This is a genomic window from Streptomyces laurentii (assembly GCF_040635425.1).
Classification (GTDB): Bacteria; Actinomycetota; Actinomycetes; order Streptomycetales; family Streptomycetaceae; genus Streptomyces; species Streptomyces laurentii.
The window spans coordinates 1-56,061 of the sequence record NZ_JBEYHT010000041.1; the positions used below are offsets into that span (position 1 = coordinate 1).

Sequence of the window (56,061 nt, forward strand, 5' to 3'; positions counted from 1 at the left end):
CGGTCCTCGCCGCCGGGCGGCCCGGCGGCGACGAGTTCCCACTGCTGCGCGACCGCCCGCTGGTCGACGGCCGGGCCGCCGCCTACGTCTGCCGCCACTTCGTGTGCGAGGCGCCGGTGACGGACGCGCGGGAGCTGGACCGCGGGCTCCGCTAGGGACCACGGCGGTTTTACGGCGCTACGCGCACAGCAGCGCACCGCCCTCGACCGGCCGGTACTCGCCGAGGCCCTGCGGAATGTCACTCGGGGCGGCGGGCGCGAGGCGCGGGAGGGGGCGGTCGGCGCGCAGGGCCGCGAAGACCTCGCCGGCCTGCCGCTCGTCCCAGGCGAGGGTGGAGCCGACCCCCTCGATGTCGGGGTTGAAGCCGCGTACCGGCACGACCGCGAACTCGGTGCGGGACGGCGGCAGGTCCTTCAACCGGCCTGCCAGCTCGACCAGTTCGGTCACCGAGACGCCGCGCTCGCCCTGTCCCGTGCCGCGCAGGGTGGTGGCGAGGGCGCGCAGCGCGTCGGGGCTGTTGAGCAGCCCGCCGCGCAGGGTGTGGTGCAGGTTGGCGAGGAACTTCTGCTGCTTCTGGATGCGGCCGAAGTCCATCTTGCCGTCCGCGCGCCGCGACCGGACGTACTGGAGGGCCTCGCCGCCCCGCAGGGCCGTGGTGCCGGGGGCCAGGTCGAGGCCGGTGACCGGGTCCTTGAGCCGGGTCGGGGTGCAGACCGGGACGCCCCCGTCGACGGCGTCGACCGTGTCCATGAAGCGGCGGAAGTCGACTTCGAGGTAGCGGTGCACGGGGAGGTCGGTCATCGCCTCGACGGTCCGGATCGTGAAGGCCGGACCGCCTTCCTTCCAGGCGTTGTTGATCTTCGCCGGGTGGGCGGAGTGCGTCTCGCCGGTGCTCCGGTCGGTGTGCCCGGACGGGAATCGCGCGAGGGAGTCGCGCGGCAGGCTCACCACGCTCACCCGGTCACCGGCCGCCGAGACGTGCATCAGCATCATCACGTCAGTGCAGGCGCACTCGCTGTGGCCGAGGCGGTAGCGCTCCTTCTCGTCGTCGGTCAGCCCGGCGCGGGAGTCGACGCCGACCACGAGCAGGTTCAGCCCCTCCTCCGGGGCCGGCAGACCGGGCGGTGCGGCGGCGATGGCGCCGCCCGTGCCGAGCGTGACGAGGGCCGTGGTGAGGAGCAGCAGCCGTCTTCTCCGGGTGGGCGGACGTGGCGGCGGACAGGTGTGCGTATGGGTGTCGGGGTGGATACGGGGGCGCGCGCCGGGAAATCTCATGGGAGAAACGTTAAATCGGTCGTTCTTGCACATAGATACGCCACGCGACATGCAATGTTCGAATCACCCTCCCGTGGCGGCTGTGCCATGATGCCCGAACCTCAGCGGAAGGAGCCGAAAATGGCGCCCGATCCCGGGAAATGGGAGCGGATGGCCTTCATTCCGAAGAGCCGGCACAGGGCGGATCCGCCGGTCGTCCCCCCAGAGCAGCTGCCCCTCTACACCTCCCTGGCCCGGCAATGGGCCGAGTCCGGACGGGCGGTGCCCGGCGTTCCGGACCGGGAGTGGGAGCGGCTCGCGAGAGCACCTATCTGGCCGCATCGACGGGGGAATTCGACCGGTCAATAGAGTGAATGTGCCGGTCGGTGCGTGGCGGACCTTCCCCGCGGTGGAAAGGTCGTGAGGAATCGTGTGGCGGAAGGCGGGGGCACGTCGTGCGCCCGTGCGGCACGAAATCCGTGCATTCTCTTCCGCCGCGGAAAGGATCAGAAGAAATGAAGTGCAAGAAGGCCGCCGTGGCCGTCGCGGGTCTGCTGCTGGCCCTGGGCGCCGCCGCTCCGGCGATGGCCGACGCGGAGGCGGAGGGCGTGGCCGTCGGCTCGCCGGGCGTCCTGTCGGGCAATGTCATCCAGGTCCCGATCCACCTCCAGGCCAACGTCTGTGGCAACACCGTCGACATCCTCGCCCTCCTGAACCCGGCCGGCGGCAACATCTGCATCAACAGCTGACGTCCGCGCCGGAAGGAGGCCGGCTCCGGGGAGTGTCCACCGTGCTCCCCGGGGTCGGCCTCTTCGATGTACGGGTCCGGATGCCCCAGGGCCCCTTCACTTCTCACTGACGTCTCGTCATATCGCGTACGGGGGAACGCGGGAAGGAACTCCATGCCCCATCGGAAGCGCAGGAATCCGGGCGGGTGGCGGTCGGGGGTGCTCACCGCCGTCCTGCTCGCCGCGTGCCCTCTCACGCTGTCGCCTCCGGCCGCCGGATACGCCACCCCCGCGCCCGGCCCGGCGCCTGCCCCCTCGACGCCCGTCCCGGCGTCCTCCGGGACCCCTGCTCCTGCTCCGGCATCCGTCCCGGCTGCGCCCGCGGCCCCGGCGCCCCGGGCGGACCCGGCCGGCTCCATGGGCGCGTTCCTGGAGTCCGGGCCGGCCGGAGTGGCCCGGCTCGACCGGCTCGGGGACTGGCTCGGCGGCCGCGCACTGCGGGTCGCCCACACGTACCTGCCCGGCGACCACTGGACCGGCATCGAGGGCCCGCCCGCGCTCCTCGCCCCCTGGGCGGGCTGGCGCGCCCGCGGCGCCGGCCGGCTGCTCGTCCTCAACGTGCCGATGCTGGACGCCAGCGAGACGGCCGTCAGCGACGATGACGTGCGCCGCCGGCTCCAGTGGGGCGCCGCCGGGTACTACGACGACCACTTCCGTACGCTGGCGGGGCGCCTGGTCGCGCTGGGCGCCCCGGACACCGAGATCGTCCTCGGCTGGGAGATGAACGGCACGACGTACGCCCACCGTTGCGCGCCCGACCCGACCGCGTGGAAGCGGTACTGGAAGCGGGTCGTGACGGCGATGCGCGCCGTGCCGGGGCAGAGGTTCCGCTTCGACTTCACGCCGAGCCGCGGCCTCGACGCCATCCCCTGGACCGCGTGCTACCCCGGGGACGACGTCGTCGACGTCATCGGCATGGACTCCTACGACCAGCCGGCCGGCTCGCGCTTCGACGAGCACGTGAACGAGCCGTACGGGCTGCGGGCGCAGGTCGACTTCGCGGCCCTGCACCGCAAGCCGGTCTCCTACCCGGAGTGGGGCCTGTTCCGGAACGGGGACAACCCCGCGTACATGCGGAGCATGCTGGAGTGGATGGCCCGGCACCGGCCGGTGTACCACACGATCACCGACTACTGCCCGCACGGCGTCTGGCAGTGCGGCGCCAACCCGCGGTCCTCGCGGGTCTTCCAGCAGATGCTGTACGAGGCCGAGCCGGCGAAGCCCGCCCCGGTCCGGACACCCGCTCCGGTCCGGACACCCGCTCCGTCCCCGGCACCCGCCGCAACCGCGGGGACCCCGCAGTCGTAGGGCCTTTCTTTTGGATCTTGCTGGGCTCGCGTGCCCCGGCACGCGCGCTCGCCGCGTTGTCGTCAGTCGCCAACTCCCCCGTAGCCCTTCGGGCACGGGAGGTACCCCCACCGCGTTGTCTCCCTCCTCCGCCTTGCGATCACCCGCACCGGACCCCGCTCCCTGATCCAGCCTGACCCAAAAGAAAGGCCCTAGCCGCGGCCGGGCGGGGCTCAGGCGCCGCCTAGCCCCGCCCGCCGGACCGCCCGGCCCAGCCACTCCCGTTCCCGCGCCTGCCGCGCCGCCCAGCGCCGCCCGAGCGCCGCGCCCACCCGGGCCCACAGCAGCGGGCGCGCCGCCGGGCCCGCCAGCATCAAGCGGCGGTTGGGCACGGTCTCGGGGCGCCAGTGGTGCTTGTACGGTTCGGTGCCGCGCAGCATGCTCAGCGTGGCCCGGCCGTGCCCGCTGGTCTCCCGCGCGCCGTGGCGCAGCAGCATCGCGGCCACGTCGACCTTGCGGGCCCGCAGCGCCGGGTCGGCGCCGTACAGATAGCCGCCCGCCAGACGCGGCGAGACGAGGGTGAGGTCCGCGCACACCACGGCCCCGTCCAGCCGGAACTCGGTCACCATCGCGTCCCCGCGCTCGACCATCGGCCGCACCGCCCGCGCCAGATGCCGGGCGAACCGTCCGCTCGTGTGCTCGGCGGTCACCCCCCGTCCCTGCCACTGGAGCCGGTGGAGGGCGAGCAGCCGGTCGAGGGCGGCCGGGACCTCGGGGGCGGGCACCACGCGCGCGTCGATGCCGAGGGCGTCCAGCTTCCGGAACTTCGCCCGCATCCGCTGCGCCTTGCCCGACGGGATCCGTTCCAGCAGATCCTCCATCGGTACGGCGGGCAGCTCCAGGCAGTCCGAGTCCGGCAGGCGCCGCCGGGGCCCGGTCCAGGCCGCGTAGAGCCGCTCGGCCGCCGCCCCGGGCCGTACCTCCCGCAGGTCGAGCACCGTGCCGCGCGCCACCCGGGCGATCGCGGCGGCCAGCACGGGCACCGCCTCCGGGCAGCTGTCGTCGACCAGGACGTCGGTGAAGTCCGTGATGGCACCGCCCAGTTGGGTCAGCTTCGAGAAGGGGCCCGCCGACCGCATCAGCGGCGCGGCGGCGACCAGGGTGCCATCGGCACGCCGGACGAGGATCACCCGCAGCGTGCGCGGCCGCCCGTACGACAGCCACCAGGAGTGCAGCCACGCGTGCGACTGGAAGGGGGTCGCCGTCGCGCAACGCCCGTACAGATCCGCCCACTCGGGGCCGAGTAGCCGGAACACGCCCGGGTTCCGGCAGACTTCGGCCCGCAGGCCCCGGCCGTCCGTTGTTCTCATACCTTCTCCGGTTCGGGCTGCTGGAGGGCCAAGGCCGGGGCCGGGGCCGGGGTGGTGGTCGGGGACGGGGAGGAGGCGGGTGCCGGAACGGACGCCGGGGCCGTCGCCGACGGCCCGCCCCGGACGGTGTCGCGCGCCTTCCGCCTCGGCCGGACGAGCAGTCCGAGGCCGCCGAGCAGTCCGCCCGCGCACGCCCCGACCAGCGCCGCGAGCCGCGCCGACGGCGACACCGGCGAGACCGGCTTCGTCGCCCGCGCGAACTCGACGACCTTCACTCCCGTGTCGGCGGCCGCGTGCGCGCTGTCGAGGACCAGCGACCGGGCCACCCCGTCCGCCATCGCCACCGCCTTCGCCGGCTTCGACGACCGCGCGGTGATCGAGATCATCGGCGCGTCCGGCGAGGTCGCCGCCTGGACACTGGAGCGCAGCGTCCCGGCCGAGACCCCCGCCCACAGCTGCGCGTCACCGCTCACCGCGAGGTCCGTGGCCACCCGCCCGTACGCCTGGGCGAAGCCGAGCGCCGCCGCCGGATCGGTCTTCTCGCCCGGCACGACGACGACGTAGCTGGTCGCCGCGTACTGCGGGGTCTTCACGACGCCGTAGCCGCCGCCGGCCGCCGCGCCCGCCAGGACGGCGGCGGGCAGCACCATCCAGCGGGCGAGGGAGAGCGTACGGGTCCTGGGCGTGCTGGGCGTGCTGGTCGTGGTGCTCGTGGTGCTCGTGGTGCTCGTGGTGCTCGTGCGGGGAGTACTCGGCGTACCGGGCGTACTGCTCATGGATCTGCTCTCGCTTCACGGAAGGGCCGGGCCGTGCGCGGCCCGCTGGTAGAGGGACAGCAACTGCTCCGCGCTGTGCGCGATGTCGTAGCGGTGGACCGCCTCGGGCGGCGCCGGCCGCTCGGACCGGCCGGCCGCCCGCTGTCGGGCGAAGTCCTTGACCGCGGCGGTGAGTTCGGCCACGGACGAGCCGACACGCCGGGCCGCCGGTACCGCGTCCGGCGGCAGGTCGTCGAGCGCCGGGCAGGCCGCGTACCGGACCGGCAGCCCCGCCGCCAGCGCCTCGACGACCGCGAGCCCGAACGCCTCGTCGGGGGAGGCCGACACGAACAGGTCCATCGCTGCCAGCAGCGACGGCAGATCGGGCCTCCGGTCCGCGCCGCGCTCGGGCGGATCCGGCACCGCGCCGGTCAGGAGCACCCGCCCGGCCGCCCCGCACTCCGCGGCGATCCGCAGCAGCTCGGTCCGCCGCTCGCCCTCGCCGACGAGCAGCAGCCGGGCCTCCGGGACCGCCGCCACCGCCCGTACGAGCCGGTCGAACCGCTTCCCGGCCACCAGCCGTCCCACCCCGCCGACCACGAACGCGTCCACGGGCAGCCCGAGCAGCGACCGTGCCCGGGCCCGCGCGAGCGGGTCGAAGGCGAAGCGGGCCGCCTCGATGCCGTTCGGGACGACCCGGATCCGGGAGGGCGCCACGCCCCAGTCCGCGAGCCGCCGGGCCACGCTCGGCGAGACGGCGACGGTGGAGGTGCCGAGCCGCTCCGTCGCCAGGTACAGCGCCCGGGTCCCGGCGGACAGCGGCCGGCCCTCGATCTGGGCGTCGCCCAGCGAGTGCTCGGTCGCGACGACGGACCGCACCCCGGCGAGCCGGGCGGCCGGCCTGCCGTACACGCACGCCCGGTACAGATGGGTGTGCACGATGTCGTAACGGCCCTGCCGGATCAGCCGGGTGAGGCGGGGCAGCGCGCCGACATCGCGGTTGCCGGTCATGCCGAGATGGGTGACGGGGGTGCCGTCCGCCTCGATGCCGTCGGCGACCGGACCCGGGTTGGTGAGCGTCACCACCCGGCCCCGCACCGGCAAGTACCGGAGCAACAGCCGGAGTTGCTGCTCGGCGCCGCCGACGCCGAGCCCGGTGATGACATGCAGGACCTTCAAGTCCCGGTGGGGGCGGGCTGTTTCACTCATGAGACGGTCACCCGCTCCGGCCCGCTCTGGACGGGCAGCGGGCCTGCGGGCCGACGCCGCCGCAGCGGGTGCAGCACCCGCTTCGCGGTGAGCCGCCAGGCCGTGTCCGCCTCGCCGACGTGCACCCGGGGCAGGGTGTAGGGGCCGCTCAGCGGGCCCGGGTCGATCGCGCAGGCGTAGCGGTATCCGGCTCGGCCGACGGCCCGGACGACGCGCGGGTCGACCGCCCCGTACGGGTAGCAGAACCCTTCCGCCGCCGTGCCGGTGATCTCCTCGATCAGCTCCCGGCTGTGCCGGATCTCGGCGTCGAGCGTGGCGTCGTCGGCGCGGGTGAGGTCCACATGGCGCAGGCCGTGCGAGCCGATCTCCATGCCGGCCGCCGCCGCCCGCCGGATGCCGTCCGCGTCGAGCAGCGGCTTGCGCGGGCCGAGAGGGTCCCAGGCGTTGTCGCCGCCGAGCCGCCCGGGCAGCACGTACACGGTCGCCGTGAAGCCGTACCGGTGCAGCAGCGGCACCGCCGCGTCCAGGAAGTCCGTGTACCCGTCGTCGAAGGTCAGTCCGACCATGCCGGCCGCCCGCGCCTCCGCGGTGGCCGCGAGCAGTTCCCGTACGGACACCCCGGTCAGGCCCCGGTCGGCCAGCCAGCGCAGCTGGCGGCCGAGGCGGGCGGGGGAGACGGTCACGCGGTACGGGTCATCGGACGGGTCCGCGACCGAGTGGTACATCGCGATCCACAGGGGCGGGGTCGGCAGCAGGCGGCGCAGCGCGGCGGGCGCGGGCATGGGGGGTCCTTCGCGGAGAGGTACGGGCGGTACGGGATCCACGTGCGGCACGGGAGCGGGAACGGGGCGGGGACAGGGAACGGGGCTTGCGCGGGGACTCGGCACGGGAACGGGAACGGGGTCGGGGGAGCAGGGGGATGCCGGGGGCCGTGGCGGCGCACGCCACGAACAGCAGGAACACGCCCGTGACCACCAGCGCCGCGACGGCGGTGGCGAGCAGGGGCGGGGTGACCGGCCGCGCGCACAGCCAGCCCGCGCCGGTCGCCCACGCCCCGGCGGTCGCGAGCCGCAACAGGCCCTCGCCGAGCCGCCGGACGTCGATCGGCACGGCTTGGCGGCGCGCCCCGCACAGCAGCATCACGGCGGTCACGGTGATCCCGAGCGCGTTGGCGCCCGCGATCCCGGCGGCACCCCACAGCTGCGCGCCCGCAGCCCCCGCGACGGCGGTGGCGGACAGCCCGCAGCCCATGGCGGCGGCCGGGTACCAGAGCGGGCGGGCGGCGGAGAAGTAGCAGCGGACCAGGGCGCCGACCATCGTCTGGCCGAGCAGCCCGAGCGTGTACACCCGCATGACCCCGGCCGTGGCGGCGGTGTCGGCGGCGTCGAACGCGCCGCGCTGGAAGAGGAGTTCCACGATCTGCGGTGCGGCGGCGATCACCGTCGACGCGCCGACGAGAACGACGACCGCGGCGAGCAGCAGATCGCGCTCGACCCGGCGGCGGGCCGCCTCCGTGTCTCCGGCGGCGAGGGTGCGGGCCACCACCGGGAAACTGACCGTGCACAGTATCAGCGAGACGGTCATCGGCATCTGCGCGACCTTTTGCGCGTAGTTGAGATGCGAGATGGCGCCGGCGGGCAGTGGCGAGGCGAGGAAACGCTCGATCAGCGTCTGCGACTGACGCGTCAGCGCGAACACGACGACCGGCGCGATCATCCCCAGGGCCAGCAGTGTCCCGCCGTCGCCCGCCACCGGTCCGTCCGCCACGGGCCCGTCCGTCACCGGTCCGTCCGCCGCCGGGCGCGACGCCGAAGGAGTCGACCGCCCGCGCAACTCCCGTACGAGAGAAGGGGCTTGGATCAGCACCATCAGCACCGCGCCGGCCGCGACCCCGGCCGCCGCCGCGCGCACCCCGAACGGCTCGCGCAGCACGAGGGTCGTGCCGATGATGCCCACGTTGTACGCCACGTAGATCGCGGCCGGCGCCAGGAACGAACCGTGCGCCCGCAGCGCCGCCGAGCAGTATCCGGCGAGCGCGAACGACAGCACGCACGTCGCCGTCAGGCGCGTGCAGTCCACCGCGAGCGCCGGGTCGGGCAGACCGGGCGCCAGCAGGTCCACCAGCTCCGGCGCGCCCGCCACGAGCAGCGCGGCGACGGCGGCGACCGTCACGACCAGCCGGGGCATCGTGTGCCGGACGAGGGCACGTACGGGGTCCGCGAGCGGCGTCTCGCCGGGCTCCGCCCCCGCGCCCCGGCGGGCCAGCGCCCGCGCGAACGCGGGCACCAGGATCAGCGCCATCGCGTCCTCGATCAGGAGCGTCGAGGCGAACTCCGGCACCGTCCACGCCACCAGGAACGCGTCCGTCTCCGCCCCGGCGCCGAAGTACCGGGCCAGGATCTGGTCCCGCAGGAGCCCCAGCACCGCGCCGACGGCGGTGAGCGCCGCCGTCACGAACGCGGCCCGCATCAGGAACCCCCCGGACGGCGCCCAGGCCGCCCCGCGCCGGGACGCCCCGCCCGCCTCGGGCTTCACACCGGCCTCAGGTGTCTTCCCCGCCCCGGAATCCTTCGTGACCGTGGACATTCCGGGCCGTGCGTCGGTCGGTCCGCCCGGCCGCCACGGATCGGCGCCGGGCCCGCCCGGATCACCCGGCGTGAACGGCACCCACGCGTCCCCGGCCGGCGGCAGTCCGCACACCGCGTCCGTCTCGAAGACGGTCCAGGCCGCGGAGCCCGCCGCGGGAGCGTCCGCGTCGGCCGCGGACCGCCGTCCGGGCGTCGGCGCGGACGCGTCCGTCGGGGCCTGCGCGGCATCCGACCAGGGATCAAGCACGGCGCACCTCCGTCAGCGACCACCAGGCCGCGAGCCCGAGGACGACCGACACGAGGACCGTCGAGGGCCCGCCGATGTCCGCGTAACAGAAGTCGACGAGCTGCCAGACGAGCAGCCCCGTCGCCACCAGCGCGCAGCCGGGGACAGGCCGTGCCCGGCTCCGCCCCCACCCCCGCCGGAGGGCGGCGGCCAGCAGCGCCGCCCAGCCGCCCGCGAGGGCGAGCAGCCCGATCAGTCCCTGCTCGCCGAGGACCAGCAGATACATGTTGTGCGGGGACAGCAGAGGCTGCCGTGTGAAGGCCGCGCCCGCGCCCGCCGTGTCGCTGCCGGAGGACAGGGCCAGTGAGGCGTGCGCGTCCCGGTAGGCGGGGAACTCCTTCAGGCCGACGCCGGTCAGCGGCTCCTCGCGCCACATGCGCCCGGCCGCCGCCCACAGCGTGTACCGGTCGGTCACCGACTGGTCGGGCGCCGCCGCGACCCGCGTGATGCTCGCGACCCGCTCCTCGACCATGGCCGAGCCGACCCCGAACCCGCCGACCAGGACGACCCCGAGCGCGGCCACGACCGCCGCCACCCGCGCCGCCCGCCGTACGCCCGCGAGCAGCAGCTGGATCCCGCAGGTCGCCACCGTCGCGATCCACGCGCCCCGGCTGAAGGACAGCACCAGCGGGACGCACAGCAGCACCGCGCACGCCACCGCCGCCGTCCGGGCCCGCCCGGGCCGGCCGCCGAGCGCGAGCCCGGTGGCGGCGACCAGGCCGTACGCCACCACGGTCGCCATGCCCATCACATCGGTCGCGCCGAAGGTGCCGACGGCCCGCACGTCCTCGCCCTGGTACGAGGCGCCGGTGCCGGTCGCGTACTGCGCGACCCCCACCGCGCCCTCGGCGAGCCCGAGCCCCACCAGCGCCCACGCCAGCACGGCGAAGTCCCGCCGGTCGCGGACCGACAGCAGGACCGCGGCCGGGACCAGCACGAAGATCTGGAGGTAGCGGGCGACGCCGGGCAGGCTCGCGCCCGGGTCGTTCGAGGTGACGGCCGCCAGACACACGCCGAGCACCGGCAGGCCGAGCACCACGGCGGCCGTACGGGTCAGGGGCCGCGCCCCGCTCCGTACCGCCCGCACCAGGCAGACGAGGACCAGCAGCCCCGACGCGGCGTCGGCGACCGTGCCGGTGCCGCCCGTCCCGCCCTGCGACCCGGCCCCGCCGCCGCCCGGCACGAGGAGCAGGGCGATCACGGCGAGGACCGGCGCGAGCCGTACGGCCCGGCGCGCCCCCTCCCGTACCCCGAAGCCCGCGTCCGCACCCGCTGTACCCGCCGCACCCGCGTCCGTGCCGGCACCCGTGCCGAGGCCCGCACCCGAGGCCACCACACCCGGGTCCACCGCCGCTGTCGTCATCGGTCAGCTTCCCGTCGGTCGCACGAGTTCGGCCGCCGTGCGCAGCAGGATGCACACGTCCTGCCAGAGCGACCAGTGGTCGATGTAGTGGTTGTCGAAGCGGCAGCGGTCCTCGATCGAGGTGTCGCCGCGCAGCCCGTGCACCTGGGCCAGCCCGGTCAGCCCCACGGGCATCCGGTGCCGGGCCGCGTACCCCGCGTGCACCCGGCTGAACTGCGCGACGAAATGCGGGCGTTCGGGCCGCGGGCCGACCAGGCTCATGTCCCCGCGCAGCACGTTCCACAGCTGCGGCAGCTCGTCCAGCGAGGTCTTGCGCAGGAACTGCCCGGCCGCGCTCATCCGGCGGTCGTGGGCCACGCTCCAGCGGGTCGCCGCCTCCGTCTCGTCGGACGGCCGCAGCGTACGGAACTTCAGCAGCGTGAACAGCCGGCCGTGCTGCCCCACCCGCTCCTGCCGGAACAGCACCCCGGGGCCGTCCGAGAGCCGCACCGCCAGCGCGCACAGCAGCAGCACCGGCAGCGCGAACGCCAGCGCGGGCCCGGCGAGCGCCACGTCGAGGGCCCGCTTGGCGGTGAGCCCGCGCCGTTCGGCCGCCGGCAGCAGCCGCCGGCAGCCGTACCCCCAGAGGTGGCCGTTCATCGCCCCGGCAGCCGTCGCGCCCGACGGAGTGCGGCCGACCCGCCAGGTGACGCAGCCGAAGTGCTGGAACAGCGTCAGCAGCCCCGCGTCGTCGGACAGGAACACGGCGTCGCGCACGGTGTTCTGGATGACCGCCCGGTGGATCTCCTCCGCCGAGGTCAGCACCGGCAGACCGCGCTCCCCGTCGGGTCCGGCGCCGTCGTGCCGGGTGCCGACGATCCCGACCGGCCGGATGCCGTACTCCGGGTGCTGCGCGAGCGCCGCCGCGAACCGGCGGGCCGCGCCCGGCGCGCCGACGACCAGCGCGGAGCGCGGCCGCTCCCGCGCCATCCGCCGCCGCCGCGCGTGCACGAGCCCGCGTGCCACGGTCACCACGAGGACGTGCGTGCCGTACGCGGCGCCGAGCCGGAGCGGGGCGATCGCCATCCCGGGGGCGTACGCGGCGACCGCCGCCGCCGTCCCGCACCAGGCGACCCCGGCGCGGGCCGCGAGCGCGGGCAGCTCGTCGAGGACCCCGCCGCGTGCACCCGCCGACGGCCGGTAGAGCCCGGCCCGGCCGTCGAGCAGCATGACGAAGGCGGCCACGAACAGCGGTACCTCCCAGCGCCGGTGCGCCGCCGACAGCACGGCCACCGCGAGCAGGACGGCGGCCGCGTCGGCCGCGACCAGGGGTGCGGCGGCGCGCCGCGGGCGCGCCGGGCGGCGCGGCGGCAGCACCGGCCGCCGGCCGGCGGCACCGCGCGGCGCGGCGAGGGCGGACCCGTACGGGAACCGGCCCGCAGCCGGCCGGGAGCCCGGAGAAGAAGGGATGCTGGTGCTTTCCGTCGTCACTGCGCCATCGGCTCTCTGTGCTCCGTGCCCCGCACTCCGGCCAGTTCGCGGTAGAGCTCCGCGACGGCCGCGCCGGTGCGCCGCACATCGAATCTGCTGAGTACGTGCTCGCGGGCCTCCCGGCCCAGCGTCTGCCGCAGTGCGGGCCGGGCGAGCAGCCGGCCGAGCGCGGCGGCGAGCGCGGCCGGGTCGCCGGGCGGGACCAGACACGGCGCCGCGTGGCCGGGCGGCAGGCTCTCGCGCGCCCCGGCGACGTCGCCGAGCACCACGGGCCGGCCGCAGGCCATCGCCTCCAGCGGCGCGAGCGCCATGCCCTCCCAACGGGACGGCAGGACGACCAGGTCGGCGGCCCGGTACCAGGGCGCGGGGTCGGCCACCGCGCCGGTGAACCGTACGGACGGCCCGGCGGCGGCCCGCAGCCGCGCCGCGTCCGGCCCGTCCCCGACCAGGACGAGCCGCGCGCCGGGCACCGCCGCGGTCACTGCGGGCCAGGCGGCGAGCAGCACGTCCTGCCCCTTCTGCCGGCACAGCCGCCCGACGCAGACGACGAGGGGTCCGCCGACGGTGTCCAGGGCGGCCGGGCCCTCGGGCGCGCCGGGAGTGAAGCGGCCGGTGTCCACCCCGTTGCGGATGACGGTCCAGGGCGCGCGGACGCCCGCCGCCTCGCCCGTACGGCGCTCGGCCTCGCTCACGCAGACCAGCCGCGCCGTCCACCGGGCGGCGGCCCAGCGTTCCCAGCCGCGGGCCAGCGCGGCGGTGACGCCGGTGACCGCCTCGAAGGACCAGGCGTGCGGCTGATGGACCGTCGGAATCCGTCCCCGCAGGGCGAGTCGGGCGCACAGGCCGGCCTTGGCGCTGTGCGCGTGGACCAGGGCGGGGGCGAGGGCACGGATCAGCCGGCCGAGCTCGCGGGTCTCGGCGACCAGCCGCGGGCCGGGGTCGCGGCCGGCCCGCCAGGCGTACGTACGGACGCCCTCCGCCCGTACGGCGGCGGCGAGTTCGGTGCCGGGCGGGCAGGCCACGGCGACCCGCAGGCCCGCCGCGCGCTGGGCGCGGACCAGGTCGGTGACGACCCGGGCGACCCCGCCGTCGCCGGGCTGGACGGCGTGCAGCACGTCCGTGCGCACCTCAGTCCCCGGCGTCCGCCCGCCAGGGCCCCCGGGCGTGCCGGACAGGGCGCCGGCGGAATCCCGGCCGGTGGTGGCGGATGTGGAAACGATCGGCCCCATGACGCTGCGTCCCCCGCGGATCGAAGAATTCGGATGCGTACCCCCGGACCGGAAAGGAGACGGGAAAGCGTTCCTTCCGGTGTGCCGCCGCCGTAGGTGTGATGCCGGGGTTCATCGGGCCCGTCACGGAGCCCACGGAATACGCCGCATACGCGGAACACGCGGAATACGCGCCTTCGGCGATGCGGACGCGGACGGTCACGCGAGCGGAAACGAGCACGGTCGCGCGGCCGGGGACAGGGACGGGAACAGGGCCGGGAACAGGGACGGGAACGTGGACGGGGCAGCGGGCCGGGACGCGGACGTGGGCGCAGGCGTGGCGGGTGGCCGGGAGCGCCGTCCGCGGCACCGTGGACGCCGGGCCCGGAGGCGCGGCGGAATCCGCTGAATTCCACATACAGGTTCTCCGCTTTGCTGAGGGAAGGAAGGGAAGACCCGTAAAGACCGGGAGAGAGGAAGGCATCGGCCACGCGAAAGGAGGGAACGCGCGACGGGACGGGAAGCAACGTTCCTGTCCGTTATAACCCCCGGGCCCGGCGATACTGAGGATGCGCCGACCGCGTTCCCGAACTTCCGTATCCGGTCGGCGGGTTCCTCGTTGGGCGTGTCGCGGGTATCCCGGTCCTGAGGCTCGAATGAACCTCCTATGGCCCAAAGATCGGTTGAACGTCACCCATTTGGGAGAGCAACCGATGAAAGCCCCGCGCGTTGAGGTAGATGCCGGGCGAAACCGCCCGCGCCGTCCGAGTGACATTTCAATCGAGGAGACGTTCCCCATGTCCCGTATCGCGAAGGCCGTCGTGCTGTCCGTCGGCGCCGCCGCCACTCTTGCCGGTGCCACCGGTATCGCCTCCGCCGACGCCGGCGCCGGTGCCGCCGCCGTGGGTTCCCCGGGTGTCATCTCCGGCAACGTCATCCAGGTTCCGCTGCACGTGCCGATCAACCTGTGCGGCAACACGATCGACATCGTCGGCGTCCTGAACCCGGCTTTCGGCAACACCTGCGTCAACGCCTGATCCCGTACGCCGGATCGCTGTTCTTCCGAGGCCGGCGCGCCGCCCCCGACCGGGGCGACGCGCCGGCTCTTTTCGTGCGCCGGACCCGGTGCCGTCCATGAGGCTCCGGATGTCCCGTCGGCTCTGCGGCGGGTTCCTCGTGTCCTGTGTTTTCCGTTCACTTCTTCACTCGCTGTCGTGCCGATCCGCGCACCACGTGCGCCGTCCGATGAAACGGCGTACGCCCCCGGAGTGAGCGGAGCGCCGAGGCGATTCACTCGAACGGATTGATGGCGCTCGGTAGTTCTGTCGTCGCCGTGTGCGATCACGGCTGGCCCGGTGGCGGTGGGGCGCGAGGGGGTGACGGGGGTGCGAACGGGTGTGCGTGTGCGGGGTGCGGGCCGTCCGGATGTCCGATCCGGCCGGGTCGGGCGGGGTGGAGGGGCTGGGTGTGGTGTGACTGGTCGTTCGATCGCACCGGCGTCGTCGTCATTCGGGTGCCGTGCGGAGGAATTCCGCCGCCGTGGAGTTTCCGGCGGCCGTACGTCTCGTTACAAGAAGAGGAAACGACGTACGGGATCCCAAGATCCCTGTGCGGCAAGCGACTTGCAGTCACACGGAAGGACCCTCTTCATGAAGCCCACCAAGGTTGCCGCGGCCGTCGCCGGTTCTGTCATGGCCCTGGGCGTGGCCGCGCCCGCGATGGCCGCGGAGTCGGCGCTGCCCACCAGCCTGGACGGTGGCCTGGGCGCGCTCACCAGCAGCGGACTGGCGACGGAGGCGCTCAGCAGCACCACGGACGGTTCCCCGGTCAAGGCCGTCACCGACACCGCCTCCCAGGTGAACAAGGTCGGCAAGGGCGCGACCTCGCTGCTCGGCGGGCTGCCGATCGGCGGCGCGCTGGGAGGCTGAGGACCGGCCGGAATTCCGGCCGCCCCGTCGCATCGGACGCGGCCCCGCACGCCACTTGGCGTCGGGGCCGCGTTTTCTTGAGCTCATCGAGACGTCCGATTGAATGATTTTCGGATTCCCCGCCGTGCCGTTTCGGGCGTGTTGGCTTATCTCGTCCCTACAGTCCTCCTGACTTCACGCATTTCGGACGGCGTGTGTTCAGAGGAAGAGCGGTATGCGACCCAGAATCACCAGGAAAATGCTCACCGCCGCGGCGGTGACCGGACTGCTGTCGTTGTCCGGCGGTTTCGCTCTCGTGGCGAACTCCGCGGCGTCGGCCGCCGCCGAGGACACGACCGGGAACGGGGCCGTCGCCTCGGTGCGGCTCCCCGAGCCGGCCGAGGTCTGCGGCGACGGGGCCCAGCGCGGCGGCATCGCCGCGGCCGTCGCCGAGATCTGCCACAAGGCGGTCGAGTCGGCCCTCCCGCAGAGCGGCGCCGCCGAGGGCTCCCAGGAGCAGGGTCGGCCCGAGTCCCAGGGCGACGGCGAGTCCCAGGGCCGGCACGAGGCCCAAGGCCAGGGCGACGGCCAGGAGAAGCACGACGGCCGCGACGAAGGCCGCGACCAGGGGCACGACGAGGGTCGTGACCAGGGCCGTGACGAAGGCCGTGACGAAGGCCGTGACCAGGGCCGTGACCAGGCCCCGGACCGCGAGTCCGGCGGCTATGGCGACGAGGGGTACGGCGACGACCACGGCACCCCGCCGCCCAAGCCCGAACCCCCGAGCGACTACGGGGACAACGGCGGCGACGAGGGCTACGGCGGCAAGCCGGAGCACCCGAAGCCGAAGCCGCCCAAGCCCGAGCCGAGTGGGTACGGCGACGACGACGGCTACGGCGGCAAGCCCAAGCCCCCGAAGCCCGGCGGGTACGGGGACGACGACGGCTACGGCGGGAAGCCGAAGCCGCCCAAGCCCGGTGGTTATGGGGACGACGACGGCTACGGCGGCAAGCCCGAGCCGGGCGGTTACGGCGACGACGACGGCTACGGCGGCAAGCCGGAGCACCCCGGCGGCTACGGGGACGACGACGGCTACGGCGGGCACGGCGAGCCCCCGCACCTGCCGGAGACCGGCAGCGACCCCGCCGTCGTGGCGGGCGCCGGGGCCCTCGGCGCCACCCTGCTCGTCGGCGGCACCCTGATGGTCCTGCGCGGCAACCGCCTGTCGCGTACCCGTCGCTGACGGTCCGCCGGCATCCGATTCCCGTACGGCCCTCACCGCACCCGCGGTGGGGGCCGTACGCGTCGTCGCGGGCGGCCGGACCCGAGGAGCCCGCGTGAACCGTCGGAAACCGGCGTGTCGAGGCCGGTGAAGAGGGCGTGAAGAAGCCCGTGCAGAGACGATTCTTCCCGCTACCCGTACGGAAAGCGCTCGTTGCAACAGAAGGCTTGTCGCATGGCCGCGGCTCGCGGATCCCAGTGCGTCCCGCCGTAGCCGACGGCGGGCACACGGGCGATCCGCGGGCCATCCCGCCGTACGGACCCGGCCCGGAGCCCGCCCCCCGCTGCCGCACACCGCCCCCGAACCATCCTCGAACCCTCCCCGAACCGTCACCATTCGGGGCAATGGCCGTGACCCGTTCGCGCCCGCGCCGTTGAAGGACGCGTGACCGTGGTTCGCGCGGTCGTGTTTCCTCGTTCAAGGAGTGGTTGATGTCTCGCTTCGCGAAGGCTGCCGCCGTCATCGCCGGCACCGGTGCCGTTGCCCTCAGCGGGGCCGGTCTGGCCGTCGCCGACGCCGGTGCCGGTGCCGCCGCCGTGGGTTCCCCGGGTGTCATCTCCGGCAACGCCATCCAGGTCCCGGTTCACGTGCCGATCAACCTGTGCGGCAACAGCATCAATGTCATCGGTCTGCTGAACCCGGCCTTCGGCAACACCTGCATCAACGCCGACGCCAAGCCCGCCGCCCCCGGCGGCTACGGCCAGGGCGGCTACGGCGGCTGACCGTCCGCCCGCGCACGCGCGCGCGGCACCGTGACAACGCCGATGTCCCCCCGGTCCGGACGGACCGGGGGGACATCCGTGTGCGCGTCCGAGGCCGGCGCGCCGTTCACGCGTAGCGGTAGATCGAGCTGTGGTCGAGCATCTCCGCGGGCGTCACGTCCCACGGGGCCATCGGGTCGTTCAGGGCCGCGACCTTGTCGTGCTGCGGGTCGCCCTCCGCCGGCTGGCTCTTGGGCAGATAGCCGGCCTTCGGGTTCTGCGACTGCCAGCGCGACCACAGCATGTCGATGTACGAGTGGTGCAGCCAGAACACCGGGTCGTTGACCGAGCCGCCGCCCAGCATCTGCCCGCCGACCCAGCGGTGCACCCGGTTGTGCAGCCGGAACCGCTCGTTGCCCTCGCCGCCGCCCCAGCCTTCGAGGCGGTTGCGGAAGCCCGAGGGGCTGGTGGAGTTCCAGGGCGAGGAGTCGTACGCCTTCTGCTTCAGCGCCGCGTCGACGTCCGCCGCCGTCGGCAGCGTGAGCGGATTGCGCGGACGGCCGAAGTCCCGGCTGAGGAAGCTCTGTTCGGTCATCCCGTAGCGGATGTCCCACTGGCCGCGCTTGTACGCGAAGGGCCCGGTGGTGACCTGGTAGTCGCTCGAACGGCCGTTGCCGCCCAGGAAGTCGTCGGCCCACACCGAGGCGTCCGGGGTGTTGTCGCGGGTCCAGTCCCAGTACGGCACGGTCACCGACTCGTCGACCGTGCGCAGCGCCCGCTCGAACTCCAGCAGGAACTTGCGATGCCAGGGCAGGAAGCTCGGGCACATGTGCGCGACGCGCAGCTGCCCCTCGCCGTCGGCGACGTAGTAGTCGATGTGGGTGCGGACGAAGTCGTCGTACTGCCCGGACTTCTTGAGTCCGAGGACGGCGTCGACGAAGCGCTTGCGTTCCGTCTTCGTCAGATCGCGCTGGTCCTTACGCGTGTACGCCACGGGGGCTCCCTCCGGTCCGGGCGCCCGGACCGCGGTCGGAGGCGGACGGGGAGGGGGGCGCGGACCGGTCGTAGGCGTGCGCGCCGTGCGCGGCGGCCAGCCGGCTCGGCCGGGAGGGGCCCAGCGCGTCCACGGCGGCGCGGGTGGCCGCCAGCGGCGTCGGGCAGATCTCGTAGTGGTCGACCGGGGTGACCCAGCCGCCGTCGGCGCAGCGCATCAGATGCAGGGGCAGCCCGTCGACGAGCACGATCGGCCCGCCGGCCGCCCCCCGCAGCCCCTGGATGCGCCGGCCCGCGTACAGCTCGTCGAAGAGCACGGGGTCCACGAGCGGCGGTGGCGCTGTGGAGCCGGCGGAGGCGATACGGCCGAGCGCGCCGCCCGTGAACGCGGTGACGGACAGCGCGAAGAGGGAGCGCACGGCGGAGCGGCGTGAAACGAGCCGCGGGACGATCATGAGTGATCTCCTGAGGTCGGCGAAGTCCCCCTCGCCGAGAATAGGGGGAGGCCGTGTATGCATAACGAGGAAAACGCCGGTTCGTTGCGCCGTATTTGCCAACGGGGCGAATGTCGGCCGAATGAGTGAATTCGGCTGAGGGGCCCCGGTGTTCGTCCCCTAGCATCCCGATTCATGACCACCTCCGAAGCTCTCGACATGGCGCGCAGCGAAAGCCCGCTGGGAACGCTGACCGTCATCGCGTGGACGATCGGCCCCGCCGGCGACCGCCCCGTCACCCCTTTTCTGATGGTGTATTCGCTCGGTGACGGCCGGGACGGTCCGGAGGCCGGGGTGATGGCGCTGCGGGCGGCGCTCGACGGCATGGGCGTACCGGTCGGCGGCGCGGTCGTGGACACCGCGCAGGACCGGCGGGCCGGCGCCCATCTGCTGGTCGAGGCGCAGCGCGTGGTCCTGACGCTGCCGTTCATGACGGCGCAGTGCCCGGTCCCGGCCGAGTGGGAGACGGCGGCGCACGAGAGCGGCCAGGTCTATCTGATCGTCCCGGTCACCCCGTGGCCGGCCGGGCGCCCCGGGGAGCCGGTCACCGAGGCGCGCCTGAAGGTCTTCGTCGCCGACCAGGACACCGTACGGAACGCGGCCCATCTGATGGTGCCGGTGAGCCGGATCCAGGGCTGAGCCCGGCGAAGCGAGCCGGCGAAGCGAGCCGGCGAAGCGAGCCGACGAACCGAACGAACCGACCGAACGAACCGACCGAACGAACCGAGCGGACGAGGAGCGGGCGCCATGGCGACGGTGGACCTACAGGACGGGGGCGCGGTCCCCGGGCAGTGGCACCGGCGGGACGACGGGAGCGGCGGGGAGGCGGGCGGCGCCGGGACCGGGGTGAGCCGGGCCTTCGCCTGGATGCTGATGGTGACGGGCGCGGCGGGGGTGCTCGCCGCCTGGGTCATCACGATCGACAAGATCAAGCTGGCCGAGGACCCCGGCTTCCAGCCCGGCTGCAGCATCAACCCGATCGTCTCCTGCGGCAACGTCATGAAGAGCGCCCAGGCCTCGGTGTTCGGCTTCCCGAACCCGCTGCTCGGCCTCGTCACGTACGCCGCCGTGATCGCCGTCGGTGCCGGGATCCTGGCGGGCGCCCGCTACCGCCCCTGGTTCTGGCGGGGGCTGAACGCCGGGATGCTGTTCGGTGTCGGCTTCTGCACCTGGCTGATGCGGCAGTCGCTGTACGAGATCAACTCGCTCTGCCTGTGGTGCTGTCTGGCCTGGTGCGCGACGATCGTCATGTTCTGGTACGTCACCGCGCACAACGTCAGGCACGGGATGTTGCCCGCGCCGGCCGCGCTGCGGGGCTTCTTCGCGGACTTCGCGTTCATGCCGCCGCTGCTGCACATCGGGATCATCGGCATGCTGATCCTGACCCGCTGGTGGGACTTCTGGACCAGCTGACGTGCGCCCCCTCCGCCCCCGCCGCCCTCTTCCGCGGGTCGCGCCGGCCGTGCCGGTCGCGATCCTCGCCGTCGTGCTGCTGCTCGTGTCGCTGGTGTGGTGGGTGTGGCCGGGACGCGGCGGCGGAGCGGACACCGGTGAGGGCGCCGACCCGGCGTGGGGCGCGCCGGCCCGGCTGACCGGGGTGCCGTCGGGTTTCTTCACCGGCTCGGACGAGACCGGGGTACGGCGGATCGCGGCCGTGGAGGCCTGGCTGGGCGGGCCGTCGCTGCGGGTCGGGCACACCTATCTGCCCGGCGACCGCTGGCCCAACATCGAGGGCCACCCCGAGCTGTTCGAGCCGTGGGCGCTGTGGAAGCAGGCCGGGCCCGGTCGGCTGTTCGTCCTCAACGTCCCCCTCCTCGACCGCAGCGAGGAGGGCCTGGACGACGCGGAGGTGCAGGACGGGCTGCGGCGCGGCGCGGCCGGGGAGTTCGACGCGCACTTCCGTACCCTCGGCGAGCGGCTCGTGGCGCACCGGCTGGCGGACACGGTCCTGGTGCTCGGCTGGGAGATGAACGGCACCACGTACGCGCACCGCTGCGCGCCGGACCCGGAGAGCTGGGTGGCGTACTGGCGGCGGGTGGTGGCGGTGCTGCGGGAGGTGCCGGGGCAGCGGTTCCGCTTCGACTTCACGCCGAGCCGCGGCCGGGACGCGATCCCGTGGCCGCGCTGCTACCCGGGCGACGACGTGGTCGACATCATCGGCATGGACGCCTACGACCAGCCGGCCGGGCTCTCCTTCGAGGAGCAGGTGGCGGAGCCGTACGGACTGGACTTCCACGCCCGGTTCGCGGCGGAGCACCGCAAACCGGTGTCGTTCCCGGAGTGGGGGCTGTTCCGCAACGGGGACGATCCGGCGTACGTACGGGGGATGCTCGACTGGTTCGCCCGGCACCGGCCCGCGTACCAGACCCTCACCGACTACTGCCCGCACGGGGTGTGGGGCTGCGCGGACAATCCGGTGTCGGGGGCGCTGGTCAGGGCCGCGCTGGGGCGGCGGTAGCGGCGCTTCCGGTGCCGGCGGAGGTGCCGGGCGCGACGTCGGGGGAGCGGAGGGTCAGGCCGGCCTGGAGGAGGTCCACGGTCCGGTCGAGGAGCGGGACCAGGTCGCCGACGCGGCCGCCGTGTTCGGCCCAGTGCACCGTGGCCTCGCGCATCGCCCCGAGGACGGCCGCGGTGAAGACCCGTACCTCCAGATCGTCGGGGGTGCGGCCGGTGCGCTCGGCGACGGCCTCGGACAGCAGTCGGCCGGTCTCGGCGGTGGTCTCGGTGAAGCGGGCGCGGACGGCGGGGACCTCGACCACGAACCGGGCGCGCAGCGTGGTCTCGTACGGTTCCTCGGCCAGGGAGGCGGCGACGGCGTCGAGGACGACGGCGCGCAGCGAGTCGAGCGGCGATTCGCCGGCCGGGCGGGCCCGCAGCCGGGCGACCAGCAGCTCGTCCTGGTCGTCGCTGAGGAGGATGTCCTCCTTGACCGGGAAGTAGCGGGCGACGGTGGAGGGGGAGACCTCGGCCGCGGCGGCGATCTGCTCCAGGGTGGTCGCCTCGTACCCCTGCTCGGCCACGAGCTGGTAGGCGGCCTTCCGGATGGCGGCGCGGGTCTTGAGCTTCTTGCGTTCGCGCAGGGTGGGGCGCGGGGAGGGGGCGGCCGAGGGGGTCATGGCGGTCATTGTGCCCGGTCCGGGGACCGGGCACAGGGGCCGGACGGGGCATATGCCCGAGCGAGGCTCGTCGCCGTCAGGCGTGCTGGTAGGCCACCAGCGAGATGCCGACGTAGTGGACGATGAACGCCACGAGGGTGAAGGAGTGGAAGACCTCGTGGAAGCCGAACCAGCGGGGCGAGGGGTTGGGGCGCTTGAAGCCGTAGACGACGCCGCCCACGCTGTAGAGCAGACCGCCGACGATCACCAGGACGAGGACGGCGATGCCGCCGGCCCGCATGAAGTCCGGCAGGAAGAAGACGGCGGCCCAGCCCATCGCGAGGTAGCAGGGCGTGTACAGCCAGCGCGGGGCGCCGACCCAGAAGACCCGGAACACGATCCCGGCCGCGGCCGCCGCCCAGACCGCCCAGAGCAGGGGGCGGCCGGTGGACTCGGGGAGCAGCAGCAGGGTCAGCGGGGTGTAGGTGCCCGCGATGATCAGGAAGATGTTCGCGTGGTCGAGCCGCCGCAGCACCGCCTCGCCGCGCGCGGACCAGTTGCCGCGGTGGTAGAGGGCGCTGATGCCGAACAGCAGGCACGCGGTCAGCACGTAGACGCCGCAGGCGATCCGGGCGCGCGGCGAGTCGGCGAGGGCGACGAGGACGAGCCCCGCGACGATCACGGCGGGGAACATCCCGGCGTGCAGCCAGCCTCGGAGTCTCGGCTTGAGGGGGAGCGGCTGCGGCAGCGCCGGGCGCTGCTCCGCGGTGGTGAGGTCCGGCGAGGCTGTCATGCCTACGCATGCTACCTACGCATGCGTAAGTTCCCTGTACCGGTGGTCGCCTCGTACGCGCGCGAACGAGCCGGAATCCGGGGGAACACGCGCGGGAACGACGGGTGCGGCAGGTGGTTGCGGTGAGCAACGAGTGGCGATGCTCACGTGTGAGGCCCCCTGGACATATGGGCGGAAGCGTCGGATGATCAAATGAGTGCGGTCGGCACCGGATGAGCGCTACGAAGCATCCGGGTCGCAGCCCCCAAGGGGCATGACATCTGAAAACCCCTCTTCAAGGAGCAATCGTGGCGCGCGACAACGCGGCTCCCTCCACCGTCCCCACCCAGCACCAGGAGCTGATCTCCTGGGTCGACCAGATCGCCGAGATCACCCAGCCCGACCGCGTCGTCTGGTGCGACGGGTCCGAGGCGGAGTACGAGCGTCTCGCCGAGGAGCTCGTCGCCAAGGGGACCTTCAAGAAGCTCGACCCGGTCAAGCGCCCGAACTCGTACTACGCCGCCTCCGACCCGACCGACGTCGCGCGCGTCGAGGACCGGACCTACATCTGCTCCGAGAAGGAGGAGGACGCGGGTCCGACGAACAACTGGATGGCCCCGGCGGAGATGCGTGAGCTCTTCGCGGGCGACCAGGGCATCTTCCGCGGCTCCATGAAGGGCCGCACCATGTACGTCGTGCCCTTCTGCATGGGCCCGGTCGGCTCCCCGCTCTCCGCCATCGGCGTCGAGATCACCGACTCCGCGTACGTCGCGGTCTCCATGCGCACCATGACCCGCATGGGCCAGGCCGTCCTCGACGAGCTCGGCACCGACGGCTTCTTCGTGAAGGCCGTCCACACCCTCGGCGCCCCGCTCGCGGAGGGCCAGGAGGACGTGCCGTGGCCGTGCAACACCACCAAGTACATCTCGCACTTCCCCGAGAGCCGTGAGATCTGGTCGTACGGCTCGGGCTACGGCGGCAACGCCCTGCTCGGCAAGAAGTGCTACGCGCTGCGCATCGCGTCCGTCATGGCGCGCGACGAGGGCTGGCTGGCCGAGCACATGCTCATCCTCAAGCTGACCCCGCCGCAGGGCGAGGCCAAGTACGTCGCCGCCGCCTTCCCGTCGGCCTGCGGCAAGACCAACCTCGCCATGCTCGAGCCGACCATCCCCGGCTGGACCGTGGAGACCATCGGCGACGACATCGCCTGGATGCGCTTCGGTGAGGACGGCCGCCTCTACGCGATCAACCCCGAGGCCGGCTTCTTCGGCGTCGCGCCCGGCACCGGCGAGCACACCAACGCCAACGCCATGAAGACCATGTGGGGCAACTCCGTCTTCACGAACGTCGCGCTCACCGACGACGGCGACGTGTGGTGGGAGGGCATGACCGAAGAGCTGCCCAAGCACCTCATCGACTGGAAGGGCAACGACTGGACCCCGGAGTCCGGGACCCCGGCCGCCCACCCGAACTCGCGCTTCACCGTCCCGGCCTCGCAGTGCCCGATCATCGCCCCGGAGTGGGAGGACCCGAAGGGTGTGCCGATCTCGGCGATCCTCTTCGGTGGCCGCCGCGCCTCCGCCGTGCCGCTGGTGACCGAGTCCTTCGACTGGAATCACGGCGTCTACCTCGGTGCCAACGTGGCCTCCGAGAAGACCGCCGCCGCCGAGGGCAAGGTCGGCGAGCTGCGCCGCGACCCGTTCGCCATGCTGCCGTTCTGCGGCTACAACATGGGCGACTACATGGCGCACTGGATCAAGATCGGCGAGTCGGCGGACGCCGCCAAGCTGCCGAAGATCTACTACGTCAACTGGTTCCGCAAGAACGACGCCGGCAAGTTCGTCTGGCCCGGCTTCGGCGAGAACAGCCGTGTCCTGAAGTGGATCGTCGAGCGCCTCAACGGCAAGGCCGAGGGTGTCGAGACCCCCATCGGCGTCCTGCCGACGAAGGACGCCCTGGACACCGAGGGCCTGGACCTGTCCGACGAGGACCTGGACTTCCTGCTCACCGTCGACAAGGACGTGTGGCGCGAGGAGGCCGGTCTGGTTCCGGCGCACCTGGAGACCTTCGGCGAGCACACGCCGAAGGAGCTGTGGGACCAGTACAACGCGCTCGTCGAGCGCCTGGGCTGAGCCCCGTGACCGCTGCCGCCGGGCTCACGGCGGCAGCGGCACCCTGAGAACTCGTGGCGGGTTGCCCCGATTTCCGCCCTGACCAGTGGGGTCACGACGGCCCGTCACGACGCGAACGACCCCCGGAGCCCCCTCACGGCTCCGGGGGTCGGCGCATGTCCGCGTCCGGTTCGCGCGCGTTCCGTGTTCGTGGCCGTTCCGCGCGGTGCGCGCGGGCGGGGCGCCGCGATGTGCCGTCGTCGACGCCGCTTTCCAGTCGACGGTGCCGCGCGGGGAGCGGACCGCCCCGGTCACGCCCTGACCTCGCGTGGGGAACGCGATGGGTGGCGCCCGGTCCGCGCTGCGTCGGCGCAGCGCGGACCGGGGCCGATCAGGGGGCGCCGACCAGGGAGTCCCCGGCGAGCGCCGCGGTGTGCGCGTCCATGCGCTCGGCGGCGAGGATCGCGGCGGTCGTGTCGGCCCGGGAGGCCGCGACCACCAGCGCCCGGCCCGCGAGGGCGTGCGCCTTGCGGTGCAGTGCTCCGGCGGGCGCGCCGCTCAGTCCCGCGTGCCGCGCCGGAGGGGTGCCGCGCAGCCGCGCGACCTGCCGGGCGATCAGCTCGCCGGCCGCGTGGTCGCCCAGCTCGTCGGTGACGGCGAGCAGGGCGGCGAGGTGTCCGGCGAGCTGGATGTCCAGCTCTTCCTCACGCGAGCGGTGCGGGAAGTCGAGCCGGTCGTAGGACTCGTCGGCCGTCCGGTGGACCGACTTGGCGCGGATCGGTTCGTACATGCGGCGGCCTCCTGCCCGGTTGCTCTGAGAGCATCCTAGCTTGGATTCCGTCTAAAGTTGAGCCATGTCCGAAATGGGGTGCGGGGTGGTGTGACGCGAGCGGGATCAGCGCTGGCTGTAGCCGTCCAGGAAGGTTCCGATCCGGGTGACCGCGTCCGCCAGATCCACCGCGGCGGGCAGTGTCACGATCCGGAAGTGGTCCGGCTCGTGCCAGTTGAAGCCCGTCCCGTGCACCACCATGATCTTCTCGGCCCGCAGCAGGTCCAGGACCATCTGCCGGTCGTCCTTGATCTTGTAGACGTTCGGGTCGAGGCGCGGGAACAGATACAGCGCGCCCCTCGGCTTCACACACGTCACGCCCGGGATCCGGGTCAGCAGCTCGTACGCCGTGTCCCGCTGTTCGAGCAGCCGGCCGCCCGGCTGCACCAGCTCGTCGATCGACTGCCGCCCCTGGAGCGCGGCGGCCACCGCGTGCTGCGCCGGCATGTTGGCGCACAGCCGCATGTTGGCGAGGATCGTCAGGCCCTCGATGTACGAGGAGGCGTGCGCCTTCGGACCGCAGACCGCGAGCCAGCCGGAGCGGAAGCCCGCCACCCGGTAGTTCTTGCTCATCCCGTTGAAGGTCAGCACCATCAGGTCGGGGGCGATCGCGGCGGTCGGGGTGTGCGTCGCGCCGTCGTAGAGGATCTTGTCGTAGATCTCGTCCGAGCAGACCACCAGCTGGTGGCGGCGGGCGATGTCGGTGAGCGCCCGCAGCATCTCGTCGTCGTAGACGGCGCCGGTCGGGTTGTTCGGGTTGATGATCACGATCGCCTTGGTGCGGTCGGTGATCTTCCGCTCGATGTCCTCCAGGTCCGGCATCCAGTCCGCCTGCTCGTCGCAGCGGTAGTGCACGGCCGTACCGCCCGCGAGCGACACCGACGCCGTCCACAGTGGATAGTCCGGCGCCGGGACCAGCACCTCGTCGCCGTCGTCGAGCAGCGCCTGCATGGACATCTGGATCAGCTCGGAGACGCCGTTGCCGAGATAGATGTCCTCTATCGACAGCGGGACGCCCTTGGTCTCGTAGTGGCTCATCACCGCGCGCCGCGCGGACAGCAGCCCCTTCGCGTCGCCGTAGCCGTGCGCGCCGGAGAGGTTGCGCAGCATGTCCTCGAGGATGGCGGGCGGGCACTCGAAACCGAAGGCGGCCGGGTTACCGGTGTTGAGCTTGAGGATGCGGTGCCCCGCCGCCTCCAGCCGCATCGCCTCTTCGAGGACCGGGCCCCGGATTTCGTAACAGACGTTGGCGAGCTTCGTGGACTGGATCACCTGCATGACGCGAGCTTACGGCGGTGCGGGGCGCGGCGCGCCGTGTTCTGGGACACGTCGCCCGGAGGGAGGCGGGGGAGGAGGCGTGGGTGTGGCGATGTCGCGCATCCTGTCGTGCTCCCTACAATCACGGCTTGTGAGCCAGTACGACACGGGGGGCGGCGAGCCTCCGAGACGACGCCGCGGCGAGGGCCGGGAGCAAGCACGGGAAACGGGACGGGAGCGGGGCCGGCGCCGGCACGCGACGAAGCGCCGGGGGCCCGGACCGCTGTGGGTGATCGGCAGCGGCGCCGTCGTCGCGGTCGGTGTTCTCGCCGCCGTCACCTCGCTCGACTCCGGACCGGCACCGCGCCCGCCCGCGGTGGACGACGGCGGACGGCCAGGGATGCCCGCGCTGATCAAGCAGGACCGCGCGCCGTCGCCCGGGAAGGACCCCGGCACCGCCACGCCTTCCGCGCCGGCGCTCGGCGCGACCGGTACCGCCCGCCCCGCGACCGCGCGGCCGTCCGCCACCACCGACGTACCGTCGTCGCCCGCCGCCGTCCCGCCCGGTGCGACCGCGACCGCGCCGGCCACCCAGTACCCGGGGAAGTCCGGCTCCGCGCCCGGCATCCGGAAGAAGCGGGGATAGGCGAGTCCGCCCCGGGACCGCGGGGGCGGGCGGGCCGCAGGTAGGTTGTCCCGTCATGTGGGTTTTCTCCGCCGCCGGATGCCGGTGGCTCGGCGCGGCCGGTTCGCTCGCCGTCACCGCCGGCGGCTGGACCGCCGGAGCCCTGCCCGTACGCGGCGGGGCCGGCCTGTGGCAGCCGCACGGGCCCGCGGCCACGACGGCCGGCGCGATCCTCGCGTACCTCGGACTGACCCTGCTGCTCGCCGCCTGGTGGCAGTACGGGCGGCTGCTGCGCGCCGGGGACCCGGGTTCCCGGGGCGGGACCCTGACGACCCTCGGGCTGTGGGCCGGGCCGCTCGTGCTCGCCCCGCCGCTGCACAGCGCCGACGTCTACAGCTACATCGCCCAGGGCGCGATGGTCCTCGAAGGCCACGACGTGTACGGGGCCGGGCCCGCTGTGCTCACCCCCGGTGAGCTGGGGTTCGACGCCGCCGCGTCCGTCGGCGGCCACTGGACGGACACCCCCGCCCCGTACGGACCGGCCTTCCTCGTCCTCGCCGAGGCGGTGGTGAAACTGACCGGCGGCTCGGTCGTGCCCGCCGTCCTCGGCATGCGGCTGATCGCCCTTGGGGCCTTGGCCCTGATCGTCTGGGCGGTACGGGGGCTGGGCGGCGGGCCCGGTGCGCTGTGGCTCGCCGCGCTCAACCCGCTGCTCCTCGTCCACGTCGTCGCCGGGACGCACAACGACGGGCTCATGATCGGCCTGCTGCTGGCCGGTGTGCTGCTCGCGGTGCGCGGGCGGTGGGTGGCGGGCAGCGCCGTCGTCGGTCTCGCGGTGATGGTGAAGTCGCCGGCGGCGCTCGGACTGCTCTTCATCGGCGTCCTGGTCGCCCGGCGGCGCGGCGGGGCCGCGGGAGTGGCGCGCGGGCTCGTGCTGCCCGGGGCGGTGGCCGCCGCGGTCTCCGCCGGGGCGACGCTGCTCGCCGGGACCGGCTTCGGCTGGCTGCGTACCCAGAGCGTCGCCGCCACCATCCACACCGCCCTGTCCGCGACCAGCGACCTCGGTCTCGGCCTCGGACTGCTCGTCGCGGACGACCCCGATCCGGTGAAGGGCGTGGTGCGGCAACTGGGCCTGGCGGCGGCCGTCGCGGTCATCGCCGTCGTGGCGTGGCGCGCGTGGCGGGGCCGGATCGACGTGCTCCTCGGGCTCGGGATCTCGCTGCTGGTGCTGGTCGCGCTGTCGCCGATGGTGCAGCCCTGGTACCTGCTGTGGGGGACGTGCGTGGTCGCGGCGGTCGCGTGGGACGGGCGGCTGGGCTGGTTCCTGGCGGTGCTGTGCGGCGCGCTGACCTACGAGACGGCCCCCTCCGGGCACACCCCCTGGTACGGCTTCGTTCTCGCCGCCCTCGCCCTGACGGTGGGTCTCCTCCTGCCGCGCGTCGCCCCGCTCGACGCGTCCTCGCCCGCCGCGATCCCGGGCCCGTGCACGGTGCCGCGCCGGCCGGCGGACCGGCACTGACCGGGGGCGGGAACGGGGCCGCGTCAGACCAGGTCGGCGGTGTCGAGGTCCAGGCCGAAGGGCTCGGGCAACCGGACCCGGGCCCCGAAGGGGTGCGGGCCGTCCACGCGCGTGTAGCCGAGCCCGCCGGGCTCGGAGTACACGGTCACGCTCTTCTCCTGCCGGTCCACGACGAGGTAGAGCGGGGCGCGGTACTCGGCGTACCGCTCGCGCTTCACGATGCGGTCGGTGTCCGCGTGCGAGTCCGAGGCGACGGCCGACGCTACCGCCCACCCGCCGGCCGGAGGGCAAGCCTTCACCCGTACGGGCGGGCGCGGGCTTCGTGCGCGCCTCTACGCGACCGGCGTACGCCGGATCGCGCGCCCTGGAAGTGCCTGTGTGCGGCGGCCGTCCTCGATGACGAACTCGCCCGCCACCAGCACGTGCGGGATGCCCGTCGGCAGGGTGCGCGGGTGGGCGTAGGTGGCGCCGGAGGCGACCGTCGCCGGGTCGAAGAGGACGAGGTCGGCGACGTACCCCTCGCGCACCCGTCCCCGGTCCGGGAGCCGGAGACGGGCCGCCGGGCGTGAGGTCAGGTGGGCCACGCACTCCTCCAGGGACAGCACGCCCTCGTCGCGGACGTAGCGCCCCAGGTACTCCGGGAACGTGCCGTACGCGCGCGGGTGCGGCTTGGCGCCCTGGAGGATGCCGTCGGAGCCGCCCGTGTGCGCCGGGTGCCGCATGATCGCGCGGACGTTCTCCTCGTGGCCCACGTGCTGCAGGATCGTCGGCCCGAGCCGGTCCGCGAGCAGCAGCCGACGGGCCGCCGGCCAGCCGTCGAGGCGCCGGCCCACCGCGTCCGCGAGGGCCGGGTCCGTCACGCCGGAGATCTCGATCGTGTCCCAGTCCATCGGCACACCGTGGCAGCCGTCGGAGCCGGTGACCTCCAGGTGGTGCCGGATGCGTTCGGCCGTCGCGTCGTCCCGCAGCCGCGCGAGCAGCGCCTCCGGTCCGCCCTCGTGCGCCCAGCTCGGCAGCACGGCCGCCAGGGTCGTACAGCCGGGGGTGTACGGGTACGTGTCGAGGGTGATGTCCGCGCCCGCCGCCAGCGCCTCGTCGAGCAGCGCGAGCAGCTCGCCCGCCCGGCCCTTGTTCACGCCGAAGTTCATGGTGGCGTGGGCGAGATGGAGCGCGCAGCCCGCCTCGCGGGTCAGCCGCACCATCTCCTCGTACGCGGTCAGCGCGCCCGCGCCGTAGGAGCGGTGGTGCGGGCAGTAGTAGCCGCCGTAGCGGGCCACGACCCGGCAGAGCGCGGTGAGTTCGGCGTCCGGCGCGTACATGCCGGGGGCGTAGGTGAGGCCCGAGGACAGGCCGACGGCGCCCTGCTCCAGGCCCTCGGCGACGAGCGCGCGCATCCGGTCGAGCTCGGCGCCGGTCGCGGGCCGGTCCGCCCAGCCCATGGCGTACATCCGGACCGTGCCCTGGGGGATCAGATACGCGGCGTTGACGGCGATGCCCCGGCCGCCGTGGGCGGTGTCGAGGCGGTCCAGGTAGCCGCCGACCGTACGCCAGTCGAGGTCGACGTCGCCCGCGTCGCCGTTCCAGCCCGCGATCGCCGCCCGTATCTCGCCGAGCGTGCGGTCGTCGGCCGGGGCATATGACAGGCCGTCCTGGCCCAGGACTTCGAGGGTCACGCCCTGCGCGGCCTTCGCGCCGTGGTCCGGGTCGCGCAGCAGCGCGAGGTCGCTGTGGGCGTGCATGTCGATGAAGCCGGGGGCGAGGACGAGCCCCTCGGCGTCGATCACCCGGCGGGCGGTCGGACGCTGGCAGCCGGCCGCGGCGCCCTCCTTGACGATCGCGGCGATCCGGCCGCCGTCGAGCGCGACGTCGGCGCGGTAGGAGGGCGCGCCGGTGCCGTCGACGACCTCGGCGTCCTGGAAGACGAGATCCACCTGGGGCTCCTCCCGATCAGAAGAAGGTGCGGATGTAGTCGACGACCGTGCCGTCCGCCTCGACCAGCGGGATCAGCTGCCACTTGTCGAAGGACGTGCACGGGTGGGACAGGCCCATCCCGACCCAGTCGCCGACCTCCAGCTCGGCGCCCTCCTCCGTCCGCACCCACGCGTGCTGGTCGGAGAGGCCGGTGACGGTGATGCCGTCGGCCGGGCGGATCGCGCCGGTGCGGGCGTCGCGGACGACCTGGGCCTCGGGCAGGTGGAGGTCGTGGGCCGCGTCGCGCTTGCCCGCGTTGGTGAACGCCTGCGCGCCGGTGGGCCGGGAGACGACCTGCGACCAGAGCCGGAACGCCGGCTGGAGCGCGCCCTCCTCCGGGATCCGGTTGAAGGGGGTCTTCTCGCGGTACTGGCCGTCGTCGTGGGAGACGTACGCGCCGGAGCGCAGCAGCTTCAGGACCGGGCGGGAGAGACCGGGGAGGTCGGCGAAGACCTCCGCGACCGCGTCGAACCAGGCGCTGCCGCCCGCGCTGACCACGATCTCCTCGACGTCCGCGCCGAAGCGGCCCGCCTTGTCGAAGCCGGCGGCCAGCGCGGTCAGCCGGCGCAGCCAGGCCCGGACCCGCTCCGGGTCGCCGTCGGGCACCTCGCCCTCGTAGCCGGCCACGCCGACGAGCCGGAGGGTGCGGGTGGCGGCGACCGCGTCGGCGACGGCGGCGCAGTCGGCCTCGGTACGGGCACCGGTGCGGGCCCCGTCGCCGGCGCCCAGCTCGACGACGACGTCCAGGGCGCGGCGCGCGCCGGCCTCGGTCAGGGCCTGGTCCATCAGCTCGGCACCGCGCACCGAGTCGACGTAACAGACCAGCCGGAAGCCGGGGTCGGCGTCGAGTTCGGCGGCGATCCAGCGCAGCGCGACGGGGTCGACGACCTCGTTGGCGAGGAAGATCCGGGCGACGCCGTGGGCGCGGTAGACGCGGACCTGGTGGGGGACGGCGGCGGTGATGCCCCAGGCGCCGTGCGCGATCTGGCGGTCGAACAGCTGCGGCGCCATGGAGGTCTTGCCGTGCGGTGCGAACGCGAGGCCGTGGCGCTCGGCGTACTCCTCCAGGAGGCGCAGGTTGTGCGCGACGGACTCGGCGGAGAGCGCGAGGACGGGGGTGGTGAAGCCGCCGGTGAAGAGATTGCGGCGTTGGGCGGCGAGTTCGCCGACGGTCAGGCCCTCGGCGTCGGGCGGCAGCGCTTTGAAACGGTGGTCGACGCGCTCGCTGGCCAGGTCCGGCACGAAGGTTCCTCCTCGACGGGGCGGATCAGTCGTTGCATTGTCTGCAACGCCCGTTGCGTGTACCGCTCACGATTGTCTAACATCCGGCCCGACGCCGGGTCAATGGACCCGCGTCGTCCCGTCCTCCCGCGCGAAGGAGCCCGCAGGTGACCGGCACCCCGCCGCCCGACGTCGTCTGCCTCGGCGAGTCCATGGTGACCTTTCTGCCCACCCGGCCGGGCCGCCTCGCCGACGTTCCCTCCTTCGACCGGGGCATCGGCGGCGCCGAGTCCAACGTCGCCTGCGCCCTCGCCGCCCTGGGACACCGCGCCCGCTGGGTGGGGCGGGTCGGCCGCGACGGCTTCGGCGACCACCTGACCGAGGCGATCGGGGCGTACGGGGTCGACGTCTCCGCCGTCGTCCGCGACCCCGGCCGGCCCACCGGCGTCTACTTCCGCACCGCCACCGACCGGGCCGGCGCCGCGCACGAGGTCGCGTACTACCGGGCCGGGTCGGCCGCCTCCGCGATGGGGCCCGCGAACGTCCCGTACGACAGCGTCACCGACGGCCGGATCCTCCACCTGACCGGCATCACCCCCGCGCTGTCCGCCTCCTGCCTCGACCTCGTACGCGGCCTCCTCGCCCGGCGGCCCGGCCGCCCGCCGCTGGTCTCCTTCGACGTCAACTTCCGGCCCCGGCTGTGGCACGACCGGACGGAGGCCGGCCGGGTGCTGCGCGACCTCGCGCGCGGCGCCGACCTCGTCTTCGTCGGCGCGGACGAGGCGCGCGAGCTGTGGGGGTTGACGAGCGTCGGCGCCATCGCCGAGGCGCTCGACGGGCCGCGGCTCCTCGTGGTCAAGCTCGGGCGGGGCGGAGCCGTCGTCTTCGACCGCGGGCCGGACCGCGGGCCGGGCTCGCACCCTGCGGACGGCACCACGCCCGCCGATCCGGATGGCACCGCCGCGGTGGATCCGTTCGGCACCGCGCTGCACGTCCGCGCCCCGCGCGTCGACATCGTCGCGCCCGTCGGGGCCGGGGACGCCTTCGCCGCCGGGTTCCTGTCCGGCACCCTGCGCGGGCTCGACCCGAAGTCCCGCGTCCGGCTCGGGCATCTGACGGCCGCCGCCGCGCTCACCGTCCCCGGCGACGTCGCCGTCCCCGCCCGGCGCGCCCGCACCGACCGGCTGGCGGCGCTCGACGACCGCGCCTGGGAGAGACTGCGTCTCGGCCCCGGCTGGACGGGGGACGATCAGGAGGTACGTACGTCATGAGCCAGACCGTCGACCGCGCGCTCAGCATCCTGCCGCTGCTCGCGCGGGGACCCGCCGATCTCGGGCAGGTCGCCGGGCGGCTCGGCGTCCACAAGTCGACCGCGCTGCGGCTGCTGCGCACCCTGCGCGAGCACGGCCTCGTCTACCGGCAGCGGGACCAGCGCTACCGGCTCGGCGCCGGGCTGTTCGCGCTCGCGCAGGAAGCCGTCGAGAACCTCGACGTCCGCGAGATCGCCCACCCCCACCTCGCCGCGCTCAACGAGCGGACCGGGCACACCGTGCACCTCGCGGTCCGCGAGGAGGGCGAGGTCCTCTACATCGACAAGGTCGAGAGCCGCTACCCGGTGCGGATGTACTCCCGGATCGGCAAGCCCGTCGCGGTCACCGTCGCCGCCGTCGCCAAGCTGCTCCTCGCCGACCTGCCCGAGCCCGAGCGGCGGGCGCTGGCCGCCCGGCTCGACTACCCGCGCTACACGTCCCGTTCGACGCCGGACGCCGCCGCCTTCCTCACGGAGCTGGCGACCGTACGCGCGCAGGGCTGGGCCACCGACCTCGGCGGCCACGAGGAGTCCATCAACTGCGTCGCCGCGCCGATCCGCGGCGCCGACGGCCGGGTCGTCGCCGCGATGTCGGTCTCGGCGCCCAACGTGGTCGTCACGGCGGACGAACTCCTCGCCCTGCTCCCGCTGGTGCGGCGGACGGCCGAGGACATCAGCGCCGAGTACTCGGGCGCGCACACCCTCAACGGGACCCCGCACGACCTGGAAGCCCCGCAAGCCCCGCAAGCCCCGCAAGCCCCGCAAGTCACGGACACCCCGAAGGACGACGCATGACCGAGAAGATCGCGCTCACCCCCGCCACCCACACCGCCCCGCCCGCCCGGTTCTCGCACGGGGTGAAGAAGGGGAACATCCTCCAGGTCGCCGGTCAGGTCGGCTTCCTGCCCGCAGTCGCCGGGCAGCCGCCGGTGACGGCCGGTCCGACGCTGCGCGAGCAGACCCTCCAGACCTTCGCCAACGTCAAGGCGATCCTGGAGGAGGGCGGCGCGAGCTGGGACGACGTGATGATGATGCGCGTCTACCTCACCGACGTCGCCCACTTCGCCGAGATGAACGAGATCTACGACGCGTACTTCGAGGAGCAGGGCCTCACCGCCCCCGCCGCGGCCCGCACCACGGTCTACGTCGGCCTGCCCAAGGGGCTGCTCATCGAGATCGACGCGCTCGCCGTCCTGGGCTGAGCCGCCCCGCCCGTATCCCCGGGAAACCCGAAGCGCCGCCGGGGGAGCGGCGGCGCTTCGAGGTGGGCCCCCGGGGGAGTGTGGGGTTCCCCCGGGGGAGCGAAGGGGCGGATCTACGGGAGTTACGGGAGTTACGGGAGGGCGTGGACGTACGGGCCGACCGCGTTCGACCAGGCGTTCCCGGCCGTCGCGTCCCAGTTCGTCGACCAGGTCATCGCACCGCGGATGCCCGGGTAGGTCCGCGACGGCTTGAAGGAGCCGCAACTCGTGGTCCTGGCCAGGCAGTCGAGGGCGTTCTTCACGACCGACGGGTCGACGTAGCCGCTGCCCGCGCCGCGCGACGAGGCGGGCACGCCGATGCCGACCTGGGAGGCGTCCAGGCCGCCTTCGAGCTGGATGCAGGCGAGCGCGGTGAGGAAGTCCACCGAGCCCTGGCTGTACACCTTGCCGTCGCAGCCGAGCATCGCACCGCTGTTGTAGTACTGGGTGTTGACCACCGTGAGGATGTCCTTCACGGCGAGCGCGGTCTTGAAGTACTCGGTGCCGGTCGACTGCATGTCGAGCGTCTGCGGCGCCATCGTCAGGACCATGCCGGAGCCCGCCTTGGCCGACAGCCGGCGCAACGCCTTCGACAGGTAGGTCGCGTTGACGCCGTGCTCCAGGTCGATGTCGACGCCGTTGAAGCCGTACTCCTGCATCAGGCCGTACGCGCTGTCGGCGAACGCGGCCGCGGTCGCGTCGCTGTTGATGGTGACGTTGCCCAACTCGCCGCCCACGGACAGGATCACCGACTTGCCGGCCGCCTTCTTGGCCGCGATGTCGGCCTTGAAGTCGGCGGTCGACGCGTAGCCGACGGCCGGGTCGAGGGTGAAGCCGATCCGGCCCGGGGTGGTCGTCGACTCGGCGAAGGAGACCGCGATGATGTCGTACGAGGACGGCACGTCGCGCAGCTTCTGCACGGTGGCGCCGTTGTCGAAGTTCTGCCAGTAGCCGGTGACCGCGTGCTTGGGCACGGCCGGGCCGGGGTTGGGCGGGGTGCCCGTGTCCGACGTCCTCGCCGGCACCGCCGCCGACTTGGGGGACTCGCCCGCCGCGTTGGTGGCGCTCACCTGGAACTGGTACGAGGTGTTCGCGGTCAGCCCGGAGACGGTGGCCGAGGTGCCGCTCACGGTGGTCGCGAGGGCGCCGTCGCGGTACACCTTGTAGCCCGTCGCGCCGGAGACCGCGCCCCAGGTGAGGTCGACCGAGGACGAGGTCACGGTGCCCGCGGCGAGCCCGGCCGGCGCGCCCGGGATCGACGGACCCGGGTCCGTACCGCCGCCGCCGTCGGGGCCGAAGACGTTCACGTCGTCGACGGAGTAGGCGGCCGTGCCGTACCACCCGTGCGTGTAGACCTGCACGGACGTGGTGGACGGGCCGGCGGTGAAGGTGGTCGTCAGCTGCTTCCAGGCGCCGCTGTCCGGCGTCCAGGTGGACACGTCGGTGGTGCCGGTGCCGCGGGCGCCGAGGTAGGCGTACCCGCCCTGCACCCACGCGCTCAGCGTGTACGTCGAGCCGGGCTTCACGGCCACGGTCTGGACGCACTCGGCGTTGTTCGCACCGGCCGGCGTGGCGCGCAGGGCGCCGGTGCCGGTGCGGACGGGTGACGAGACGGCGGTGCCGGTGCCGCCGGCACAGGACCAGCCGGCGAGACCGTTCTCGAAACCGGCGTTCTTGGCGACGTTGATGTCGCCGGCGGCGGCCTGGGCGGTGCCGGTCACGGCGACCGTGCCGGCGAGGGAGAGCCCGGCGCTGACGGCGAGCGCCAGCGCGGCTCGGGTGGTGCGCTCCACGTGCTGCCTCCGATGGGGGATGGGGGAGGGGAGGTGCGCGGAACAAGTTGGTCCAGACCAATTGGGTTGTCAAGACCTCTGGCAGAGACCACCGTTCGGGCGGGCCGGTGACCGGTGCGCGCGAGACGGCGGAACGGAAGGGCGACAACAGCCATCAAATTGGCTGAGCTTGGAGGATTGTGTGTTCAGTACTCCAGGGGCCTGGATAAAGTGCAGGGGCGGTAACGCCGCAAACGCGGGTAGTGATCACCAGGTGGTCAGTGAGCTTTGAGGGATCGAGGGATCGGGGAGCCCGACGTGCCGACAGCGATCGCGGTCACGAGCGCCGACCTGGTGCTGCCGCCGACCGACCCCCGCACCCCGCCGGCGGCCGTGCTGCCCGGCCCCGACGCGCGGCCGCTGGACGCCGCGCTCGTCGACGTACGCCAGCTGCTCGACCAGCACGGGCACCTGGTCGTCGTCTGCCCCGACGCCGCGCCGCCCGCGACCGTCCAACGCCTGTACGCCGTACGGGCCCTGCTCGAATCCGACCGGATCGCGATCGTCCGCACCGCCCTGCCGCCGCTCGGCGCCGCCGTCCTGGTCCGCCAGCTCCGGCAGCTGTCCGCCTGCGACTTCAGCCCCGGCGTGCTGGCCTCCGCCGCCCGGCTGCTCACCCACTACGTCTACGCGGGCGCCGTCCTCGGCTCCGTCGCCAAGCTCGACCACGTACCCGTCGGACTCGGCTCCCACCTCAAGGGCTGGCTGCCCGGCGCCCACTTCGCGGTCCTCGCCGGGCCCACGCCCCAGCTCGTCCGCCTCCCGGGCGGCGGAGGCGGCAGCGGCCATCGCGCGGCGGACGGTGAACAGCTCGCCGGGCCCGAGTTCGCCACCGACCTCGTCGTCGCCCGCGGCCAGCTCCAGAGCGACTGGCCCACCGCCACGCTCGGCCCGCGCTGGCGGGTCCGCGCCGTCCAGGAGGCCCCGCTGCCCGAGTCCTCGGCGCGCTGGTGGGGCACCGGGCGCCTGGTCGAGTTCACCGCGTACCTGCCCGACCTGAACGTCCTGCACCAACTCGTCACCTCCGTACGGCGCGAGACCTGCCACTGGTGCCGGATGGAACTCCTCGGCGACCGCTGCGGCTTCTGCGCCGCGCCGCTGCCCCCGGCCGAAGCCGCCGCCCCGGCGCTCGCCGCCCCCGCCGCCCGTACCGCCATCGGCCCAGGCCCGGGCGCAGCCCCTCGCTAGCCCCCGCCGGTCCCGGTCCGTGGATCCGCTCACAGGCCCGCCCGCCGATCCGCCCGTCACCCCCGTCCGTCGCGTCACCCGTCCCCACGATCGAGGTAGTACGGCCATGAACTCCCGCCAGCGCCGCGGCGTCATCCTGCTGCTGCTCTCCGTCCTGTGCGCGCTCGGCGCCTTCGCCGGCGTCCTCACGGTGATCAGCGACGTCAACTCCAAGGTCGGACCCGAGGTGACGGCGTACCGGATCAAGGACGACATCGCGCCCTACACCCCGCTCGGCCCCGACCGGTTCGAGAAGATAAAGATGCCGGAGCGCTGGCTTCCGGACACCGCCGTCACCGACCTGCGCCGCACCCAGGGCAAGATCGCCGTCACCACCCTGAAGTCCGGCTCGCTGCTCCAGAGCGACATGATCGTCGACCGGCCCGCGCTCGAACCCGGCCAGCAGGAGATCGCCATCATGATCGACGCCGCCACCGGTGTGGCCGGCAAGATCACCCCCGGCGCCGCCGTCAACATCTACGCCACCTTCTCCGGCGAACGCGGCGGCGGCCGGGCCGCGAACCAGACCCCGCAGTCCAAGCTCATCGTCGCCGGCGCCAAGGTCCTCGCCATCGGCAAGATCACCCCCATCGAGAACCAGGACGACCGCGGCGCCCGGGCCACCGACGGCGTCCCGATCACCTTCGCCCTGAACACCGCCGACACCCAGCGCGTCGCCTACGCCGAGTCCTTCGCCCAGCACGTCCGCCTCGCCCTGGTCGCCCCCGGCTCCGCCGCCACGCCCGACCCGCGCGACCGCACCTACACGCTCGACAAGGACAAGTGAGGCCCGCATGACCACCAGGATCCTGCCGGCGGTGGGTGACCCGGACGCGGCCCGCGCGGTCCTCACCCTCGTCGGCCAGCTGCCCGACGCCGAACCCTCCGGGCCCGTCGCCGACTCCACCCGGCTGCTCGACACGCTCGCCTCCCTCGCCGCCGTCTCCCTCGACGAGCTGCCCGACGTCGTCCTCGTCCACGAGCGCATCGGCCCCGTCCCGGCACTCGAACTCGTGCGCGAGGTGGCGCTCCGCTTCCCCGCCGTCGGCGTCGTCCTCATCACCTCCGACGCGAGCCCCGTGCTGTTCTCCGCCGCCATGGACTCCGGCGCCCGCGGACTGGTCACGCTCCCGCTCGGGTACGAGGAGCTGGCCAGCCGCGTGCAGGCCGCCGCCCAGTGGGCCGCCGGCGTCCGGCGGCACCTCGGCGGCGCGGCCGAGGGCGGCCCGGCCGGGCCCGGCGGCACCGTCGTCACCGTCAGCGGCGCGAAGGGCGGCGTCGGCACCACCGTCACCGCCGTCCAGCTCGCCCTCGCCGCCCGCGCCTCCGGGCGCACCGTGGCCCTCGTCGACCTCGACCTGCAGGGCGGCGACATCGCCTCGTACCTCGACGTGCAGTTCCGCCGCTCCGCCGTCGACCTCGCCAGCATCAACGACATCTCGCCGCGGGTCCTCCAGGACGCCGTGTACGTGCACGAGACCGGCCTCAGCCTGCTCCTCGCCCCCGGCGAGGGCGAACGCGGCGAGGAGGTCGGCGAGCGCGCCGCCCGCCAGATACTGCACGCCCTGCGCGGCCGCCACGAGGTCGTGATCGTCGACTGCGGCACCCACCTCGACGCCGCCGGCGCCGCCGCGATCGAGGCGGCCGCCACCGCGCTGCTGGTCACCACGCCGGACGTGGTCGCCGTACGGGCCGCCAAGCGCGTCGTACGGATGTGGGACCGGCTGCAGATCCGCAAGCCGGAGGAGACCACGATCCTGGTCAACCGGCACCAGCGCGCCACCGAGATCCAGCCCGCCCTGATCCAGCGCATCACCGGCACCCGGATCGCGGGCGTCGCCGTCCCCGCCCACTTCAAGGAACTCGCCGCCGTCGTCGACGCCGGCCGGCTGCACGACCTCGACGCGCGCTCGTCCGTCAAGCAGGCGCTGTGGCAGCTCGCCGGCGAACTGGGCCTGGTCACGGCCGCGGCCGCGCAGCCCGGCAAGGAACCGGCCCGCGGCGGCGACCGGGGCGCGCTCGGCGCGCTGCGGCGGCGCGGGGGAGGCCGCTGAGCCATGCGGAGACCGGTCGGGACACACGGACGGGCACCGCGCGAGCCGCGGTGCGCGCGGGACGGCGGGCAGGTGGCGGTCGAGTTCGTCGGCATGCTGCCGCTGATCCTGCTCACGCTGGTGCTGCTGTGGCAGTGCGTCCTGGTCGGCTACACGTACACGCTCGCCGGGAACGCGGCCGACGAGGCCGCCCGTGCCGGGGCCGTCGGCGACGACTGCGCGGCGGCGGCGCGGCGGCACCTGGACGGCGCGTGGCGGGCGCGGGCGAAGCCGAGCTGCCCCGGGGGGCCGTCCGGCGGGATGTACCGGGTACGGGTCACCCTGAAGGTGCCCGTGCTGTTCCCCGGCGCCGGCGCGCTCCCCTTCGACGTGAACGGCGACGCCGCCGCCGTATGGGAGGGAGCGCAGCCATGAGGTGGTCACGTACCCGTACACGCACACGTACGCGCCCCCGTCGACGGGCCCGGGACCGGGGCCAGGTCGCCATCGAGTACCTGGGCTTCCTGCCGATCCTGCTGCTCGTCGGCCTGGCCGGGATCCAGGTCGGCGTCATCGCGTACGCGGCCCAGCAGGCGGGCACGGGCGCGCGGGCGGCCGCGCGCGCCGCGAGCGCCGACGACCCCGACCACGTCCTCCCGGACCCCGAGGCCGCCGGAAAGACGGCAATGAGCGACTGGGTCGCCCGCCGCAGCGAGGTGTCCGAGTCGGGCGGCGTCGCGACCGTGACCGTCCACATCCCCTCCCTCGTCCCCTTCTGGGACTTCGACGACGTGCGGAGGACCGCCACCATGCCCGTGCCCCGGAAGGACCAGCCATGAGCCTGCGGGCCCGTATCCACACCCCCGAGGAGAACGGGGCACACGGCCGCGGCGGCGCGGGCGAGGACGGCCATCTCGTCGCGTCCTTCCGCGCCAAGCTCCTCGAAGAGATCGACCTCACCGAGATGTCGGCGCTCCACGCCGCCGAGCGCCGGGCCCGCCTCGAACGCGTCCTCGGCCACATCATCAGCCGCGAGGGCCCGGTCCTCTCCACCACCGAACGCGCCCAGCTGATCCGCCGGGTCGTCGACGAGGCGCTCGGACTCGGCGTCCTCGAACCGCTCCTCGAAGACGCCTCCATCACCGAGATCATGGTCAACGGCCCCGACCAGATCTACATCGAACGGGCCGGCCGGGTGGAGCTGCTGCCGCTGCGCTTCGCCTCCCAGGAACAGCTGATGCAGACCATCGAACGCATCGTGTCCACCGTCAACCGGCGCGTCGACGAGTCCAATCCGATGGTCGACGCCCGGCTGCCGTCCGGCGAGCGCGTCAACGTCATCATCCCGCCGCTCTCGCTCACCGGGCCCACGCTCACCATCCGGCGCTTCCCCCGCTCGTACACCCTGCACGAGATGATCGGCCTCGGCTCGATGGACGAACAGATGCTGTTCCTGCTCGCCGGGCTCGTGCAGGCCAAGTTCAACGTGATCGTCTCCGGCGCCACCGGCACCGGGAAGACCACCCTCCTCAACGCCCTGTCCGGCCTCATCCCCGAGGGCGAACGGATCATCACCATCGAGGACTCCGCCGAACTCCAGCTCCAGCAGTCCCACGTCATCCGCCTGGAGTCCCGGCCGCCCAACATCGAGGGCCGGGGCGCGGTCACCATCCGCGACCTCGTCCGCAACTCCCTGCGCATGCGCCCCGACCGCATCGTCGTCGGCGAGGTGCGCGGCGGCGAGACCCTCGACATGCTGCAGGCCATGTCCACCGGCCACGACGGCTCGCTGGCCACCGTGCACGCCAACTCCGCCGAGGACGCGCTGATGCGGCTGCAGACGCTGGCGTCCATGGCCGAGGTGAAGGTGCCGTTCGAGGCGCTGCGCGACCAGATCAACAGCGCCGTCGACGTCCTCGTCCAGCTCACCCGCCACCCCGACGGCACCCGCCGCGTCACCGAGATCGCGATCCTCGCCTCCAGCGGGCGCGAGCGCTATCTCCTCGCGACCGTCAGCCGCTTCCACGCCCAGCCGCTCGCGGCGGACGGACGGGTGTACGGCGAGTTCGTCCACCACCCGCTGCCGCGCCGCGTCGCGGAACGGCTCTACATGGCGGGCCAGCCGCTGCCCCAGGCGTTCGGCGTGGCGGCGGACGACGGACAACTGGCCGTACGCGAAGCGAAGTAGAGGACAGGACCCGAAGCGACATGAAGAAAGGGCAAGGACGGTGAACCCGACTCTGCTGACCGTGGGCGTGGCGCTGGTCGCCTGCGCCCTCGCGGTGGCCGGCATCCAGCTGTACGCGAGCGGCAGGGCACAGCGGGCCGCACTGATCGACCGGCTGACCCGGGCCACCGGAGAGCAGGACGGGGGTACGGGGCGACGCGTCCGGCCGTTCCGCGGCGTCGACCGGCGGGTGCGGCGCACCGCCCTCGGGCGCGCGCTCGAACTCCGCATCTCCGCCACGGGGTTGGAGGTCACGCCGGGCGAGTTCGTGGTCTACATGGCGATCGCCGTCGCCGTGCTGTGGATCGCCGGACAGTCCCTGCTCTCCCCGTTCTTCGGCCCGATCTGCGGCTTCGTGGGCGTGTGGGTGGCCCTCGGATTCCTCAACTGGCAGCGGCAGAAGCGGATCGAGAAGTTCATCAACCAGCTTCCCGAACTCTCCCGCATCCTCGCCAACGCCACCCAGGCCGGCCTCGCCCTGCGGATGGCCCTCTCGCTCGCCGCCGACGAGATGGAGGCCCCGGCCGGCGACGAACTGGAGAAGGTCGCCCAGCAGCTCGCCGTCGGCACCTCCATCGACGACGCCCTCGGCGAACTCGCCGCCCGGCTGCCCTCGCGCGAACTCGTCGTCCTCGTCACGACACTGGTCCTCGCCAACCGGGCCGGCGGTACCGTCGTCTCCTCGCTGCGCAACCTCACCGAGACCCTGGAGGAACGCAAGGAGACCCGGCGCGAGGTCCGCACCCAGCTGTCCCAGGTCAGCATGACGGCGTACTCGGTCCCGGTCATCGGCATCGGCTCGCTGCTGCTCATCGACAACATGCAGCCCGGCGCCCTGGACCGGATGACCGGATCCGGCATCGGCCAGATCGCGGTGGTGGCGGCCTTCGCGCTCTACGTGGTCGGGTTCGTCGTCATCCGCCGCATCGCCAAGATCGACGTGTGAGGGCGTGACACCCGTGGAACTCCTGCTGGCCCTCCTCGCGGGCCTCTCCGTCGCCGGCGCCGCCTACGGCATCCGCCTCTACCGCGCCGACGCCAAACTGCCCGCCGACCTCCAGCTCGCCCTCGAAGTCGGCGCCACCCGCACCGGCGCGGTGTACTCCGCCGTCGACCGGCTCGGCATGCGCTGGTCGCCCGCCGTGCTGCGGATGATGGGCCCCAAGCGGGTCGACTCCGTACGCCGCCGCATCGACCTCGCCGGCAATCCGGGCGGCCTCACCATTGACCGCTACGGCGCCCGGCGCGCCGTCTACGGCGCCCTCGGCGCGGTGGGCGGGCTGCTGATGCTCGTACGCGGCTCGTTCCTCGTCGCGATCCTGCTCTTCGCCTTCGGCGCCTTCTGGACCGAGGTCGGCATCTGGTCCGCCGTCCGCATCCGCAAGGACCAGATCGAACGTACTCTCCCCGACTTCCTCGACGTCCTCGCCGTCGTCGTCTCCGCCGGACTCGGCTTCCGGCAGGCCCTGGAGCGGGTCGCCGAGAAGTACGAGGGCCCGTGGGCCGACGAACTGCGCATCACCCTGCGGCAGATGGACATGGGCGTCAGCCGCCGCGAGGCCTTCGACGCGCTGCGCCGCCGCAACGACTCCGAGCAGGTCGCCCAGTTCGTCACCACCCTCCAGCAGGGCGAGGAACTGGGCGCGCCCATCGTCGAGACGCTGATCCAGATCGCCAACGACATGCGCCGCACCGACGCGCAGAACGCGCGGCGCAAGGCGGCGAAGGCCGTCCCCAAGGCCACCATGGTGATCACCATGCTCATGGTCCCGGCCACGATGATCCTGCTCGGCGCCGGCCTGTTCCTGGGCACCGGCACCGACTTCGGCTCGATCACGGGCGAGTGAGGGCGGTGACGGCGACGAGACTGAACCTTCTGGTGGTGAGCGCCAACCCGGTCGTACGGGCGGGCCTGGCCGTCCTCCTCGACGCGTACCCGGACCTCGACGTGACGACGACCGCCGAGGTCCCCGCCCTCCGGGCACGCACCGCCCCGGACCTCGTCCTCCTCGACGGCAGGCCGGAAGCACTTCCGCGTCTGGTGGCCGTCGCGCCGGTCGTCCACCTGACGCACGTGGCGGGGGAGGGGGCGGGGCCCTGGACCCTCGTCCACGGGCAGTTCGAGGTGGCGGACCTCTTACGGATGATCCGAGAGGCTGCGACTGCACATACTGGCGCCGGTTCAACTGTCACGAATATACTGCGCTTCAGGAATTCTACTTCGCGAGTGCAACGATTCGGTCTGAGTGCGAGGGAGGTGGAGGTGATGGACCTGATCGCGTCCGGCATGACCAATCAGCGCATCGCCGCCGCCTGCTGCATCTCCGAGAAGACCGTCAAGAACCACATCAACCGCATCTTCGCCAAGCTCCACAGCACCACCCGCGGCGAGGCCATCGCCTCCTGGCTCGGCACGCGGACGGCGTCATGACGCCGACTACGCACCGTATTTGGGCCTACGGACCCTGTGAGCACACCCCCCATTCGGCGTACCCTGCCCCAGCCGGACTCGGCACGCACACGCAGTCATCCGGAGGGGAACACCATGAACGACGCGCTCCTGAAGGCCCTGACCAAGGCCAAGGCGCACGCGACCAGTTGGACCGCCGGGCGGGCGGGCGACCGCGGGCAGACGGCGGTCGAGTACCTGGGAATCATCGTGGTGGTGGTGGCGATCGTGATCGCGATCACGGGTACGGACATCGGGCAGACGATCAGGACGGCCATCTCGAACAAGATCGCCGAACTGCTCGGATAGTGCCCGGGGCACGGGGCGGCGACACCGGCCAGGCGTTTCCCGTCTACATCACGGTGATCGCGGGTCTGCTCTTCCTCGCGTTCGTCTACTTGGCGGTCGGGCAGGCGGCTTCCGTCCGTAACGAGGGTCAGACGGCGGCGGACGCGGCCGCGCTGGCGGCCGCGCAGGACGCCCGAGAGCAGCTGCGCGACGGCTGGCTCCGCGTCCTCGGGGAACCGGACGAGTGGGGCGCCTTCCTCAACGGCGAGGAGTACGACTCCTCCCGTGCCTGTCAGGAGGCGGCGCGGTTCGCGGCCGAGAACGGTGCCGCGCTGGACGGCCCGTGTGAGGCCGGACCGGGGCGTGGCGGGGGAGAGGAATTCCGCGTGCGGATCCGCACGAACGACTCCGTGGGCCGGTCGAGCGTGCCCGGCACGGAGGGGCAGCACGCCGAGGCCACGGCGACCGCCGTCCTCGAACCGCTGTGCACCTTCACCCCGCCCGAGCCGACGTCTTCGCCGCCGCCCACCTCACCGCCGTCCAGTTCGCCCTCGCCCTCCGAGGAGCCGACGGCGACACCGAGTCCCGAACCGGAACCGATCACCGGCCTCCACTGCCGTGACCTCGACTGGACGATCGATCCGGAAAACCCCCGGCTGCCGAGCGTGGCCGATCTCTTTACCGTCCGACTGGTCGACTGATGAGCGAAGGACCTCGTTTCCCCATGAACGTGCGGCACGCAAAGCAGATCGGCAGAGGAGCCGCGACAGCGGCCCTGGCCACTGGACTGATCCTCGGCCTCTCGGGCTGCGGCGGCGACGAGAAGCCGCCTCAGGACGACAAGCCGGCGAAGAGCAGTGCGCCGGCCAAGGCCGGTAACGGGGCGGGTGCGCAGCAGCCTGCGGAGTCGCAGGAGCCGGCGGAGGCACTCGGCACCCTCGCGGGGCAGGACGGATTCGAGCTGACCGTCAACTCGGCCGAGCGGGATGCCGGCGGATTCATCACGGTCAAGGGCATGTTGAAGAACACCGCTGACAAGTCCCGTGCCGTTCCCAGAGGTATTCAGGGCGACGAGACGGAGGTGGTGAAGCACGGCAATTCGCTCGGCGGCGCCACGCTCCTGGACCCCCAGGGCAAGAAGCGCTACTACGTGCTGCGCGACACGGACGGGCGGCCCCTGACCACCACGGGGCTCGACATTATGAAGGGGGGCGCTTCCCTCCCCGTCTTCATGCAGTTCCCCGCACCGCCCGCCAATACAGCCGAGGTCTCCCTTCAGGTCCCGACCTTCACCCCCGCCACCATCAAGCTCTCCTGAGGGTGCAGCCATGACCTCGACGACGACATCCCGCCGTATCGCCGCTCTCACGGTCACCGTGCTGCTCCTGGCCGGGACCGCCGGGACCGCGCGGGCCGACGATCCGCCCGGGTCCGTGTCCGCCGGTGCCCCGTTGCCCGCCATCGACACCAAGTCGCCCGCGCTGATGCTGCCCGACGGGGCGACGCTCGCGCCTGCCAAGGTGCTCGACATCAAGCAGATCGTCGAGGAGGAGGGCGGCGAGGAGCGGCGCGAGGACACCAACGTGGACGTGACGTTCGCGCTGCAGGCCGAGGTGCTGTTCGGCAAGGACAGTGCCAAGCTCAGCCCTTCCGCCGGCTCCCGGATCGCCGCCATCGCCGCGGAGATCAAGAGGCAGGGGACCGGGCGGGTCCGGGTGTTCGGGTTCACCGACAACCTCGGGACCTACGAGCACGGGCTGAAACTCTCCAAGCAGCGCGCCGACGCCGTGCAGCGGGAGCTGGCCAAGGGGCTGGACCCGGGAATCACGTTCGACATCCGCGGGTACAGCGAGGACTATCCGATCGCCGACAACTCCACCGAGGAGGGCCGCCGGAAGAACCGCCGGGTCGAGGTCTCCTTCCCCCGCACCTCCTGAGAGCGCGGCTCAGGCCGGCGCGGCCAGGGCTTCTGGAGCTCGTCGAAGCGGCGGACGTCGCGCTCGTGGGCCGCGGGCCCGCCGGTGCGGCGCGGCACGGCGAGTTCGGCGGCCAGTTCCGCGGGCCGGACCAGCGGCGGGCGGCGCAGCGCGCCCACCTGACCGGCGGACAGCGCCGAGTCGGCGACGACCACGGCCGCCTCCCGCCCGCCGCGCGGTTGAGGTCGCCGACCGTACGCGCCGGGGTCGTCACCCGCAGCCCGCGCCGCTGCCCGCAGTTCCGGTCAGCTGGCCGGGACGTGACGTGACGTGCACCCGTATCCCGTCCGTCCCGCCGCTCCTGTGGGCGGTGAACTCGAGGACGCCGGGCACGTCTTCCCCGTTCTCCACCGCCGCCGGGCCGCGCAGCGGCTCGACGCGGTGCAGCGCCGCCGCCGTGCGACGCGCCCCGGCGGAGCGGCTGCCAGCCGTCCGCCCGCAGCCGCCGGGCGAGCCGCCCCGCCGGCCAGCCCGCGGCCATCGCCCACACCGTGAGCAGCACCCCGCCCCTGGCGAGCCTCCACAATTCGCGCATACGCCCAACGATCCACGGAAGAGCGACAGTTCGCCAGGCCTGTGGAAAACCTGGCGAAAGGCGGCGTCAGGAAAGTGCAAAAGTGCAGGAAACAGGCGGGTCAAGGCGCCGGAGGAGGAGCATCCTGATCCGTGGAGCTCCCCTCACCCCTCACACCAGCGCATCCGAAACGGTCAGCCGATGACTTCCCCCGCCTCCACCCCCGCGCTCCCCGCCACCACCCTCCCCACGCCCACCATCACCCCCGGCATCCAGCTCGTCGGCGACCTCGTCGCGTACGTCCCCGGGCTCCGCACCGCCTACGACGCGCACGTCGTCTGCCAGGGCCGCGTCCAGCCGCACGTCTTCTTCTGGGACGTCGTCCAGGCCACCGTCCAGTCCTACGTCGCCGATGCCGACCACGACGCCGACCACAAGGGCGACAGCCACGAGCGCGCCGACTGGCGGCGCACCCTCGATTTCCTGGAGGCGCAGAGCCGCCGGGGCGTCGCCAGCGTCGACGAGGTCATCGTCACCTCCTTCCTCGGCGACCTGCCCCACCCCCACGAGCCCGGCCACGCCCTCGTACGGCGGCTCGGGCCCGTGCTGGCCGCCCGCTTCGGGCGGCTCCGACCCGGCGGCTGATAATCGAGCGCATGTCCCGCGCCACCCCGCACGCCCCGCCTGTCACTCCCGCCCCGCCGCCGCCCCCGAGCGCACCCCCCTGGGCCGCGCTCGCCGGCTACGCCGCCACCCGCGTCCTCGGCCTCCTGGCCCTCACCGTCGCCGCGGCCGCCACCGGCAAGGACGGATGGCACCGGCTCTCGGGCCGCTGGGACGCGGTCTGGTACACGCGGATCGCCGAGCACGGCTACGGCTACCAGGTCACCCTCCCCGACGGCGCCGTCCACGCCGACCTCGCCTTCTTCCCCCTCTTCCCGGCCCTCGAACGGGCCGTCTCCACCGTCCTGCCCGTCGACGCCGCCACCGCCGGACTCCTCCTCTCCTGGGCCGCCTCGCTCGCCGCCGCCTGGGGTATGTACGCGGTCGGCGCGCACGTGGCGGGCCCGCGCGCCGGAGTGGTCCTGGCGGTCCTGTGGGGGGTGTACCCGACGGCGTTCGTGCAGTCGATGGCGTACACGGAGACGCTGTTCACGGCGCTCGCCGCCTGGTCGGTGTACGCGGTGCTGCGCGGGCGCTGGATCGCGGCCGGGCTGCTGTGCGTCCTCGCGGGACTGACCCGGCCGACGGCCGCCGCGCTGATCGCCGCGATCGGGATCACCGCCGTGGTCACCGTGGTCCGCGAGCGCCGGCTGCGCGCCCCCGTCCTGCTCGGTACGCTCCTGGCGCCGCTCGGCTGGCTCGCGTACATCGTGTACGTGGGCGTCCGCCAGGGCAGCCCCACCGCCTACTTCGACGTCCAGGCCGCCTGGGGCAACTCCATCGACGGCGGCGTCGCCCTCGCCCGCTTCATCGCCGGCCTGCCCTGGCCCGCCGCCCTCGGTCTGTGCGCCGCGCTCGGGCTCCTGGCCTGGCTGATCGTGTTGTGCGCGCGGCAGCGGCAGCCGCTCCCGCTGCTCGTGTACACCGTCGCGGTCGTCGTGGTCTCGCTCGTCGGCGCCGCCTACTTCGGGTCCCGGCCGCGTCTGATGATGCCCGCGTTCGGCCTGCTGCTGCCGCCCGCGGTCGCCCTGGCCCGGCTCCGTACCCGCACCGCCGTGCCGGTCCTCGCGGCCCTGGCGCTCGCCTCCGCCGTGTACGGGGCGTTCACGCTCCTCGGCTCGGGGCCCCCGTGACGTCCCCCGCGATGTCCCCGGTCAGGTTCACCCCGACCGTGACACCCGGCCCGAGGCCCCAGCCCGCCATCGTGCCGCCCGCCGCCTCCAGGACGTGCCGGCCACGCCACCGCACCATCCCGAGCCGGCCCGGCCGCATCGTCACCACGTCGAGGACGGTGAGCGACCGGTCGAGGTAGGCGACGTCGAGGGTGAAGCGCATCCCGAAGGTGTGGATGCTGTTCGTCGGGGTGATGAGCAGCGCGCCGTCGATCCCGTCCCGGCCGAGCAGTCCCCGCCGCCGCGCCCGGTACGACGCCGCGATCTCCAGCGGCACCGCCCCGCCCGGCGTCTCCAACCGCCCCGAACCGTCCCGCCAAGTCCTCCCCATGGGCCCGAGACTAGCCCTAGGGTCGCCCCGTGGACGCCCTGTCGATCGCCCTCGTCGTCGCCGCCGCCCTGTGGGGCGCGGCGGCCGGGCTGCTCGTGCCCCGGGCCGCGTACCGGTTCTCCGTCGCCCCCGAGGAACCCTGGCGGGCGGCCTGCCCGGCCGGTCACCCCTTCGCGCTCCGGCCGGCCCGCGGCTGGCTCGGCGGTCCCGGGCGCGCGGCCTGCGCGACGACCCCCGCCCCGTACACCGCGCCGCTGCTCACCGCCCTCGCGTGCGGGGCGCTTGCCGCCGCCACCGGCGGGCCCCGGCCCGAACTGCTCGTCTGGCTGCTCGCCGCGCCGTTCGGCACCCTCCTCGCGTGCGTGGACGCGCGCGTACGGCGGCTGCCCGACCCGCTCACCCTGCCGCTCGCCGCCGCCCTGCCGCTGCTGCTCGCACTCGCCGCGCTCGCGCCGTACGCGGCGGGCTCCTGGCTCCACGCGCTGCTCGGGGCCCTCGCCCTCGGCGGCGGCTATCTGGTCCTCCACCTCCTGCACCCGGCCGGGATGGGCTTCGGCGACGTGAAGCTCGCCGTCCCGCTCGGGGCGGCGCTCGGCTGGTACGGCTGGGGGGTGCTGTGCGCGGGGGCGTTCGCGGGATTCCTGCTCGGGTCGCTGTACGGGTTCGGGCTTGTCGCCACCCGCCGGGCCGGGCGCGACGCCGCGATCCCCTTCGGCCCGTTCATGATCACGGGGGCGCTGCTCGGGCTGCTGCTCGGCGCGTTCACCGCCGCCCCGTAGGGGATCGGGCCCTTCCGGCCGCCCCACGCGCGTCAATCGGGCGCCTCGCGCCCCGGGTCCCCCGTGGGAGGGACGGAAGCCGCCGCCACGCCGGGGCGTAAAACCGCCACGAACACGTACGGCCCTTGTGCGGCCTGGGATCCGGCCGTTTCGGCGGTGTCCGTCCCATGGACCTGGCGCACAGCACGACTAATGAAGGGTTATGGTGGAAACCCCCCCTCGGGCCGGTCCGTATCCCCCCCACGGACCGGCCCGTTTTCTTTCCAGGGCGGTTCCAGGGCGGTTTCCAGAGCGATGTCCCGGGCCGTTTCACCGGCCCGGAGGCAGGCCCAGGGCGGGCCCGCCCCGGGATGACCCAGGGCCGACTCCGAGAAGGCCCGGGGCCGGGCCCCGGACCCCCGGCTCCCGCCCCGAGCCCTCAGCCTCGGCTCAGCTCCGGCCGGCCCAGATGTTGGTGCCCGCCGTGTCCACGGCGAAGGAGTCGATCTCCGCCAGCTCCGCCTCCGACAGCGGAGCGCCGGCCAGCGCCGCCACGTTCTCCTCCAGCTGCGCCACGCTCGACGCGCCGATCAGCGCCGACGTCATCCGCTCGTCCCGCAGCACCCACGCCAGCGCCAGCTGCGCCAGCGACTGCCCGCGCCGCTCCGCGATCGCCGCGAGCCCGCGCAGCCGCCGCAGCACCTCGTCCGACAGCAGCCCCGGGTCCAGGGACTTGCCCTGCGTCGCCCGCGACCCCTCCGGGATGCCCTTCAGGTACTTGTTGGTGAGCAGGCCCTGTGCCAGCGGCACGAAGGAGATGCAGCCCATGCCGGCCGTCTCCAGGGTGTCGAGGAGGCGGTCGTCCTCCGTCCAGCGGTTGATCATCGAGTACGAGGGCTGGTGGATCAGGGCCGGGACGCCCATCTCCTTGAGGATCCGGGCCGCCTCGGCGGTCTGCTCGCTCGTGTACGAGGAGACGCCCACGTACAGCGCCTTCCCCTGCTGCACGGCGGAGGCCAGCGCCCCCATCGTCTCCTCGAGCGGGGTGTCCGGGTCGAAGCGGTGCGAGTAGAAGATGTCGACGTAGTCGAGCCCCATCCGCTTCAGCGAGGCGTCGAGCGAGGACATCAGGTACTTGCGGGAGCCCCACTCGCCGTACGGCCCCGGGTGCATCAGGTAGCCGGCCTTCGTCGAGACGATCAGCTCGTCCCGGTACGGGGCGAAGTCCTGCGCGAAGAGCTTGCCGAAGTTCAGCTCGGCGGAGCCGGGCGGCGGCCCGTAGTTGTTGGCCAGGTCGAAGTGGGTCACGCCCAGGTCGAAGGCACGGCGCAGGATCGCCCGCTGCGAGTCGAGGGTGCGGTCGTCGCCGAAGTTGTGCCACAGGCCCAGGGAAATGGCGGGCAGCTTGAGTCCGCTGCGGCCGGTACGCCGGTACTCCATGGAGTCGTAGCGGCCCTCGGCGGCACGGTAGAGGGGGGAATCAGTCACGTATCTCTGCTTATCACGGACTTGTGACAGTCCCGGGCTGGGAGCCGGTCGCCGGTGCGCAGTAGTGTGGCGGCCTCGGGGGGCCGACGCTGCATGGAGGGGTAAAGAACAGTGAACCTGCGCGACCTGGTGTACGGGCTCTACGCACGCCGGGTGGAAGGCCGCCTCGACCACGCCCAGGTGCCCAAGCACATCGGAGTCATCCTCGACGGAAACCGACGCTGGGCCAAGGCCTCGGGCGGAACGCCGGAGCAGGGCCACAAGGCCGGCGCCGACAAGATCCAGGAACTGCTCGGCTGGTGCGCCGAGACCGACGTCGAGGTCGTGACGCTCTGGATGCTCTCCACCGACAACCTCAGCCGTCCCGAGGACCAGCTGGGCCCGCTGCTCACGATCATCGAGAACGCGGTCCGGGCGCTGGCCGCCGACGGCCGCTGGCGGGTCCACCACGTCGGCACCATGGATCTGTTGCCCGCGCGCACCCAGATGGTGCTGAAGGAGGCCGAGCAGGCCACCTTCGACAACCCGGGGATACTGGTGAACGTCGCCGTGGGCTACGGCGGCCGGCAGGAGATCGCGGACGCGGTCCGCTCGCTGCTCCTGGACCACGCGGAGCGCGGCACCAGCATCGAGGAGATCGCCGAGACCGTCGACATCGACGTCATCTCCGAGCACCTCTACACGCGCGGCCAGCCCGACCCGGACCTGGTGATCCGTACCAGCGGCGAGCAGCGGCTGTCCGGATTCATGCTGTGGCAGAGCGCTCATTCCGAGTACTACTTCTGCGAGGTCCACTGGCCGGCCTTCCGTAAGGTCGACTTCCTGCGCGCGCTGCGCGACTACGCCGCCCGGCACCGCCGCTTCGGCAACTGACGCTCCGCGTCCCCGGCGGGCGGTCCCCTCGCGCGAGTCGCCCCTTCGCGCGAGTCACCCCCCTCACCCCCGCCCCACCTCTCCCCACGCCTGCCGACACCCGGCCGTCCGGCCCCTTTTGTCCAGGCGTGCGCCACCCCCTGTTCATGAACCGGCCGTCATATGCCATGGCATGACGGCGTGTGTTCGAGGGCATATCCCTGGATGAAGCGAGCGGCACGGAGACCGCTCGCCCGGGAGGCCCTTTGCACCGGAACGACCGTGCGGGACACGCACGGACGAAGCGGGGGGCCGGTGTTCGGCCCGCGCAGCGTGGCCCGAGCCCGGTCCCATCCCGCCGCGACGTCGCCCGCGCAGCCGCGGAGCCGTCGCACCCGGACCCCACCGGGGTCCACTAAGGGGGTCTGTCCCACTGTGGTGACCAGCACTAAGCGGCGTCTGTCCGACCGGCGCACCTATGTTCTCGACACCAGCGTCCTGCTGGCCGACCCCAGCGCGATGTCCCGCTTCGAGGAGCACGAAGTCGTCCTGCCGATCGTCGTGGTGACCGAGCTGGAGGCGAAACGGCACCACCCGGAACTCGGTTACTTCGCGCGGCAGGCCCTGCGCCTCCTCGACGACTTCCGGGTCCGCTACGGGCGCCTCGACACCCCGCTCCCGATCGGCGACGTCGGCGGCACGCTGCGCGTCGAGCTCAACCACTCGGATCCCGGAGTGCTGCCGGCCGGCTACCGGCTCGGCGACAACGACTCCCGCATCCTCGCCGTCGCCCGCAACCTCCAGGCCGAGGGATACGACGTCACCGTCGTCTCCAAGGACCTGCCGCTGCGCATCAAGGCGTCCTCGGTCGGTCTGCTCGCCGAGGAGTACCGCGCGGAACTCGCCATCACCGAGTCCGGCTGGACCGGCATGACCGAGCTGGCGCTGCCCGCCGAGCAGATCGACCTCCTGTACGAGCAGGAGACCCTGCACGTCCCGGACGCCGTCGGACTGCCGGTGCACACCGGACTCGTCCTCAAGTCCGCGCGCGGCAAGGCCCTCGGCCGGGTCACGGCGGACGGCGACGTCCGGCTGGTACGGGGGGACCGCGAGGTCTTCGGCATCCGCGGCCGCAGCGCCGAGCAGCGCGTCGCGCTCGATCTGCTCCTCGACCCCGACGTCGGCATCGTCTCGATGGGCGGCCGGGCCGGCACCGGAAAGTCCGCGCTCGCGCTCTGCGCGGGCCTGGAGGCGGTCCTGGAGCGCCGTCAGCACCAGAAGGTGATGGTGTTCCGCCCGCTGTACGCGGTCGGCGGCCAGGACCTCGGCTATCTGCCGGGCACCGAGGCCGAGAAGATGAGCCCCTGGGCACAGGCGGTGTTCGACACCCTGTCCGCCGTGGCGGGCCGCGAGGTGATCGAGGAGGTGCTCGGCCGCGGGATGCTGGAGGTGCTGCCGCTCACCCACATCCGGGGCCGCTCGCTGCACGACGCCTTCGTCATCGTGGACGAGGCCCAGTCGCTGGAACGCAACGTCCTGCTGACCGTTCTGTCCCGGATCGGGGCGAACTCCCGGGTGGTGCTCACCCATGACGTCGCCCAGCGCGACAACCTGCGGGTCGGCCGGTACGACGGAGTCGTCGCCGTCGTCGAGAAGCTGAAGGGGCATCCGCTCTTCGCGCACGTGACCCTCACCCGGTCCGAGCGTTCGCCGATCGCCGCGCTCGTGACCGAAATGCTGGAGGACATCCAGATCTGACCCTGTACGCACTCCTGTTGGCGCCGCCCGGCGAAGCGCGAGAGCTTAGCCGGGCGGCGCCTCGCTGTCCGCACTTATGTCCAAAACCCGTACCCCCGCCCAGGTGTGACGTTAAACACGCAACACGGAATTGCCTTGCGGCCGCGCCGTCCGGCAAAGTCTTGCTTCCGTCAGGCCCCGCATACGGCACACGTGCACCCTCAGGGGTGCGGCACCACACAACTCAACAGCCGTTCGCCGTATGCCGCCCACAGATCCACGGGCCCGTGTCTCTTGTGACCCAGTTGAACGGAGACCAGCGCCAGGGGCACGATTTTCGCCCGCATGGTCACCTGCGCGGGTGATTGTGGAAGGAAACCGTGTGAGCCGGATCTCGGTCCGGGGATTCGCGGTGGCTTCGGCTACTGCGGTCACCACCGTCGGCGCAGTCGTAGGCGTTGCCTCGGGCAACGCGGCGCAGCCCGCGAACGACAACTTCGAGGCCACCGCGGCCGACACCACGCTGCTCGCGGACATCCCCGCGGGTGACCAGGCCCAGGTACAGGTCTCCACCCTCGCGGAGCAGGCCGACGTCCAGGCCGCCGCCGCCGACTCCCTCGCGCGCAAGTCCGCCGAGGAGGACGCCCGCGTCCAGGCCGCCAAGTCCGCCGAGGCCAAGAAGGCCGCCGCCGACAAGGCGGAGGAGGCCAAGAAGAAGGCCGAGAAGGCGGAGAAGGAGCGCAAGGAGGCCGAGGCGCGCGCCAGCCGCTCCTCGCTCCGCGACGCGACCAGCTTCGCCGCCCAGAGCTCGTACTCGGTCGCCCAGGTCCAGGCGATGGCCCGGCAGATGATCCCCGCCGACCAGTTCCAGTGCTTCAGCAACATCGTGAGCCACGAGTCCACCTGGAACTACCGCGCCGTCAACGCCTCTTCCGGCGCCTACGGTCTGGTCCAGGCCCTCCCCGGCTCGAAGATGTCCTCCGCGGGCGCCGACTGGCAGACCAACCCGGCCACCCAGATCAAGTGGGGCCTCAGCTACATGAACGGCCGTTACGGCAGCCCCTGCGGCGCCTGGCAGTTCTGGTCGGCCAACCACTGGTACTAGGCCGCCGCCCGGTCCCCGTACCGGCCCGCTCAACCTCACGCAGCCCCTCACCGTCCTGTCGGTGAGGGGCCACGCGTGTGCCCCAGGGTGTAGGTTCGGGGACCCGGAGGGGGAGAGGGAAGAGCATGTCGAGACTGCCCACATGGCTGCACCGGACGGGGGAGACCCTGACCCGGTTGGGCCGGCGACTGGACGAACGCCGGGCGCAGGCCGACCGCGACGACCCGCTCGGGCCGCCGTACGCTCTCGCCACTCCCGGCTCCGGCGCCGCACCCGGATCCGCCACATCCGCAGCCGTGTCCGCGCCCGGTCCCGCCCCCGAGCCGGCCCCGACCCCGGTCCCGGAGCCGGCCCCGGCCCCCGCGCCCGCCTTGGCGGTCCCCGCCGCGACCGGACCCACCGTCCTGCTCGACACGAAGCCGTCGGCGCCCGCGCAGGCGCCCGCTTCCGCGCCCGCGCCCGGATCGGTTCCCGCGCCCCCCGCGTACGCCCCCGCCGTCGCCG

Annotated in this window: 56 protein-coding genes and 1 pseudogene (1 of these 57 only partly in view); 36 read left to right on the forward strand and 21 right to left on the reverse strand. The window is 73.3% G+C overall.

The window, feature by feature from the left end:
• Positions 1-177 precede the first annotated feature (177 nt).
• Positions 178-1,275, reverse strand: coding sequence for an LCP family protein (locus tag ABZ693_RS23420; RefSeq protein WP_359880507.1), 1,098 nt, complete (start codon positions 1,273-1,275; stop codon positions 178-180).
• A gap of 494 nt (positions 1,276-1,769) precedes the next feature.
• On the opposite strand from ABZ693_RS23420, the gene ABZ693_RS23425 reads away from it, so the two are divergent.
• Together ABZ693_RS23425 and ABZ693_RS23430 are read left to right on the forward strand one after the other, a co-directional pair.
• On the forward strand, positions 1,770-2,003 hold the full coding sequence (locus tag ABZ693_RS23425) for a chaplin (protein WP_359880509.1): 234 nt from the start codon (positions 1,770-1,772) through the stop codon (positions 2,001-2,003).
• 153 nt (positions 2,004-2,156) lie between these two features.
• The gene (locus ABZ693_RS23430) at positions 2,157-3,350 is read left to right on the forward strand and encodes a glycoside hydrolase family 26 protein (protein WP_359880512.1); all 1,194 of its coding nucleotides are present in this window, start codon (positions 2,157-2,159) and stop codon (positions 3,348-3,350) included.
• A gap of 212 nt (positions 3,351-3,562) precedes the next feature.
• Here ABZ693_RS23430 and ABZ693_RS23435 read toward each other — a convergent pair whose 3' ends face one another.
• The 8 genes from ABZ693_RS23435 to ABZ693_RS23470 all read right to left on the reverse strand — a co-directional run bounded on the left by ABZ693_RS23435 (position 3,563) and on the right by ABZ693_RS23470 (position 13,497).
• Entirely contained in the window at positions 3,563-4,699 is a 1,137-nt protein-coding gene (locus tag ABZ693_RS23435; protein WP_359880514.1) for a GNAT family N-acetyltransferase, read from the reverse strand.
• Positions 4,696-5,349: a YveK family protein gene (locus ABZ693_RS23440; protein ID WP_359880677.1), complete on the reverse strand. Its 654-nt coding sequence runs from the start codon at positions 5,347-5,349 to the stop codon at positions 4,696-4,698. The genes ABZ693_RS23435 and ABZ693_RS23440 overlap by 4 nt, the downstream gene beginning before the upstream one ends.
• Positions 5,350-5,490: 141 nt before the next feature.
• Positions 5,491-6,633 (reverse strand): glycosyltransferase, encoded by a 1,143-nt coding sequence (locus tag ABZ693_RS23445; RefSeq protein WP_359880680.1) that lies wholly within the window; start codon positions 6,631-6,633, stop codon positions 5,491-5,493.
• A gap of 26 nt (positions 6,634-6,659) precedes the next feature.
• Complete coding sequence (locus tag ABZ693_RS23450; protein ID WP_359880517.1) at positions 6,660-7,445, reverse strand: polysaccharide deacetylase family protein; 786 nt, start codon at positions 7,443-7,445, stop codon at positions 6,660-6,662.
• Complete coding sequence (gene murJ / locus ABZ693_RS23455; RefSeq protein ID WP_435842518.1) at positions 7,357-9,249, reverse strand: murein biosynthesis integral membrane protein MurJ; 1,893 nt, start codon at positions 9,247-9,249, stop codon at positions 7,357-7,359. Before murJ ends, ABZ693_RS23450 begins: the two co-directional genes overlap by 89 nt.
• Positions 9,250-9,490: 241 nt before the next feature.
• Positions 9,491-10,900, reverse strand: a complete 1,410-nt coding sequence (locus ABZ693_RS23460) for an O-antigen ligase family protein (protein WP_359880523.1) — start codon at positions 10,898-10,900, stop codon at positions 9,491-9,493.
• Positions 10,901-10,903: 3 nt separating this feature from the next.
• A complete protein-coding gene (locus ABZ693_RS23465; protein WP_359880526.1) occupies positions 10,904-12,370 on the reverse strand; it encodes an exopolysaccharide biosynthesis polyprenyl glycosylphosphotransferase in 1,467 nt (488 codons plus the stop codon).
• Complete coding sequence (locus ABZ693_RS23470) at positions 12,367-13,497, reverse strand: glycosyltransferase (protein WP_359880529.1); 1,131 nt, start codon at positions 13,495-13,497, stop codon at positions 12,367-12,369. Before ABZ693_RS23470 ends, ABZ693_RS23465 begins: the two co-directional genes overlap by 4 nt.
• A gap of 878 nt (positions 13,498-14,375) precedes the next feature.
• Here ABZ693_RS23470 and ABZ693_RS23475 point away from each other — a divergent pair.
• The 4 genes from ABZ693_RS23475 (at position 14,376) to ABZ693_RS23490 (ending at position 17,489) form a co-directional block, all read left to right on the forward strand.
• The gene (locus ABZ693_RS23475; RefSeq protein WP_359880532.1) at positions 14,376-14,615 is read left to right on the forward strand and encodes a chaplin; all 240 of its coding nucleotides are present in this window, start codon (positions 14,376-14,378) and stop codon (positions 14,613-14,615) included.
• Positions 14,616-15,227: 612 nt separating this feature from the next.
• Complete coding sequence (locus ABZ693_RS23480; protein WP_359880534.1) at positions 15,228-15,506, forward strand: hypothetical protein; 279 nt, start codon at positions 15,228-15,230, stop codon at positions 15,504-15,506.
• 214 nt (positions 15,507-15,720) lie between these two features.
• Positions 15,721-16,728 (forward strand): hypothetical protein, encoded by a 1,008-nt coding sequence (locus ABZ693_RS23485; protein WP_359880537.1) that lies wholly within the window; start codon positions 15,721-15,723, stop codon positions 16,726-16,728.
• A 470-nt stretch (positions 16,729-17,198) separates the two neighbouring features.
• Positions 17,199-17,489, forward strand: coding sequence for a chaplin (locus ABZ693_RS23490; RefSeq protein ID WP_359880540.1), 291 nt, complete (start codon positions 17,199-17,201; stop codon positions 17,487-17,489).
• Positions 17,490-17,595: 106 nt separating this feature from the next.
• Here the strand turns inward: ABZ693_RS23490 and ABZ693_RS23495 are convergent, their stop codons facing one another.
• Positions 17,596-18,462, reverse strand: coding sequence for a tyrosinase family protein (locus ABZ693_RS23495; protein ID WP_359880542.1), 867 nt, complete (start codon positions 18,460-18,462; stop codon positions 17,596-17,598).
• Positions 18,446-18,916, reverse strand: a complete 471-nt coding sequence (locus tag ABZ693_RS23500) for a tyrosinase family oxidase copper chaperone (protein WP_359880545.1) — start codon at positions 18,914-18,916, stop codon at positions 18,446-18,448. The genes ABZ693_RS23495 and ABZ693_RS23500 overlap by 17 nt, the downstream gene beginning before the upstream one ends.
• 174 nt (positions 18,917-19,090) lie before the next feature.
• On the opposite strand from ABZ693_RS23500, the gene ABZ693_RS23505 reads away from it, so the two are divergent.
• The 3 genes from ABZ693_RS23505 to ABZ693_RS23515 all read left to right on the forward strand — a co-directional run bounded on the left by ABZ693_RS23505 (position 19,091) and on the right by ABZ693_RS23515 (position 21,413).
• On the forward strand, positions 19,091-19,594 hold the full coding sequence (locus ABZ693_RS23505; RefSeq protein ID WP_359880547.1) for a DUF5949 family protein: 504 nt from the start codon (positions 19,091-19,093) through the stop codon (positions 19,592-19,594).
• 108 nt (positions 19,595-19,702) lie between these two features.
• A complete protein-coding gene (locus ABZ693_RS23510) occupies positions 19,703-20,368 on the forward strand; it encodes a vitamin K epoxide reductase family protein (protein WP_359880550.1) in 666 nt (221 codons plus the stop codon).
• A gap of 49 nt (positions 20,369-20,417) precedes the next feature.
• Entirely contained in the window at positions 20,418-21,413 is a 996-nt protein-coding gene (locus ABZ693_RS23515; RefSeq protein WP_435842517.1) for a glycoside hydrolase family 26 protein, read from the forward strand.
• On the opposite strand, the gene ABZ693_RS23520 is transcribed toward ABZ693_RS23515, so the two are convergent.
• On the reverse strand, positions 21,388-22,071 hold the full coding sequence (locus ABZ693_RS23520) for a TetR/AcrR family transcriptional regulator (RefSeq protein ID WP_470440685.1): 684 nt from the start codon (positions 22,069-22,071) through the stop codon (positions 21,388-21,390). The genes ABZ693_RS23515 and ABZ693_RS23520 overlap by 26 nt on opposite strands.
• Before the next feature lie 76 nt (positions 22,072-22,147).
• Positions 22,148-22,843, reverse strand: a complete 696-nt coding sequence (trhA, locus tag ABZ693_RS23525; RefSeq protein ID WP_359880556.1) for a PAQR family membrane homeostasis protein TrhA — start codon at positions 22,841-22,843, stop codon at positions 22,148-22,150.
• A gap of 287 nt (positions 22,844-23,130) precedes the next feature.
• Between trhA and ABZ693_RS23530 the strand changes: the two genes are divergently transcribed.
• A complete protein-coding gene (locus ABZ693_RS23530) occupies positions 23,131-24,954 on the forward strand; it encodes a phosphoenolpyruvate carboxykinase (GTP) (protein WP_359880559.1) in 1,824 nt (607 codons plus the stop codon).
• A gap of 370 nt (positions 24,955-25,324) precedes the next feature.
• Here ABZ693_RS23530 and ABZ693_RS23535 read toward each other — a convergent pair whose 3' ends face one another.
• Positions 25,325-25,723, reverse strand: a complete 399-nt coding sequence (locus ABZ693_RS23535) for an SCO4983 family protein (RefSeq protein ID WP_359880562.1) — start codon at positions 25,721-25,723, stop codon at positions 25,325-25,327.
• 105 nt (positions 25,724-25,828) lie between these two features.
• Positions 25,829-27,040, reverse strand: a complete 1,212-nt coding sequence (locus ABZ693_RS23540; protein ID WP_359880564.1) for a pyridoxal phosphate-dependent aminotransferase — start codon at positions 27,038-27,040, stop codon at positions 25,829-25,831.
• A gap of 130 nt (positions 27,041-27,170) precedes the next feature.
• On the opposite strand from ABZ693_RS23540, the gene ABZ693_RS23545 reads away from it, so the two are divergent.
• Both ABZ693_RS23545 and mptB read left to right on the forward strand, forming a co-directional pair.
• Positions 27,171-27,665 (forward strand): hypothetical protein, encoded by a 495-nt coding sequence (locus ABZ693_RS23545; RefSeq protein ID WP_359880567.1) that lies wholly within the window; start codon positions 27,171-27,173, stop codon positions 27,663-27,665.
• Between the two features lie 55 nt (positions 27,666-27,720).
• Positions 27,721-29,163 (forward strand): polyprenol phosphomannose-dependent alpha 1,6 mannosyltransferase MptB, encoded by a 1,443-nt coding sequence (gene mptB, locus ABZ693_RS23550; protein WP_359880570.1) that lies wholly within the window; start codon positions 27,721-27,723, stop codon positions 29,161-29,163.
• A 23-nt stretch (positions 29,164-29,186) separates the two neighbouring features.
• On the opposite strand, the pseudogene ABZ693_RS23555 reads toward mptB, so the two are convergent.
• The 3 genes and pseudogenes from ABZ693_RS23555 to ABZ693_RS23565 form a co-directional block, all read right to left on the reverse strand.
• Positions 29,187-29,417, reverse strand: a pseudogene (locus ABZ693_RS23555) (Uma2 family endonuclease); the annotation flags it as partial.
• Between the two features lie 78 nt (positions 29,418-29,495).
• Positions 29,496-31,094 carry an N-acyl-D-amino-acid deacylase family protein gene (locus ABZ693_RS23560; RefSeq protein ID WP_359880571.1) on the reverse strand — a complete coding sequence of 533 codons (1,599 nt, stop codon included), beginning with the start codon at positions 31,092-31,094 and terminating at the stop codon, positions 29,496-29,498.
• A 16-nt stretch (positions 31,095-31,110) separates the two neighbouring features.
• On the reverse strand, positions 31,111-32,376 hold the full coding sequence (locus tag ABZ693_RS23565; RefSeq protein WP_359880573.1) for an alanine racemase: 1,266 nt from the start codon (positions 32,374-32,376) through the stop codon (positions 31,111-31,113).
• 146 nt (positions 32,377-32,522) lie between these two features.
• Between ABZ693_RS23565 and ABZ693_RS23570 the strand changes: the two genes are divergently transcribed.
• The 3 genes from ABZ693_RS23570 to ABZ693_RS23580 are packed head-to-tail and all read left to right on the forward strand — an operon-like array spanning position 32,523 to position 34,866.
• The gene (locus tag ABZ693_RS23570; RefSeq protein ID WP_359880576.1) at positions 32,523-33,626 is read left to right on the forward strand and encodes a sugar kinase; all 1,104 of its coding nucleotides are present in this window, start codon (positions 32,523-32,525) and stop codon (positions 33,624-33,626) included.
• A complete protein-coding gene (locus tag ABZ693_RS23575; protein ID WP_359880578.1) occupies positions 33,623-34,459 on the forward strand; it encodes an IclR family transcriptional regulator in 837 nt (278 codons plus the stop codon). The genes ABZ693_RS23570 and ABZ693_RS23575 overlap by 4 nt, the downstream gene beginning before the upstream one ends.
• Positions 34,456-34,866: a RidA family protein gene (locus tag ABZ693_RS23580; protein ID WP_359880579.1), complete on the forward strand. Its 411-nt coding sequence runs from the start codon at positions 34,456-34,458 to the stop codon at positions 34,864-34,866. Before ABZ693_RS23575 ends, ABZ693_RS23580 begins: the two co-directional genes overlap by 4 nt.
• 131 nt (positions 34,867-34,997) lie before the next feature.
• Here ABZ693_RS23580 and ABZ693_RS23585 read toward each other — a convergent pair whose 3' ends face one another.
• Positions 34,998-36,698, reverse strand: coding sequence for a chitinase (locus tag ABZ693_RS23585; protein ID WP_359880581.1), 1,701 nt, complete (start codon positions 36,696-36,698; stop codon positions 34,998-35,000).
• A 297-nt stretch (positions 36,699-36,995) separates the two neighbouring features.
• On the opposite strand from ABZ693_RS23585, the gene ABZ693_RS23590 reads away from it, so the two are divergent.
• The 16 genes from ABZ693_RS23590 (at position 36,996) to ABZ693_RS23665 (ending at position 49,247) form a co-directional block, all read left to right on the forward strand.
• Complete coding sequence (locus ABZ693_RS23590; protein WP_359880584.1) at positions 36,996-37,925, forward strand: hypothetical protein; 930 nt, start codon at positions 36,996-36,998, stop codon at positions 37,923-37,925.
• Between the two features lie 106 nt (positions 37,926-38,031).
• Positions 38,032-38,751: a Flp pilus assembly protein CpaB gene (cpaB, locus tag ABZ693_RS23595; protein ID WP_359880587.1), complete on the forward strand. Its 720-nt coding sequence runs from the start codon at positions 38,032-38,034 to the stop codon at positions 38,749-38,751.
• A 7-nt stretch (positions 38,752-38,758) separates the two neighbouring features.
• Positions 38,759-40,018 (forward strand): CpaE/TadZ family protein, encoded by a 1,260-nt coding sequence (locus tag ABZ693_RS23600; RefSeq protein ID WP_359880590.1) that lies wholly within the window; start codon positions 38,759-38,761, stop codon positions 40,016-40,018.
• A gap of 72 nt (positions 40,019-40,090) precedes the next feature.
• On the forward strand, positions 40,091-40,432 hold the full coding sequence (locus ABZ693_RS23605) for a TadE/TadG family type IV pilus assembly protein (protein ID WP_359880593.1): 342 nt from the start codon (positions 40,091-40,093) through the stop codon (positions 40,430-40,432).
• Positions 40,429-40,836, forward strand: a complete 408-nt coding sequence (locus ABZ693_RS23610) for a TadE/TadG family type IV pilus assembly protein (protein WP_359880595.1) — start codon at positions 40,429-40,431, stop codon at positions 40,834-40,836. Before ABZ693_RS23605 ends, ABZ693_RS23610 begins: the two co-directional genes overlap by 4 nt.
• Positions 40,833-42,185: a TadA family conjugal transfer-associated ATPase gene (locus ABZ693_RS23615; RefSeq protein ID WP_359880597.1), complete on the forward strand. Its 1,353-nt coding sequence runs from the start codon at positions 40,833-40,835 to the stop codon at positions 42,183-42,185. Before ABZ693_RS23610 ends, ABZ693_RS23615 begins: the two co-directional genes overlap by 4 nt.
• A 40-nt stretch (positions 42,186-42,225) precedes the next feature.
• Positions 42,226-43,170, forward strand: a complete 945-nt coding sequence (locus ABZ693_RS23620; protein WP_359880599.1) for a type II secretion system F family protein — start codon at positions 42,226-42,228, stop codon at positions 43,168-43,170.
• Between the two features lie 13 nt (positions 43,171-43,183).
• Positions 43,184-44,071 (forward strand): DUF5936 domain-containing protein, encoded by an 888-nt coding sequence (locus ABZ693_RS23625; protein WP_359880602.1) that lies wholly within the window; start codon positions 43,184-43,186, stop codon positions 44,069-44,071.
• 5 nt (positions 44,072-44,076) lie between these two features.
• Positions 44,077-44,655, forward strand: a complete 579-nt coding sequence (locus tag ABZ693_RS23630; protein WP_359880605.1) for a response regulator transcription factor — start codon at positions 44,077-44,079, stop codon at positions 44,653-44,655.
• Positions 44,656-44,769: 114 nt separating this feature from the next.
• Positions 44,770-44,982, forward strand: a complete 213-nt coding sequence (locus ABZ693_RS23635; protein WP_359880607.1) for a Flp family type IVb pilin — start codon at positions 44,770-44,772, stop codon at positions 44,980-44,982.
• Positions 44,982-45,662, forward strand: a complete 681-nt coding sequence (locus ABZ693_RS23640) for a pilus assembly protein TadG-related protein (protein WP_359880609.1) — start codon at positions 44,982-44,984, stop codon at positions 45,660-45,662. Before ABZ693_RS23635 ends, ABZ693_RS23640 begins: the two co-directional genes overlap by 1 nt.
• A gap of 23 nt (positions 45,663-45,685) precedes the next feature.
• A complete protein-coding gene (locus tag ABZ693_RS23645) occupies positions 45,686-46,279 on the forward strand; it encodes a hypothetical protein (RefSeq protein ID WP_359880612.1) in 594 nt (197 codons plus the stop codon).
• Between the two features lie 10 nt (positions 46,280-46,289).
• Positions 46,290-46,898, forward strand: a complete 609-nt coding sequence (locus ABZ693_RS23650) for an OmpA family protein (protein WP_359880615.1) — start codon at positions 46,290-46,292, stop codon at positions 46,896-46,898.
• A 65-nt stretch (positions 46,899-46,963) separates the two neighbouring features.
• Positions 46,964-47,206: a hypothetical protein gene (locus ABZ693_RS23655; RefSeq protein ID WP_359880618.1), complete on the forward strand. Its 243-nt coding sequence runs from the start codon at positions 46,964-46,966 to the stop codon at positions 47,204-47,206.
• Positions 47,207-47,652: 446 nt separating this feature from the next.
• The gene (locus ABZ693_RS23660) at positions 47,653-48,096 is read left to right on the forward strand and encodes a hypothetical protein (protein WP_359880621.1); all 444 of its coding nucleotides are present in this window, start codon (positions 47,653-47,655) and stop codon (positions 48,094-48,096) included.
• 11 nt (positions 48,097-48,107) lie between these two features.
• Positions 48,108-49,247 carry a putative hexosyltransferase gene (locus tag ABZ693_RS23665; protein ID WP_359880623.1) on the forward strand — a complete coding sequence of 380 codons (1,140 nt, stop codon included), beginning with the start codon at positions 48,108-48,110 and terminating at the stop codon, positions 49,245-49,247.
• Here ABZ693_RS23665 and ABZ693_RS23670 read toward each other — a convergent pair.
• Positions 49,219-49,617 carry a DUF192 domain-containing protein gene (locus ABZ693_RS23670; RefSeq protein WP_359880626.1) on the reverse strand — a complete coding sequence of 133 codons (399 nt, stop codon included), beginning with the start codon at positions 49,615-49,617 and terminating at the stop codon, positions 49,219-49,221. The genes ABZ693_RS23665 and ABZ693_RS23670 overlap by 29 nt on opposite strands.
• A 38-nt stretch (positions 49,618-49,655) precedes the next feature.
• On the opposite strand from ABZ693_RS23670, the gene ABZ693_RS23675 reads away from it, so the two are divergent.
• Entirely contained in the window at positions 49,656-50,396 is a 741-nt protein-coding gene (locus ABZ693_RS23675) for a prepilin peptidase (protein WP_359880686.1), read from the forward strand.
• A 429-nt stretch (positions 50,397-50,825) separates the two neighbouring features.
• Here the strand turns inward: ABZ693_RS23675 and mgrA are convergent, their stop codons facing one another.
• Complete coding sequence (mgrA, locus tag ABZ693_RS23680) at positions 50,826-51,863, reverse strand: L-glyceraldehyde 3-phosphate reductase (RefSeq protein WP_359880629.1); 1,038 nt, start codon at positions 51,861-51,863, stop codon at positions 50,826-50,828.
• Between the two features lie 111 nt (positions 51,864-51,974).
• Between mgrA and ABZ693_RS23685 the strand changes: the two genes are divergently transcribed.
• From ABZ693_RS23685 to ABZ693_RS23700, 4 genes are all read left to right on the forward strand, one after another.
• Complete coding sequence (locus tag ABZ693_RS23685) at positions 51,975-52,736, forward strand: isoprenyl transferase (protein ID WP_359880632.1); 762 nt, start codon at positions 51,975-51,977, stop codon at positions 52,734-52,736.
• A 414-nt stretch (positions 52,737-53,150) separates the two neighbouring features.
• Positions 53,151-54,473, forward strand: a complete 1,323-nt coding sequence (gene phoH2, locus ABZ693_RS23690; RefSeq protein WP_359880635.1) for an RNA 5'-3' helicase PhoH2 — start codon at positions 53,151-53,153, stop codon at positions 54,471-54,473.
• Positions 54,474-54,834: 361 nt separating this feature from the next.
• Complete coding sequence (locus tag ABZ693_RS23695) at positions 54,835-55,557, forward strand: aggregation-promoting factor C-terminal-like domain-containing protein (protein ID WP_359880638.1); 723 nt, start codon at positions 54,835-54,837, stop codon at positions 55,555-55,557.
• 125 nt (positions 55,558-55,682) lie between these two features.
• Positions 55,683-56,061, forward strand: partial view of an AI-2E family transporter gene (locus ABZ693_RS23700; protein WP_359880640.1) — the start only. 1,139 nt of this gene lie beyond the right edge of the window; the window shows 379 of its 1,518 coding nt (coding positions 1-379); the start codon lies at positions 55,683-55,685; its stop codon lies off the right edge, out of view.

Coding starts and splice junctions, on each gene's coding strand:
- ABZ693_RS23420 (WP_359880507.1), bottom strand. CDS start 1,275: ATGAGATTTCCCGGCGCGCGCCCCCGTATCCACCCCGACACCCATACG.
- ABZ693_RS23425 (WP_359880509.1), top strand. CDS start 1,770: ATGAAGTGCAAGAAGGCCGCCGTGGCCGTCGCGGGTCTGCTGCTGGCC.
- ABZ693_RS23430 (WP_359880512.1), top strand. CDS start 2,157: ATGCCCCATCGGAAGCGCAGGAATCCGGGCGGGTGGCGGTCGGGGGTG.
- ABZ693_RS23435 (WP_359880514.1), bottom strand. CDS start 4,699: ATGAGAACAACGGACGGCCGGGGCCTGCGGGCCGAAGTCTGCCGGAAC.
- ABZ693_RS23440 (WP_359880677.1), bottom strand. CDS start 5,349: ATGGTGCTGCCCGCCGCCGTCCTGGCGGGCGCGGCGGCCGGCGGCGGC.
- ABZ693_RS23450 (WP_359880517.1), bottom strand. CDS start 7,445: ATGCCCGCGCCCGCCGCGCTGCGCCGCCTGCTGCCGACCCCGCCCCTG.
- murJ (WP_435842518.1), bottom strand. CDS start 9,249: ATGTCCACGGTCACGAAGGATTCCGGGGCGGGGAAGACACCTGAGGCC.
- ABZ693_RS23460 (WP_359880523.1), bottom strand. CDS start 10,900: ATGACGACAGCGGCGGTGGACCCGGGTGTGGTGGCCTCGGGTGCGGGC.
- ABZ693_RS23475 (WP_359880532.1), top strand. CDS start 14,376: ATGTCCCGTATCGCGAAGGCCGTCGTGCTGTCCGTCGGCGCCGCCGCC.
- ABZ693_RS23480 (WP_359880534.1), top strand. CDS start 15,228: ATGAAGCCCACCAAGGTTGCCGCGGCCGTCGCCGGTTCTGTCATGGCC.
- ABZ693_RS23485 (WP_359880537.1), top strand. CDS start 15,721: ATGCGACCCAGAATCACCAGGAAAATGCTCACCGCCGCGGCGGTGACC.
- ABZ693_RS23490 (WP_359880540.1), top strand. CDS start 17,199: ATGTCTCGCTTCGCGAAGGCTGCCGCCGTCATCGCCGGCACCGGTGCC.
- ABZ693_RS23500 (WP_359880545.1), bottom strand. CDS start 18,916: ATGATCGTCCCGCGGCTCGTTTCACGCCGCTCCGCCGTGCGCTCCCTC.
- ABZ693_RS23505 (WP_359880547.1), top strand. CDS start 19,091: ATGACCACCTCCGAAGCTCTCGACATGGCGCGCAGCGAAAGCCCGCTG.
- ABZ693_RS23510 (WP_359880550.1), top strand. CDS start 19,703: ATGGCGACGGTGGACCTACAGGACGGGGGCGCGGTCCCCGGGCAGTGG.
- ABZ693_RS23520 (WP_470440685.1), bottom strand. CDS start 22,071: ATGACCCCCTCGGCCGCCCCCTCCCCGCGCCCCACCCTGCGCGAACGC.
- trhA (WP_359880556.1), bottom strand. CDS start 22,843: ATGACAGCCTCGCCGGACCTCACCACCGCGGAGCAGCGCCCGGCGCTG.
- ABZ693_RS23535 (WP_359880562.1), bottom strand. CDS start 25,723: ATGTACGAACCGATCCGCGCCAAGTCGGTCCACCGGACGGCCGACGAG.
- ABZ693_RS23540 (WP_359880564.1), bottom strand. CDS start 27,040: ATGCAGGTGATCCAGTCCACGAAGCTCGCCAACGTCTGTTACGAAATC.
- mptB (WP_359880570.1), top strand. CDS start 27,721: ATGTGGGTTTTCTCCGCCGCCGGATGCCGGTGGCTCGGCGCGGCCGGT.
- ABZ693_RS23575 (WP_359880578.1), top strand. CDS start 33,623: ATGAGCCAGACCGTCGACCGCGCGCTCAGCATCCTGCCGCTGCTCGCG.
- ABZ693_RS23580 (WP_359880579.1), top strand. CDS start 34,456: ATGACCGAGAAGATCGCGCTCACCCCCGCCACCCACACCGCCCCGCCC.
- cpaB (WP_359880587.1), top strand. CDS start 38,032: ATGAACTCCCGCCAGCGCCGCGGCGTCATCCTGCTGCTGCTCTCCGTC.
- ABZ693_RS23600 (WP_359880590.1), top strand. CDS start 38,759: ATGACCACCAGGATCCTGCCGGCGGTGGGTGACCCGGACGCGGCCCGC.
- ABZ693_RS23610 (WP_359880595.1), top strand. CDS start 40,429: ATGAGGTGGTCACGTACCCGTACACGCACACGTACGCGCCCCCGTCGA.
- ABZ693_RS23615 (WP_359880597.1), top strand. CDS start 40,833: ATGAGCCTGCGGGCCCGTATCCACACCCCCGAGGAGAACGGGGCACAC.
- ABZ693_RS23635 (WP_359880607.1), top strand. CDS start 44,770: ATGAACGACGCGCTCCTGAAGGCCCTGACCAAGGCCAAGGCGCACGCG.
- ABZ693_RS23645 (WP_359880612.1), top strand. CDS start 45,686: ATGAACGTGCGGCACGCAAAGCAGATCGGCAGAGGAGCCGCGACAGCG.
- ABZ693_RS23650 (WP_359880615.1), top strand. CDS start 46,290: ATGACCTCGACGACGACATCCCGCCGTATCGCCGCTCTCACGGTCACC.
- ABZ693_RS23660 (WP_359880621.1), top strand. CDS start 47,653: ATGACTTCCCCCGCCTCCACCCCCGCGCTCCCCGCCACCACCCTCCCC.
- ABZ693_RS23665 (WP_359880623.1), top strand. CDS start 48,108: ATGTCCCGCGCCACCCCGCACGCCCCGCCTGTCACTCCCGCCCCGCCG.
- ABZ693_RS23670 (WP_359880626.1), bottom strand. CDS start 49,617: ATGGGGAGGACTTGGCGGGACGGTTCGGGGCGGTTGGAGACGCCGGGC.